Below are 57,671 nucleotides of genomic sequence, written 5' to 3' on the forward strand. Positions count from 1 at the left end.
CACCGAAGTGGAGTCGAGGTTATTTGGCATTTGACAAGTGCACGCTGTTGAGTTCTCAAGGATCGGACGCTCCCCCAACTGACCTCACAGCCAGCCCAGAGGGCAACTTCACAACCATACCCCACCCGCGACGCGCTTCGATCTGCCTTCGGAACGAGGTTCCGCGACAGTCGAGGACTGCTGTTCGGGGTGGAGGTTCCATCCTAGACGCAAGCGTCTTGTTCTCGCAAGAGGTTTGGGATGGGATTCGTTCTCCGCTTGAGGGGGCGTCGGCCTTCCGGCCCTTCGCTCTTCCCTGTGGGGCGAACAAGTAATAAGTTACGCGGCTCCCGGCATCGTGGCAAAGCGGCGTGACATCCCGGGCGTGTCGCGCAGCTGCCAGAAGCTGGCGATCCGCGTCATGACGCGGAAAACGGCGGATGCCGCGGCTCGTTCGGCCGCGGCATCCGCCGTTTCGCTGTGGAGCGTCGCTGGCGCGCTCACTCCCACTCGATCGTCCCCGGGGGCTTCGACGTGACATCGAGCACCACGCGGTTGACCTCGCGGACCTCGTTCGTGATGCGGTTCGAGATCTTCGACAGCACGTCGTAGGGCAGCCGCGTCCAGTCGGCGGTCATCGCGTCCTCGCTCGAGACGGGACGCAGCACGATGGGGTGGCCGTAGGTGCGCCCATCCCCCTGGACGCCCACCGACCGGACGTCGGCGAGCAGCACGACCGGGCACTGCCAGATCTCGGCGTCCAGTCCCGCCTTCGTCAGCTCGGCGCGCGCGATGGCGTCGGCGTCACGCAGGATCTCGAGACGATCAGCGGTGACCTCGCCCACGATGCGGATTCCGAGGCCGGGCCCCGGAAACGGCTGGCGTCCGACGATGGCCTCGGGCAGACCCAGCTCGCGCCCGATCGCGCGGACCTCGTCCTTGAACAGCGTCCGCAGCGGCTCGATGAGCTCGAACTGCAGGTCTTCGGGCAAGCCGCCGACGTTGTGGTGGCTCTTGATGTTCGCCGTGCCGGCGCCACCGCCGGACTCCACGACATCCGGGTACAGCGTGCCCTGCACGAGGAACCGGATCGGCTCGCCATCGGCGGCCGCCTCGGCCATCAGGTCGCGCTCGGCCTGCTCGAACGCACGGATGAACTCGCGGCCGATGATCTTCCGCTTTTGCTCGGGGTCGCTGACGCCGGCGAGAGCCTCGAGGAACCGTTCGCGCGCATCGACCGTGATCAGCCGAACGCCGGTCGAGGCGACGTAGTCGTTCTCGACCTGTTCCCGCTCTCCCTTCCGGAGCAGACCGTGGTCGACGAAGATCGCTGTCAGCTTGTCACCGACCGCCTTGTGCACGAGGGCCGTCGAGACCGCCGAGTCGACACCGCCCGACAGCGCGGAGATCACCCGCCCCGAGCCCACCTGTTCGCGGATGCGCTCGACCTGCTCGGCGATCACGTTGCCGCTGTTCCAATCGGCGGGGAGCCCCGCCGCCTTGTGCAGGAAGTTCTCGAGCACGTTCTGTCCGTGGTCGGAGTGCTTCACCTCGGGGTGCCACTGCACGCCGTAGAACTTGCGCACATCGTTGGCGAAGGCGGCCACGGGGGTGGCGGCGGTACGGGCGAGCACCTCGAAGCCCTCCGGCGCGCGCGACACCTGGTCGCCGTGACTCATCCAGACGTTCTGCTCGGCGGGCTGCCCCTCGAGCAGCGTGCCCTCCGTGACGATGGTCGCGTCGGTGGCTCCGTACTCGCGGAGCCCCGTGTTGGCGACCTCGCCGCCGAGGGCCTGCGCCATCACCTGGAATCCGTAGCAGATGCCGAGGGTCGGCACCCCGAGATCGAACACACCCGGATCGATGGCCGGGGCGCCGGGCTCGTACACCGACGACGGGCCGCCGGAGAGGATGATGCCGACCGGATCCTTGGCGGCGATCTCCTCGGCGGTCGCGGTGTGCGGGACGAGCTCGCTGTACACGCCCGCCTCACGCACACGGCGCGCGATGAGCTGGGCGTACTGCGCGCCGAAGTCGACGACGAGGACAGGACGCTGCGACGTTTCGGTCTGTGTGGTCACCGGGTGCCTTCCGTGGCGGGGATGGATGCGGCTGCCTCAGCGGCTTCGCGCTCGGCGAGGTAGGTCCTCACCTCGCGTGCGACGCGGGCCTCCATGAAGAACGACAGGGCGGGAACGACTCCGCCGAGCGCGAGCAGGATGAAGCGGGGGAACGACCAGCGCATGAGACTCCACACGCGGAAGCACGAGAACAGGTACACGACGTAGAACCAGCCGTGCACGACGAGGATCGCCAGCGAGACGTTGAACCCGTCACCCGTCGAGAGCATCTCGCACGAGTTCGTCTGCGGCAGGAACAGCGACCACCACTCGCAATCGGCGCCGGCGATCACCGGGGCGAACCACAGGAGGCCGCCCGAGCCGCCGGCGAAGAGCTCGGTGTGGATCGGGGTGTACTTCAGGATCATCTCCGCGAGCAGGAGCAGCAGACCGACACCCGTGATCACCGAACAGATCTGGTAGAAGCGCAGAGCGTTCCGGATCGCCGGGAACGTGGCGAGTTTCGGGGCGCGAGGCATGGCGTCCAGTCTAGTCGCGGCCCGGCGGGGCGCTTCCCGCGGCGGCGACGTCACCATCCGCGCGCTCGTCCTCGAGGTCTTCGAGTTCCTTCTCCCACGCGTCCTTCGCCAGGCGGTACCACATGTAGAAGGCGAAGCCGGCGAACACCGCCCACTCGACGGCGTAGAAGATGTTGAGCCAGTTGACGTTGGAGCGCTCGTCGGGTGCCGGCGAGTGGATCGCGGTCAGGCCCCCGAACGACTCCGCGGAGGTGAGGTAGCCGCGGTAGACGTCGAGCCCCGCGGTGTCGTGCCAGCGGCTGAGCAGCGCGGCGGGCGACATCCGCGTCATCTCCTGCGGATCGGCGCCACGACCCGGCAGCGCAGGGCCTTCGTCGGAGATGATGCGCCCCGTGAGGGCGACATCCTGTGGCGGGTCGGCGTCGAGGGCAGCTGCCGCGGCGTCCGCCTCGGCGCGATCGGCCGTCCACCCCACGGCGACGGCGAGCGAGGTCGGGTCGGACGAGCGGGCCGACTCGGGGTCGACGCGGAGCTGGCCGGTCACCCAGTACCCCTCCTCGCCACGATCGAACCGCGACGAGACGACCTCGAAGTCGTCGGGGACGAACGAACCGCGCACCTCGACGCGCTGGCCCACGAGCGGTTCGGGCAGGTACGCGCCGGGTTCGGTCACATCGGCGAGCGGGCGCACCTGCTCGGTCTGCCCCGGCGGCGGCGGCGAGGTGTCGACGGCGCGCGAGAGCTGCCACTGCCCGAGCCACGCGAACACCGCGGCCACGAGCAGCGCGAACGCGAGCATGCCGAGCCACCACGGCCGGAGCATGACCTCGCGCAGCGTCGGCGCGAACGCGGCCGACGGCGGGGTGGGCGGAGCGGGATCGGTCGAGCTCATGTCACCGCACGCTGTACGGCGCCACCACGACCTCCACGCGCTGGAACTCCTTGAGGTCGGAGTAGCCGGTCGTCGCCATCGACTTCTTCAGTGCGCCGATGAGGTTCGCGGTGCCGTCGGCGACCGGGGCCGGGCCGTAGAGCACCTCTTCGAGGGAGCCGACCTGCTCGACCGCCACGCGGCGACCGCGCGGCAGCTGAGCGTGGTGCGCCTCGGGACCCCAGTGGAACCCCTGGCCGGGAGCATCCGTCGCACGAGCCAGGGCGACCCCCAGCATGACCGCGTCGGCACCCATCGCGAGCGCCTTGACGATGTCGCCGGAGGTGCCGACGCCGCCGTCGGCGATGACGTGGACGTAGCGTCCGCCCGACTCGTCGAGGTAGTCACGACGTGCTCCGGCGACATCGGCCACAGCCGTCGCCATCGGAGCGTGCAGGCCCAGCGTCGCGCGCGTGGTGGAGGCGGCGCCGCCGCCGAAGCCGACGAGCACGCCCGCCGCACCGGTGCGCATGAGGTGGAGGGCCGCCGTGTAGGTCGCGGCACCGCCGACGATCACGGGGACGTCGAGGTCGTAGATGAACTTCTTGAGGTTCAGCGGTTCGTCGACGCTCGAGACGTGCTCGGCCGACACCGTCGTGCCGCGGATGACGAACAGGTCGACGCCCGCGGCGACGACGGTCTCGTACAGCTCCTGCGTGCGCTGCGGAGTCAGCGAGCCGGCGACCGTGACGCCCGCCGCGCGGATCTCAGCCAGGCGGTCGCGCACGAGCTCGGGCTTGATCGGCTCGGCATAGAGCTCCTGCATGCGTCGCGTCGCCGACGCGTCGGGCAGCCCCGCGATCTCGGCGAGCAGCGGCTCGGGGTCGTCGTACCGCGTCCAGAGTCCTTCGAGATCGAGGACGCCCAGTCCGCCGAGCTGACCGAGCATGATCGCCGTCCGGGGGCTCGTGACCGAGTCCATCGGGGCGCCGAGCACCGGGATCGAGAACTGGAAGGCGTCGATCGACCAGGCGGTCGACACGTCCTCGGTGTTGCGGGTGCGCCGCGAGGGCACCACAGCGATGTCGTCGAACGCGTAGGCCCGACGGGCGCGCTTGGCGCGGCCGAGCTCGATCTCCATGGTCACCCCTCCAGCCTACCGGCCGGTCCGGACACGACAGCCGGACCGGCCGTCCGCTCAGCGCGCGCGGGCGACCCGCTGCTCGTCCCAGACCGCCTCGCTCGACTCGTAGACGCGGCCGTCGCCGCCGAAGACGACGAACCGGTCGAACGAGCGCGCGAACCAGCGGTCGTGAGTGACCGCGAGCACCGTGCCCTCGAACGCGGCGAGCGCCCGTTCGAGGGCTTCGGCCGACGTGAGGTCGAGGTTGTCGGTGGGCTCGTCCAGCAGCAGCAGCGTCGCACCCGAGAGCTCGAGCAGAAGCACCTGGAACCGCGCCTGCTGACCGCCCGACAGGCTGTCGAAGGTCTGCTCGGCCTGGCGGACGAGCCCATAGCGGTCGAGCGCCGAGCTCGCGGCATCCCGCGGCATCCCGACTCGGCGGTCGTCTCCGCGGTGCAGGATCTCGAGCAGCGTGCGGCCGGTGAACTCCGGATGCCGGTGTGTCTGGGCGAACCAGCCCGGGACCACCCGCGCACCGAGCGTCACCGTCCCGGCGTGCGCGACCGGCTCGAGCGCCGAGCCGACGGCGGTGACGTGCCCCAGCAGAGCGTCGGGCTCCGTGCCGCCCGCGGCGAGGAGACGGAGGAAGTGCGACTTTCCCGAGCCGTTCGAGCCGAGCACCGCGACCCGGTCGCCGAACCAGACCTCGAGGTCGAAGGGCCGCATGAGCCCCGTGAGTTCGAGCCCGTCGGCGACGACCGCGCGCTTGCCGGTGCGCGAGCCGCGCAGGCGCAGCTCGAGGTTCTGCTCCGGCGGACGCTCTTCGGGCGGCCCGGCCTCCTCGAACCGACGCAGCCGCGTCTGCGCCGCGCGGTATCGCGACGCGAACTCGTCGCTGGCCGCCGCCTTCGCCTTCATGTCGGCGACGAACCGCTTCAGCTTCGCGTGTTCCTCGTCCCACCGGCGGCGCAGCTCGTCGAGCCGCGCCATGCGCTCGTCGCGGGCGCGGTGATAGGTCTCGAAGCTCCCGCCGTGGACCCAGGCGGTGCTGCCCGCTCCCCCGGCCTCGAGAGTCACGATGCGGTCGGCGGCACGGGCGAGCAGCTCGCGGTCGTGCGAAACGAGCAGGACCGTCTTCGCCGTCTCGCGCAGGCGGTCCTCGAGCCAGCGCTTCCCCGGAACGTCGAGATAGTTGTCGGGCTCGTCGAGGAGCAGCACCTCGTCGGGCCCGCGGAGCAGCGCCTCGAGAGCCAGCCGCTTCTGCTCGCCGCCCGAGAGCGTCGTCAGCTCGCGGTAGCGCGCCCGCTCGAACGGCACGCCGAGGGCCGCCGTCGTGCAGGTGTCCCACACCGTCTCGTACTCGTAGCCGCCCGCGTCGGCGTAGTCGGCGATCGCAGCGGCGTAGCGCATCTGGGTGTCGAGCTCGTCCGACGCGATCACCGCGTTCTCGGCGTCGTCCAGCTCCCGGGCGGCACGGCGGACGCGTTCGGGCGCGACCGAGATGAGCAGGTCGTGAACGGTCTCACCGGCACCACCGTGCCCGACGAACTGGTCCATGACCCCGAGGCCGCCGTCGATCTGGACGACACCGCCGTGGGCCGCGGCATCCCCGCGGATGATGCGCAGCAGCGTCGTCTTGCCCGCGCCGTTCTGACCGATCAGCGCGGTCGTCGATCCCGCACCGACGCGGAACATGACCTCGTCGAGCAGCGGCCTGCCGTCGGGGAGGGTGTACGAGACACCCTGAATGTCGAGCGATCCCATCGTGGACCGGGCCTTTCCGCTCCACTGCGGAGCCGACCAGGCTATCGCACCTCGGCGCGGGTGCCCGCGCAGCTCGGAGAATCGCGCGGGGCTCGGATGCTGAGGACGAATGAGTCCGAGGATGACGCGATTCTCCGAGGACGGTCGCAGCTATGCACAGCGGCGCGGCACGGAGTGGGATGCTGGCCGCATGAGTCGCATCGTGATCGTCGGCGCGGGCGTCATGGGCCTCGCCACCGCGTGGGCCCTCGTCCGTCGCGGCGAACGTCCTCTCGTCCTCGAGCGCTTCGGGCGGGGGCACACCCACGGTGCTTCGCACGGCGCGACGCGGAACTTCAACAACGCCTACGCCGACGGCCACTACCTCGACCTGCTGCAGCGAGCGCGTGAGGGCTGGGATGCGCTCGGCGAGGTCGACGGCGAGCCGCTGCTGCGGCGGCATGGGCTCGTGACCCACGGCGTCGGCGGCGACCTCGGTGGCGGCGCCGACGACGCCGATGGTCTCGAGACGATCGCGGGGAGACTCGGCGCGCGCGGCATCCCCGCCGAGATGCTCTCGGCTGCGGAGGCGGGTGCGCGCTGGCCGGGGATGCGGTTCGAGACCGACGTGCTCTACTCCGCGGATGCCGGGGTGGCGCGCGCGTCGGCCGCGATGCTCGAGCTCGAGCGGCGCGTGCAGGACGGCGGCGGCGAGGTCCGCTGGGGAGCGCCCGCCGCCGGCATCGACGATCTCGGCGCGCGCGGCGCGCGCGTGCGGCTGGCGAGCGGCGGTGAGGTCGAGGCGGACGTCGTCGTCGCGACCGTCGGCGCCTGGACCGAGCGCCTGCTGCCCGGCATCCGTCTGCCGCGACTCACGGTGACCGAGGAGACCCCGGCGCACTTCGCGCCCACCGCGGGCCCGTGGCCGTCGTTCAACCACCGGCTCGATCCCAGCCGCTACCCGGCGCCGGTCTACGGGATGCCGACGCCGGGCGAGGGCGTCAAGGTCGGGTTCCACCGTGTCGGGGACGTCGTCGACCCCGACGCGCGCACCCACCGGGTGACGCACCACGAGACGCTCGTCGACTACGTGCGCGAATGGATGCCGGGGCTCGACCCCGACTCTGCCGTGCACCTGTCGTGCACCTACACCTCGACCGACGACAGCGCCTTCGTGCTCGATCGCGTCGGCTCGGTGGTGGTGGGAGCGGGCTTCTCGGGACACGGCTTCAAGTTCGCCCCCGGCATCGGCGCGACCCTCGCCGACCTCGCGCTGGATGCGACGGCGCGCGCCGCGGCGCCCTTCCGGCTGCCGCGAGGGTGAGTCGGGCTCTCGGGCTCGCGACCGGGCGCGAGCTTCGGAGGATGTCACGGCGCTCGGATCGAGCGGCACGATCTCTCCGGTCTTGCGACGAATCTCCGACTTCCGTGAACGCGGTGGGGCGCAAGCTCGGGCTCACGACCGCAGGTGAAGCCGTTGGGCGAGGGCGCGCTGGGGGGTGCGCTGGACGGCGGCCCGCTCGTGCACGACCTGCCGGTAGGTGAAGCGCAGCACTGTGTAGCCGCGTAGCCGCAGTTCGGCGTCGTGGGCGACGTCGGCGCTGCGCTGCGCACTCGAGGCGTGGAACGCGAAACCGTCGATCTGCACGACGAGCCGGTCCCCGACGAGGCCGTCGACGAATCGACCCGCGATCTTCGCCTGCTGGACGACCGGGACCCCGCGGTCACGCAGCGGCGCGAATACCAGGGTCTCGAGGCCGGAGTCGGACAGCCCCGTGACCGCGCCGGCGAGCTCGCGCGCCGCGACCGACGGCCACGGCACGGCCCGGAGAGTCTCCGGGGCGAGGGCTTCGGTGCGGGCGGCCGATTCCCACACCACGAGCGCGTCCTCCCGCGGCAGGCACTGGGCGATGTGGCCGAGTGCGTCCTCGACACCGGCTTGCAGATCCGTCCGCGCCACCGGGCAGAGCGGCCGGGTCCAGTGCGCCACAGTGTCGGCGTCGTCGGTACCCGGGGATGCGGCGTGCGGCAAGAGGTGCACGTGGTGCTGCGACGGGATGCCGTCGGGCACCCACCACCCGCGCCGTCGCGCGAGCGAGACGCAGCTCAGCCTTCCGCCGGCCGATGCCGCAGCACGGAGGTCTCCCGGGGCGCCGGCAGAGACGCACCAGGCGCGGCGAACCATCCGCAGGCCGCCAGCAGCGACCGCGTCGCGGATCACCCGCACCGGGAACCCGGCGGCGAGGACCGCGCTGCGATGCGCGATGCCTCCGGCTCCCTCCACCCATCGGGTGACATCGGATGCTGTGGGACGGCGGGGCATGCCGTCATCCTCGTGCGGCGCCGCGGCCCCGCGGCATCCCTCCCCCGGTTCTGGGGAGAACCACGTGGCTTCTCTCCCTGGGGAGGAGGACCCATGCCCGTCGTACCTCGGAGAATGCGACGAAGGTCGGACGATCTGGGGCGATCGATCCGACCTTCGTCAGAATCTCCGAGCTTCGCGCACAGGCGAGCGCGGGTCAGCGCTTGTAGTTGGGCGCCTCGACCACGATCTGGACGTCGTGGGGGTGCGACTCCTTGAGCCCGGCCGAAGTGATGCGCACGAACTTGCCGCGGGCCTTCAGCTCTTCGACGGTGCGGGCGCCGACGTAGAACATCGACTGACGCAGGCCGCCGATGAGCTGGTATGCCACGGCCGACACGGGGCCGCGGTAGGCGACCTGCCCCTCGATGCCCTCGGGGATGAGCTTGTCGTCGCTCGGGACGTCGGCCTGGAAGTACCGGTCCTTCGAGTACGAGGTCTTCTTGCCCCGGGTCTGCAGCGCGCCCAGCGATCCCATGCCGCGGTACTGCTTGAACTGCTTGCCGCCCTGGAAGACGATCTCGCCCGGCGACTCGTCGGTTCCGGCGAGGAGCGACCCGAGCATGACCGAGTCGGCGCCGGCGACGAGGGCCTTGGCGATGTCGCCCGAGTACTGCAGACCGCCGTCGGCGATGATCGGGATGCCGGCTTCGCGCGCGGCCAGCGACGCTTCGTAGATCGCGGTGACCTGGGGCACACCCACACCGGCGACGACGCGCGTGGTGCAGATCGAGCCCGGGCCGACGCCGACCTTGACGGCATCCACACCCGCGTCGATGAGCGCCTGCGCGCCCTCGCGGGTCGCGACGTTTCCGCCGATGACGTCGATGTGCTCGAAGGATGCATCCGCCTTCAGGCGTTTGACCATGTCGATGACGCCCGCGGACTGACCGTTCGCGGTGTCGACGACGATGACGTCGACACCGGCGTCGCGCAGGGCCTCGGCCCGCTGCCACGCGTCTCCGAAGAAGCCGATGGCCGCACCGACGCGGAGGCGCCCCTGGTCGTCCTTGGTGGCGAGGGGGTACTTCTCGCTCTTGTCGAAGTCCTTGATCGTGATGAGACCGGCGAGCTTGCCCTCCTCGTCGAGGAGCGGGAGCTTCTCGACGCGGTGGTGGGCGAAGAGCGCGATGACCTCGTTCGCCCCGATGCCCACGCGACCGGTGACCAGGTTCTCGCTCGTCATGACGTCGCGGACCTTGGTGGTCTGCCGCTCGAAACCCGAGACGAAGCGCATGTCGCGGTTCGTGACGATGCCGAGCAGGTGTCCCTCGTCGTCGACGACGGGCAGGCCCGAGATGCGGTACTGCCCGCAGAGCGCGTCGACCTCTTCGATGGTGGCGTCGGGGGTCGTCGTGATCGGGTCGGTGATCATGCCCGACTCGCTCCGCTTGACCCGGTCGACCATCGCCGCCTGCTCCTCGATCGAGAGGTTGCGGTGGATGATGCCCAGGCCGCCCTCGCGCGCGATCGCGATCGCGAGGCGCGCCTCGGTGACGGTGTCCATCGCGGCCGACAGCAGCGGAGTGGCCACGGTGATGCGGCGCGTCACGCGCGACGATGTATCGGCCTCGGACGGGATGACGTCGGTGTGCCCCGGCAGGAGCAGGACGTCGTCGTAGGTGAGGCCGACGAATCCGAACGGGTCGTTGTAGTCGCTCATGCGCACTCCTTGAAAGTCTCAACGATTCTAAGCGCCCGGCGCCCCACGGCATTCCCGCTCCCGAGATCCACGAAACGACACACCGCATTCGTTGTTGCGCACCGGAAACACGCAAGCAACAATCAGCGCATACGTTCAGGTGTCGCCGAAGCCACCAGCAGAACCGGTACCTCTCGGCGTTCGTCCACTTATCTCAGGAGGTGCCAGTGGCGATCACTTCGATGACGCGCGCTGCTCGTCGCCCGAGGCGCATGTTCTCGACGTTGATCGCCGGCCTCCTGGCCGCCGTGGCGTTCCTGGGCATCGCCTCCCCCGCCCTGGCCGCAGGAGACGACGCCGAGTCGTTGCCCTTCACGATCGCGGGCAACGTCCGCACCGGTGGTGAACCCGTCGAGGGGGCCACCATCGTCGTGACCGGCGGCGACTTCGAAGCCGAAGGCGAGACGAACGACAGAGGCAGCTTCTCGATCGGCGTCCCGACGAAGGATGTCGCCTACACCGTCGAACTCGTCGAGGACAGCCTCCCCTCGGGGGTCACCGTCCCGGAGGGCTTCGAGTCGACGCTCGAGGTCGAGTTCGGAGCGACGAGCACGATCACGCGCAACTTCACCCTCGAGGCGGCCGAACGGCAGACGACGAGCTTCGTCGATCAGCTGCTCTCCCGCGCCGTCAACGGCCTGAACTTCGGCCTCATGCTCGCCCTCGCCGCGATCGGCCTCTCGCTCGTGTTCGGCACGACGGGCCTGTCCAACTTCGCGCACGGCGAGATGGTCACCTTCGGAGCGCTCGCAGCGCTGCTGTTCTCGGCCGGGTTCAGCCTGCCGATCTGGATCGCGATCCCGTTGGCGGTCGCCGTCTCGGCACTGTTCGGCCTGACGATGGATGCCGGCCTCTGGCGACCGCTGCGACGCCGCGGACTCGGCACCGTGCAGCTCATGATCGTCTCGATCGGTCTCTCGCTCGCGCTGCGCTACATCTTCCAGATGTTCGTCGGCGGCGGCACGGCCCAGCTCCCCGGCGGCTCGACCTCGGTCATCCCCGGGCTCGGCCCCATCCGCCTCACCCTCACCGACGTGATCAGCATGGGCGTCTCGCTCGTGGTCATCGCCGGCTTCGCCTGGTGGCTCATGCGCACGCGGATCGGCCGCGCGACGCGGGCCGTCTCGGACAACCCGTCGCTCGCCGCCGCCAGCGGCATCGACGTCGATGCGGTGGTCCGGGTCGTATGGGTCGTCGCCGCGGCGCTCGCCGGCCTGTCCGGCGTGCTGTGGGCCTACTTCCGGCCGGGCATCAAGTGGGACATGGGCACCAGCATCCTGCTGCTCATCTTCGCCGCCGTCACGCTCGGCGGTCTCGGGACCGCGTTCGGCGCGCTCGTGGGCGCCATCATCGTGGGGCTCCTCGTCGAGGTGTCGACGCTGTGGATCCCCTCCGACCTCAAGTACGTCGGCGCGCTGGTCGTGCTGATCGTCATCCTGCTGTTCCGCCCGCAGGGTCTCCTCGGGCGCCGAGAGCGAATCGGATAGGCATCGTGAACTTCCTTCAGATCCTCAGCAACACCGCGGCGCAGATCCTCGCCCCGGCGACCCTCGGGTACATCCTCGCCGCCATCGGCCTGTCGGTTCACTTCGGCTTCGCCGGCCTGCTCAACATGGGCGTCGCGGGCTTCATGGCGATCGGCGCCTACGGGTTCGCGATCTCGATCCTCACCTTCGGTCTCGCCTGGCCGGTGGCCGCACTCATCGGCCTCATCGCCGCCGTGGTCTTCGCGCTCGTCATGGGCATCCCCACCCTCCGGCTGCGCGGCGACTACCTCGCGATCGTTACGATCGCGGCCGCCGAGGTGCTGCGCCTGCTCTTCCTGACGTCGGCGTTCCGCAACCAGACGGGATCGGCCGACGGCCTCTCGGGCTTCCAGGCCGGGTTCCGGGCGAGCAACCCGCTTCCTCCCGGACGGTGGGGCTTCGGGCCGTGGACGTACCAGTCCGACCAGTGGTGGGTCATCATCGTCGGCCTGATCACGATCGCGATCGTCGTCACCCTGGTCTGGCTGCTCATGAGCAGCCCCTGGGGCCGCGTCATCCGCGGCATCCGCGAGGACGAGGACGCCGTGCGGTCGCTCGGAAAGAACGTCTTCGCGTTCAAGATGCAGGCGCTCATCGTCGGCGGTGTCATCATCGCGGCCGGCGGCATCGTCACCGCCATGGGCACCAACGTCAACCCGAACGTCTACGTCACCTCGCAGACGTTCTACGTCTGGACCGCCCTGCTGCTCGGTGGCGCGGCCACCATCTTCGGCCCGGTGCTGGGCGCCGTGCTGTTCTGGGTGGTGCGCGCGTTCCTGTCGAACCTGCTGCCGGCCCTCGTCAACATCGGCTGGCTGCCGTTCCTGACCACCGAGCAGAGCCAGATGCTCGTGTTCGTGCTGGTCGGCGTCGCGCTCATGCTGCTGGTGATCTTCCGCCCGCAGGGCATCCTCGGAAGCAAGAAGGAGCTGACCTTTGTCCGCTGATGTCGTACCCCCGACGCCGCGCCCCAAGGCGACCGGCCTGCACAAAGACGACGGCAGCGGCGAGGTCCGCCCCGGCGTCGCGAAGAACGACCCGATCATCGTCGCCGACGGCGTCAAGCGCGTCTTCGGCGGCCTGACCGCCGTCGACGTCGAGCACCTCGAGATCCCGCGCGGCGCGATCACCGCCCTCATCGGCCCGAACGGCGCCGGCAAGACGACGCTGTTCAATCTGCTGACCGGCTTCGACAAGCCGAACGCGGGATCGTGGTCGTTCGACGGGACCAACCTCGCCGGCATCCCCGCCTTCAAGGCGGCGCGCATGGGCCAGGTGCGCACGTTCCAGCTGACGAAGTCGCTCGGTCTGCTCACGGTGCTCGAGAACATGAAGCTCGGGGCTCCGAAGCAGAAGGGCGAGGGCATCTTCGCCGGCATCCTGCCCTTCCTGTGGCGGGGTCAGGAAGCCGAGATCGAGGAGAAGGCGCGCGGTCTGCTCGCCCGCTTCAAGCTCGACGCCAAGGAGAAGGACTTCGCCGCGTCGCTCTCGGGCGGTCAGCGAAAGCTCCTCGAGATGGCGCGGGCGCTCATGAGCGATCCCGTGCTCGTCATGCTGGATGAGCCGATGGCCGGCGTGAACCCCGCCCTGACGCAGTCGCTGCTCGACCACATCCTCGATCTGAAGGACCTCGGCATGACCGTCGTCTTCGTTGAGCACGACATGCACATGGTGCGTCACATCGCCGACTGGGTCGTCGTGATGGCCGAAGGCCGCGTCGTCGCCGAGGGCCCGCCCGACACCGTGATGCAGAATCCCGCCGTGATCGACGCCTACCTCGGTGCACATCAGGACGTCGACCTCGGCGTCGTGACGGGCCGCCACGCCGGTGAGCTGCCGCCCGAGGCGGAGGAGCTCGTCGAGACGGTGCACGAGCTCGACCAGGCGATCGACGAGGCGCCGACGACGGATGCCGCGGGCGCTGCGCGCGCTGACGAGGATGGGGACCGCAAGTGACCGAGAACGTCGTCGAACTGACCGACGTGCACGCGGGCTATCTGCCCGGCGTGAACATCCTCAATGGCGCGAACCTCACCGCGGCTCCCGGCGAGCTCGTCGGGATCATCGGCCCCAACGGCGCCGGCAAGTCGACGATGCTCAAGGCCATCTTCGGGCAGGTGAAGGTGCGATCCGGTTCCGTGAAGCTGAACGGCGAGGAGATCACGGGGCTGCGTGCCAACAAGCTCGTGTCGAAGGGCGTCGGCTTCGTGCCGCAGACGAACAACGTGTTCCCGAGCCTGACGATCGCGGAGAACCTGCAGATGGGGGCGTATCAGCGACCGAAGGTCGTCGCGGAGCGCACCGACTTCGTGACATCCGTCTTCCCCGACCTCGCCAAGCGGCTGCAGCAGCGGGCCGGATCGCTGTCGGGCGGCGAGCGCCAGATGGTGGCGATGGGGCGCGCGCTGATGATGGACCCCTACGTGCTGCTTCTCGACGAGCCCTCGGCGGGCCTTTCGCCGTCCCGCCAGGACGAGGCGTTCCTGCGGGTGTCGGAGATCAACAAGGCGGGCGTGACGACCATCATGGTCGAGCAGAATGCCCGCCGCTGCCTGCAGATCTGCGACCGCGGGTACGTCCTCGACCAGGGCCGCGACGCCTACACGGGCACCGGCCGCGAGTTGCTCAACGACCCCAAGGTCATCGGTCTCTACCTCGGCACCCTGGGCACCTGAGCCCGGGCTTCGCCTGGCTCGGCTGGTTCGCCTGGTTCGCCCGGTTCGCCTGGCAGTTCTCGCCTCTTCGCTCGCGCGGAGGCGGCGTGAGCTGCCAGGCGAACTGCATTAGGGGCTCCTCCCCTGCGGAGCGGGCGCGCGGGGGATCCACATGCCGGGGGCGCTGAGCCCAGCGGGGCGGAGTCCACGAGGAGGATCGGGGGATGCCGCGACGACCCGAGCCTCTCCCCGAAGCCCTCGGCGGAGCGTTCTCGTGTGCCGACGCGGCGGCCGCGGGCGTCTCACGCAAGCGGCTGCGTGCAGCCGACCTCGACGCGCCTTTCCGCGGCGTGCGCCGGAGGCGCGGAGCAGAGGATGCCGCGGCGGCAGGACCGCTCGCGGAGGATCAGGCCATCCGGCGCCGCGTTCTCGAGGATGCGCGGGCCTACGCCTCGATCATGGGCGGTCGGGCATTCTTCTGCGGCAGGACCGCGGCGGTGCTGTGGGGAACGGGCGCCCACTCCCCCGGCGAGCTCGAGGTCGGGGTGCTTGCGCCGGAGCGAGCGCCGCGGCGGCGCGGCATCCGCGGGCGTCAGCTCGCTCCGACGCACGTCGAGGTCACGACTCTCGATGGCCTGCGCGTGTCGTCGCCCGCGTCGACGTGGGCGATGCTCGGGCGGAATGCCGGCGTGCGCGAGCTCGTGCGCATCGGCGACGCGTTCGTGCGGGTGCCGCGCGGTGAGCGGGGGCGGCGCCGGTCCGAGGCGCGGCTGTGCACGCTCGATGACCTCGCCGCTGCGGTCGCCGCCGGAAGGCGCGTCGGCTCCGCGAAGCTCGTCGAAGCGCTGGGGCTCATCCGCGAGGGCGCGATGTCGCCGCTCGAGACCGACTTCCGGCTCGGCCTCGTGGCGGCCGGGCTGCCGGAGCCCCTGCTCGACCAGGAGATCCGCGACGGCTCGGGGCGGCTGGCGGGAATCGCGGATGCCGTCTGGCCCGAGTACCGCGTCATCGCCGAGGTCGAGGGCGACCACCACCGCACATCGCGGAGTCAATGGACGCGCGACATCGAGAAGCACACCGCCTACGTTGCTCTGGGCTTCGAGGTGGTGCGGCTCACCTCTGCGCACATCCGCCCCACCGGCTCCGCGGCCGTGGCTCTCGTGGCTGGTGCCCTCAGGCGCCGCGGCTGGTCTCCGTCGCCAACCCGAACCTGAGCCCAGAGCCCAGAGCCCAGAGCCCAGTTGGCAGCTCACGCCCCCTCGGGCCCCAAAAAGGGGCATCAACTGCCAACCCGAACCTGAGCCCGAAGCTCGGTTGGCAGGTCAAGCCCACTCTGGGCCCGCGAGCGGGCACGAACTGCCACCCGAGTGAGGCCCCACTCTGCTCGACTCAGCGATTCCACGCCCGGCTCGCGGCTCAGGCCCCACAGCTCAGCTGGCAGCTCATGCCCACTCGGAGCATAAGAAGGGGCATCAACTGCCAACTCAAACCTGAACCCGCAGCTCAGCTGGCAGCTCGCGCCCACTCGAGGCATAGGAAGGGGCGGGAACTGCCAACCCGAGCGGGGGCGCGACCCCGCCTCCGAGCGAATACGACGAAGGGCCCCGGCCGGGAGACCGGGGCCCTCGTGCGTGGGAATCAGCCGACGCGGACGAACTCGTAGTTGTTGTCGTCGCCGTACTCGAAGACACCGATGGAGGCCTCCGTCGGGTCGCCCACCTCGTTGAAGGTGATCGGGCCCGAGACGCCGTCGTAGTCCGCGGCCTGACCGGCGATGATCAGGTCGGCGCATTCCGCGAAGCTCGTGCACTTCGTGCCGTCACCGGAGCCGCCCGAGACCGCCTGCAGGTTCGCCGCGACGTCGGGGCCGGCCGTCGATCCGGCCTGCAGCGCGGCGAGGGCGAGCAGCACGACCGCGTCGTACGACTCCGGCCCGTAGGTGAAGTCCTGCAGCTCGGCGTTGCCGGCACCGGTCCAGAACGCCTGCAGGTTGTCGCGGAAGGTTGCGATCGACGCGGGGTCGACGGCGGGGTAGGTGCCCTTCGCGCCGGCCATCGTGCCGGCCTCGAAGTCATCGCCGAAGTTCGCCAGGTTGCCATCGACGAGGTAGAGCTGCTCGGGCGACACGTCGGCGCCGATGAGCTCGGGGATGATCGTCTTGACCTCTTCGAACGTGATGAGGGCGATCGCGTCGGGGCCGGCCGCGAGCACGTCCTCGACCTGGGCCGAGAAGTTCGTGTCACCGGTGTTGTAGAGCGAGGTCGCGACGACCTCGCCGCCGGCGGCCTCGAAGGCGGCCTTGGTGAAGCACGCGAGGCCGGTTCCGTAGGCGTCGTTGAGCACGATCATGCCGAGCGTCTCGTTGCCGTCGGCGCCGATCAGGTTGCCGAGCACCTCGCCCTGCAGCACATCGGAGGGAGCGGTGCGCCAGTACAGGCCGTTGTCCTTGTACCCGGTGAACGCGGCAGAGGTGTTGGCCGGCGAGAACTGGATGGCGTTGGCCGCGATCACCTGGTCGATGAACTGCAGCGACGTGCCCGAGGATGCCGCTCCGATGATCGCCGTGGCACCTTCGCCCAGCAGTCGGGGGATCTCCGTCTCGTACGCCTTGTTGTCGGTGTCACCCGAGTCGCCCTGCTTGAGGTCGATCGTGATGCCCTTGCCCGCGGCGTTGATCTCGGAGGCGGCGAACTCGGTCGCCGAGATCTCCGGCGGGCCGAGGAACGCGAGGTTGCCGGTCACGGGCAGCGCCGTGCCGATCGTGTAGGTGAGGTCGGTGCCGGGACCCGTCGAGGTCGAGGTGTACTCCGGCGTGTACGACGCGGGCTCGGCCGCTTCGCAGTCGATGGGGAAATCGGCCGAGGTGTTCCCGCCGGCGTCGCCCGACGCAGCGGGTTCGCTGTCTCCGGCACAGCCTGCGAGGACGAGGGCACTCGCGCCGATCACGGCGATACCGCCGAGGACCTTCGCGGTGCGGGAACGGGTGAGAACGCCCATTGTGCTCCTTGATGAGTGGGAACGCGGCACCGAAGCCCCGCGAGGTTGGGTCAAACCTAGTGGCGCGTCCGCGTCGGCGATGTTGCGATGTGTTAACGGTCTGTTACGCGACCCAATCGTTATCTGCGGCCTCGCGTACGGCCTGTCATTCCGCGGTTGGGACCGTTGTCACGACCGTCATCGCGCCGAGCCGACGAGCCGGAATGCGAAGCGGGAGCCTCAGACGACGGGAGCGACGTCGGATGCCTCGTCGATGCGCTTCGGGCGACGTGCGGCCCGGAGAGAGTCGACGCTCAGCACGACGAGGGCGAGCCAGACGAGCCCGAAGCCGATCCATCGCTCGAGCGGCATCGGCTCGCCGAGGATCCAGGCTCCCGTGATGAACTGCAGGATCGGCGCGACGAACTGGAGCAGGCCGATCACCGTGAGGCTGCTGCGCCGGGCGCCGGCGGCGAAGAAGAGCAGGGGCACGGCGGTGACGACACCCGCGAGGGTGACCAGCGCGGTGTGTCCGGGGCTCACCGAGCCGAACACCAGCCCGCCGGTGAGCGCGACCACGATCGCCTGAACGATCGCGACCGGCGCCAGCCAGAGCGATTCGAGTGTCAGGCCGCTGACGGCGTCGACCGACGGCCCGATCTGCTTCTTCACGAGGCCGTAGGTTCCGAAACTCGCGGCGAGCGTCAGCGCGATCCACGGGAAGGCTCCGTAGCCGACGACGATCACGCCGACGGCGACGGCGGCGATGCCGATGGCGACCCACTGCGCCACCCGCAGCCGCTCCTTCAGGACGAGGACGCCGAGGAGCACCGTGACGATCGGGTTGATGAAGTACCCGAGGCTCCCCTCGATCACGTGCCCCGTGAGGGTGCTGATGAGGAAGACCTGCCAGTTCACGTAGATGAGCAGGCCGGCCACGATGGTCCACAGCACGAGGCGCGGCGTGCGCAGGATCGCGATCAGCTTGCCCCAGGCGCGGAGCACCGTGAGAAGGATCGCGCAGAAGACGAGCGAGAACAGGATGCGCCACGACACGACCTCGAACGGGCCCATCGGGGCGAGCGTGAGGAAGTACAGGGGCATGAAGCCCCACAGCACGTACGCCGAGAACGCGTAGATCCCGCCGAGCGAGCGTTCACGGGCGGGATCGAGGGGTGTCACGGGCCAAGCATAGGACGGTCATGACATGCTGCGCCGGTCGCGGACTGCCATCCGCCGCCGCGCGCCTGCCATGACGAAGGCCCGGATGCGGTGCACCCGGGCCTTCGTGGAAGAGCTCTGCGTCAGCGGACGACGACGGCGAGGACGTCGCGCGCCGAGAGCACGAGGAACTCGTCAGCGCCGAACTTGACCTCGGTTCCGCCGTACTTGCTGTAGATCACGCGGTCGCCGACGGCGACGTCGAGCGGAACACGGTTGCCGTTGTCATCGATGCGGCCGGGGCCCACCGCCACGACCTCGCCCTCCTGGGGCTTCTCCTTGGCGGTGTCGGGGATGACCAGACCACTCGCAGTGGTCTGCTCGGCCTCGACCTGCTTGATGACGATGCGGTCCTCGAGCGGCTTGATGGAAACCGACACGGTCTACCTCTTTCTTCGACAAGACTTGTTGGCAATCTCACCCTGAGAGTGCCAACTCCGAGTCTAGGGGGACGTTGGCACTCACGCAACGCGAGTGCCAACCTGCCGCGGCATCGATCCGACCCCGCGCGTAGGCTGTCGTGGTGGATCACGCCGAGCTCTCCGCGTTGCTGACCCCCGAGGGACTCCGTCTGGTCGACACCCTCCGGATCTCCTCGACCGCGGATGCCGCATCGGCCGTGTCACGGCTGCGGCGCGAAGGCCTCTCCCCCGACCTCGTGTCGGCGGTCGTCGGTCAAGCCCGGCTGCGCGAGCGCGCGCGGGCGAAGTTCGGTCCGTTCGCCGACCGGATGCTGTTCACCCGCGCGGGTCTCGAGCAGGCCACGCGTCTCGCGGTCGCCGCACGCCACGCCGGCCGGTTCCGCGACGCCGGCATCGCGCGGGTCGCCGACCTCGGCTGCGGGATCGGCGGCGACGCACTCGGCTTCGCGGGCATCGGGCTCGAGGTCCTGGCCGTCGACGCCGACGAGATCACCGCCGCCCTGGCCGCCTACAACCTCGCCCCGTTCGGCTCGTCCGCCCGGGTGCGCCACGGCCGCGCCGAGGAGACCGATCTCGACGGTATCGATGCGGTCTGGCTCGATCCCGCCCGCCGCACCTCGGGCCACAGCGAGACGCGGCGCGTCGCGGCATCCGACTACACGCCGTCGCTCGACTGGGCCTTCGACCTCGCGCGGCGGATGCCGACCGGGATCAAGCTCGGGCCCGCGTTCGACCGCGACGACCTCCCGCCGGAAGGCGAGGCGCAGTGGATCAGCGCGGACGGCTCGACCATCGAGCTGGTGGTGTGGTCGGGCTCCCTCGCCCGCCCGGGCGTGCGCCGTTCGGCCCTCGTTCTGCGCGGCGACCGTGCCGCCGAGCTCACCGCGCCCGCCGACACCGCCGACGCCGACCCCCGCGACCTCGGCGCCTACCTGCACGAGCCCGACGGCGCCGTCATCCGTGCGCGACTGATCGGCGACGTGGCCCGCGCGCTCGAGGCCGGCATGCTCGCCGGTGGGACGGCGTACATGACATCCGACGCCGGACGCACCAGCCCGTTCGCCACGACGTTCCGCGTTCGTGACGTGCTGCCGCTCAAACCGCGTGAGATGGAGGCCGCCCTCCGACGCGCCGACATCGGCATCCTGGAGATCAAGAAGCGCGGCGTCGACATCGATCCGGCGCAGTTCCGCAAGAAGCTGCGCCTGTCGGGGAGCGCGTCGGCGACGCTGTTCCTCACGCGCATCGGTGATCGCCGCGTCGCCGTCCTCGCGGATCGCGTCGAGGACGAGCCCGGTGGCGCGAGTCAGCCCAGCAGCCCCGCCTGAGCCGCCGCCCACACGAGCCAGCCCGCGCTGTACAGGATCGACAGCGCCGCGAGGCCCAGCGCCCAGACGGCCACGGTGCGACTCTCCCACGGGTGGCGGAGGGCGAGCACGGCCATCACGACGGCGGCGATGCCGAGCGGGAACGCCCACCCGACGAACAGTGACAGCGCGAGCGCGACGATCCCCAGGGCCAGCGCCCACGCTCCCGACCGCGGGAGGATCTCGGGCGCCGGAGCCCACTCGACCCGCGGCTCGGGCACGACGGGCTCGGCCGGTCGCTCGGCCGCGGGGACGAACTGCAGCGGGGTCGGCTGCGTGAACTCGCGCTGGAACCCGCCACGGTGCTCCCCCGGAAGCGGCGCGGCCTCGGGCGCCGCAGCGACATCGCCCGTCGGCGCGTCCACCGCGGGGCGCCGACTGCGCAGCCGGTCGTCGCTCACCCGCGCACCTGGATCTCGGTCACCGGAAGCGTCGAGTCCGCGCCGAACGAGAGGGTGGAGGGCTCGGCACCCGAAGAGATGAGCTCGGCGGCGAGCGCCGCGATCATCGCCCCGTTGTCGGTGCACAGGCTCAGCGGCGGGATGCGCACCGCGACGCCGGCGGCTGCAGCGCGTTCGAGGGCGACCTCGCGCAGTCGCCGGTTGGCGATCACCCCGCCGCCGAGCAGCAGACGCGGGACGCCGTGCTGAGCGCACGCGTCGAGCGCCTTGGTGACGAGCACGTCGACGACCGCTTCACGGAAGGATGCCGCGACGTCGGCGACGGGCACGGCTTCGCCGGCGGCCTCGCGCTGCTCGACCCAGCGCGCCACGGCGGTCTTGAGCCCCGAGAAGGAGAAGTCGTATCGGTGCGCGGCCAGGTCGGAGGCGCGGGAGAGGCCGCGGGGGAACCGGATGGCGTCGGGGTCGCCGCTCGCGGCGGCGCGATCGATCTCGGGGCCGCCGGGATAGGGCAGGCCGAGGATGCGGGCGATCTTGTCGAACGCCTCGCCGGCGGCGTCGTCCATCGTCTCGCCGAGCATCTCGACGTCGGAGACGAGATCGCGCACGAGGAGGAGCGAGGTGTGTCCGCCGCTGACCAGGAGGGCGACGGTCGGGTACTCGACGTCGTCACCGGTCAGGATGTCGGCGGCGATGTGACCGACGAGGTGGTTGACCGCGTACAGCGGCTTCCCGAGCGAGACGGCCAGGGCCTTCGCGGCGCCGACGCCGACCATGAGCGCACCGGCCAGCCCGGGCCCGCTCGTCACGGCGACGGCGTCGAGGTCCTGCAGCGAGACGCCCGCCTCGGCCACGGCGGCCTCGATCGCCGGCTGGAGGGCCTCGAGGTGGGCGCGCGCGGCGACCTCGGGCACGACGCCGCCGTAGCGGGCGTGCTCTGCCATCGAGCTCGCGATCGTGTTCGACAGCAGGGTGCGTCCGCGCACGATCCCGATACCGGTCTCGTCGCAGCTGGTCTCGATGCCCAGGACGAGGGGCTCGGAACGGGTCGGGGTGGTCGTCATCGGTCGGTCCCTCCCTCACCGCGGAGGTTCAGTTGCATGATGATCGCATCGACGTCGTCGGGCTGGTAGTAGCGCGGGCGACGGGCGATCTCGACGAATCCCTCGGAGAGATAGAGCCCCTGCGCGACGGGGTTGTCGGCGCGGACCTCGAGGAACAGCTCCCGTGCCCCGCGGTCGCGGGCTTCGGCCATCAGCGCGCGGAGCAGGCCGCGGCCGCGGCCCGTCCCCCGGCAGGCGGGGTCGAGGGCGAGGGTCTGGATGTCGGCGTCGGCCGCGCCCGGCACGGCGCGGACTCCGCCGTACCCGACGACCCGGTCGTCCTCGACGTCGACGAGGTACCGGCCGTGCGGCGACGAGATCTCGGCGGACATGGCGGTGCGGCTCCATGCGTCGGTGGGGAACGACGCCTCCTCGAGCGCCATGATGGCGTCGAGGTCATCGGCGGTAGCCGTGCGCAGGCTCACGTGCCCACCTTCTTCGGCCCCGCGGGTACGGTCACATCCGGGGCCCGGAGATACAGGGGCTCAACGTCGGCGGCGTCGGCGCCCGCGGCGAGCCGCTCCCCGGCGACGCGAGCGAGGGCGGCGGCGCTGATCGCCGTCGTCTCGGGCAGCTCGGCCGCCGGGGTGCCGAAGAGATCGAGGGGCTCGGTCGACGCGCGCGTCACGAGGTGGGGATCGACGATGCGCACCGGTATCCCGTTCTCGACGCGGTACACCGAGACGGCGAGCTCCCGGCGACGCGCGTCGGTGACGATCGCGATCGGCTCGCCCTCGACGGGGGCCGCGCCGGCGGTGGCGAACGCGGGGTCGACGTGAGCGCGGGCGGCCGCGTCATGACTCGCCACGGGGACCACGGGGATGCCGCGTCCGAGGGCGAACGCCCGCGCGGCCGCGATCCCGACGCGCAGTCCCGTGAAGGGTCCCGGGCCCATGCCTGCGGCGACGGCCGTGATCTCGGCGGGTTCGACGCCCGCCTCGCCGAAGACTCGCACGAGCAGATCGCCGATGACCTCGGCGTGGCCGCGGGGGTCGGAGCTGACGGCCTCGGCCCGGACGCGCCCCGCAGGGTCGACGATCGCGACGGCCGTGCCGATCGAGGTGTCGATGCCCAGAATCACGTCACCCAGGGTAGCCCGGGCCGGGATGCCGCGCGCTCAGGGGCGTCGCGTGACGGTGACGATCCGCGGGGCGGCGTCGGCCATCTCCGCGGCCGCCGGACCGCTCGTGCCGCAGGCGTTGTCGAGGCCCGTGCCGCTCCAGCCGCGCTCGAGCTCGATCTCCCACCAGCTCTCGCGCAGCCCGTCGACCATGCCGTGCCCCCACTCCACGATGGTGACGCTGGCGTCGAGGTCGAGGTCGAGGTCCGACAGCTCGGCGGGCGACCCGAGGCGGTAGGCGTCGACATGGACCAGCGGCGGCCCGTCGACGAGCGAGGGGTGCGTGCGCGCGATGACGAACGTCGGGCTCTGGATGGGTCCGCGCACGCCGAGGCCGGCGCCGATCCCCCGGGTGAGCGTCGTCTTGCCGGCGCCCAGAGGCCCGGTCAGCACCACGAGATCGCCCGCGCGGAGCCGCGATCCGATCTCGCGCCCCCACGCCTCCATCTCATCGGCGGAGGTCACCTCGCGCTCGCCCAGGTATTCGTCGATTCCGCTCATCACCGGCCTCCCGTCATCTCGGACGATACCGCCGTGCGGTGCACGCGCGGGCCGATCCGCGTGACGATCTCGTAGTCGATCGTGTCGGCGGCGTCGCCCCATTCGGCCGCCGCGGGGAACCCCAGCGTGGGGTCGCCGAAGAGAACGACCTCGTCGCCGATCGCGACGTCGGCGTCTCCGACGTCGACGACGAACTGATCCATCGCGATCCGCCCCGACACGGTGAACCGCCGGCCGCCGATCACCACCGGTCCGCGGCCGGAGGCCTGTCGCGGCACGCCGTCGGCATAGCCGAGGGGTACGAGGGCGAGCGTCGTCTCGCTCGCGGTGCGATGGGTGTACCCGTACGAGACGCCCTGGCCCGCGGGCACGCGGCGCACGGCGGCGACCGCGGTGCGCAGGGTCATCGCGGGCTGGAGCCCGAGGTCGGCGGAGGACCGATCCGGAAGCGGCGAGAGGCCGTAGATTGCCAGCCCCAGGCGCACGCAGTCGAGCCTCGCTTCCGGGAGCGCGATCGCGGCGTTCGACGCGGCGATGTGGCGCAGCGGCGGGTGCACGCCGGCCGCCGCCGCCTCGGCGAGAGCGTCGTGGAATCGGGCGAGCGCAGCCCGGTCTTCGTCGATGCTCGTGTTCGACAGGTGGCTGAACACGCCGATGACCCGCAGCTGTCCGATGCGCTCGAGACGGGCCGCCTCCGCGCAGACGCGCTGCCACTCGCGGGGCTCGACACCGTTGCGCCCGAGGCCGGTCTCGACCTTCAGATGGACTCCGACCGGCTGACCGGGGGATGCCGCGGCCGCGGCGGCCTGCAGCTGAACAAGGCTCGAGATCCCGAGCTCGATGCGGTGCTCCGCGGCCTCGCGGAAGTCGGTCTGGGGGCCGTGCAGCCAGGCCACGAGGGGCGCAGTGATCCCGGCCCGGCGCAGCGCGACGGCCTCGGCGATGTCGGCGACGCCGAGGCGCGAGGCTCCCCCCGACAGGGCCGCCGTCGCGGCGCGCACCGCGCCGTGGCCGTAGCCGTCGGCTTTGACGACGGCGATGACCTCGGTCTGGACGAGGCGCCGGAGATGACGGACGTTGTGCTCGATCGCCTCGACGTCGATGAGCGCTTCGCGAAGCGGCCGCGGGGTCATGATGCCGCCTCGGCGATCACGTAGGCGGTCGCGAGGTTCGCATCGTGCGAGAGCGACAGGTGGAGGGCGATGACGCCGCGCGCGGCGACGGTCGCCGCCGTCTCGCCGGTGAGCGCGAACACCGGGCGCCCCGACGTCTCCGATGCCACCTCGATGTCGACCCAGTGCACGCCCTCGGAACCGCCCAGGGCCTTGATGAGGGCCTCCTTGGCGGCGTAGCGAGCGGCCAGCGAGCGCGGTTTGAGCGCGCGCTCGCTCGGCGAGAAGAGTCGGTCGAGCAGGCGGGGCGTGCGCTCGAGGGAGCGCTCGAAGCGCGGCACGTCGACCAGGTCGACGCCGATGCCGACGATCACGGCATCCTCTTCCGCCCGGACCGGCTCACTCGACCGTGACCGACTTGGCGAGGTTGCGCGGCTGGTCGACGTCGAGGCCCTTGGCGGTCGCCAGGCCCATAGCGAAGATGTGCAGCGGCACGACGGCCAGCAGCGGCTCGAACAGCGGCTCGGCGAGCGGGATGCGCAGCACCTCGTCGGCGAACGGGAGCACCGCGGCATCCCCCTCTTCGGCCACCGCAATGATGCGGGCACCGCGGGCGCGGATCTCCTGGATATTGGAGACGACCTTGGCGTGCAGCAGGGGCGAGCTCGTCGGCGAAGGCACCATGACGAACACCGGCTGGCCGGGCTCGATGAGGGCGATCGGACCGTGCTTGAGCTCGCCGGCGGCGAAGCCCTCGGCGTGGATGTAGGAGATCTCCTTGAGCTTGAGCGCGCCCTCGAGCGCGATCGGGTAGCCGACGTGGCGGCCGAGGAAGATCACCGAACGCGTGTCGGCCATCCAGTGCGCGAACTGCTCGATGTGCTCCTGCTCGCCGGCCAGCACGCGCGCGATCTTCTCGGGAACGGCCTCGAGCTCAGCCACCTGCTCGGCGATCGCCTCGTCGGTCAGGGCGCCGCGCACGCGGCCGACGTGCAGAGCCAGCAGGTAGAGCGCCGTGATCTGCGCGACGAAGGCCTTGGTCGACGCGACGGCGACCTCAGGACCGGCGTGGGTGTAGACGATCGCGTCGGACTCGCGCGGGATCGTGGCTCCCTGCGTGTTGCAGATCGAGAGAGTCTTCGCGCCCGCCTCGCGGGCGTACTTGACGGCCATGAGGGTGTCCATCGTCTCGCCCGACTGGCTGATCGACACCACGAGGGTGCGGGGTCCGATGACCGGGTCGCGGTAGCGGAACTCGTGGGCCAGCTCGACGTCGACGGGCACGCGGGCCCACTGCTCGAGCGCGTACTTGCCGACCATGCCGGCGTAGGCGGCCGTGCCGCACGCGATGACGATGATGCGGTCGATACCGGTGAACAGTTCGTCGAGACCGTCGAGCTCGGGGATCTGGACGAAGCCGTCGTGGACGCGACCGCGAATCGTGTTGGCGACGGCCTCGGGCTCCTCCGAGACCTCCTTCGCCATGAACGACGACCAGCCGCCCTTATCGGCGGCCGCGGCATCCCACACGACTTCGAAGGGCTCGACGTCGACGGCGTCGCCGGAGAAGTCGGTGACCGTGACCTCCTGCGGGGTGATCGCGACGATCTCGTCCTGACCGATGGCGAGGGCGTGCCGGGTGTGCTCGACGAAGGCAGCGACGTCGGAGCCGAGGAAGTTCTCGCCGTCGCCGAGGCCGATCACCAGCGGCGAGTTGCGCCGGGCGCCCACGACGAGCCCGGGCTGGTCGCGGTGCAGGGCGAGGAGGGTGAAGGCCCCCTCGAGGCGCGACACCGTCGCGCGGAACGCCTCGACGAGATCGCCGGATGCCTGGTACTCGCGCCCCAGCAGCACGGCGGCGACCTCGGTGTCGGTCTCGCTGCGGAAGGTGTATCCCTCGGCGACGAGCTCGGACTTCAGCTCGGCGAAGTTCTCGATGATGCCGTTGTGGATGACGGCGAGCTTGTCGTCGTCGGCCAGGTGCGGGTGCGCGTTGGCATCGGTGGGACCGCCGTGGGTCGCCCACCGGGTGTGGCCGATGCCGGTCGTTCCGTCGGCGAGGGGATGAGCGGCGAGATCGTCGCGCAGCACCTGGAGCTTGCCGGCGCGCTTGCGCGTGCCGAGACCGCCCTCGCCGTCGATGACGGCGATGCCGGCAGAGTCGTAACCGCGGTACTCCAGGCGGGCGAGACCGGAGATGAGGATGTCCTGCGAGGGACGGGGGCCGACGTAGCCGATGATTCCGCACATGGGCTCCATCCTAGATCGGCAGCCCGGGTGCGTTCGTGTCAGGCCGGCGCGGGGCCGCGCAGCGCGGCCAGCACGGCGTCGACGACCTCGAGGTTCGAGAAGATCGCGTCGTGTCCGCACGCCCCGCCGAAGGGCGGCGCGGCGACCTGGCCCGACAGCACCATGCCGATCCCCGCGGTGCCGGGCGGCAGGTCCGTGCGGCACGTGATGACGGTGGTCTCGCTCGCGCCGGCGAGCGCGGAGTCCTCGGCCACGAGCCCGTCGCCGAGGCGGGCCTCTGCGATCCTGCCCGTCGGCAGCGGCATCGTGACGACGGCCGATCCGGCGATCGCGTGCACGTGCAGGCCCGCGGGCCAGTCGGGCAGGCCGGCGATGTCGGCAGACCCGGCGCGCAGCGCGATGCCGGCGGGCCCCAGGGCCGCGATCCCCGTCCGGATGATGGGCGGCAGGTCGCACCCGCCGCGGGCGTCGGTGGCGAGCTGGTTGTTGCAGACGGCGCCGATCCAGGGCAGCACGAGGTTCTGCAGCACCGGCACCGTCGACATCGTGGCGCGGATCGCCGCGGCGATGTCGACCGCGACGTTTGCGATGTCTGACCCCTGCGAGGGAGCGGCGACGGTGACGACCTCGCCGATGAGGGCGGCGATCCCGGGGTCGTCTCGCAGCGCGTAGCGCAGCGCGAGCCCGCCCATCGAGTGCGTCACGATGTCGACCGGACCGTGGACGCTGTCGGCGATCGACCGGATGGCGGCGGCGAGGTTGTCGGCCGACCCGTTCGAGCCCACCCATCCCGCCGAGTTCGCGGAGTAGTCGAAGGCGTACACCGCGACGCCGGGCTGGGCCTCGAGCCGCTCCTGCAGCGACGCCGTCATCCCGCGTGCCACGGGGGCGCCCGAACCGTCCCGCCACTGCACGGGACGCGAGAACGGCGATCGCGCGTAGGAACGCTGTCCGTCCGAGGCCGGGAGCACCGTGCTGAGCCAGCCGTGCACCAGCAGCACCGCCCGCGAGTCCTGCTCGCTCTCCTGGCTGAACCGCACGACGCGATCGCCGAGCGCGGCCGCGACTCCCGACCCGGCCGGCGCGAACGCCGACGACGCCGCCGCGGGGGCGAGCGTGGCCGTGGCGGCGAGCATGACGACCGTGCTCAACGCCACGAACGGACGCCACCGGGAGCGCCGCCGCCGCACTCGCGAGCGCGCGCGTATCACAGCGCGCACGAGCGCGCGTGAACGCCGCCCCAGTTCCATGGATTCATACCTAGCAGGTTGCGGCGACTCGTGCGTGCGGGAACACCGGGAGCCACCTTGCGATGAAAATGACGAGGGCCCTCTCGAGTCAGCCATTTGGGGACTGATTTACTCGAGAGGGCCCCGCTACACCTACGGGCTCTCGGTCGGGCCGTTGGGGACGGCGGGCGACCGAATCACCGCTTGGGGAACGGTTCGAGCGCTGCGCAGGCGAATGAAGCCTAGCGGATCCGCGTGAAGAGAACGCCGATCTGCGTCAGCATCTTTGTCCCCCTATTGGCGGACACGACCATCGGCTGTACGATCAACCACGGCGCGCAGGCTCCCTGCTTTTGGGGGGTATGGGAGTCACGATGGGCGTCGAACTCACGGTGTCGATGGGGATCTGTGCATTGTGAGGGCGTTGTGCAGTGCGCATCCGCGCACGCGCACTGCACAACGCGCGCCGCCGTAGAGAAGATGCCTCGGAGATTGACGCTTCCGGGGAGCAGGACACTCTGACATACTGAGCGCAGCCCGCGGCAGAGCCCGGGCACAACGCAGGGAAGAAGACTCGCCGGGATGGGACCCGGCGTGCTGGACCCGGCGGTATTGGGGACGAGAGATGGACGTGGGTCCGCTCTCGTGGGGACTTGGGGGATGACCATGACGAGGCGATTCCACGCGCTCGCACGGCTGCTGGGGGGCAGCCGACGCGACGGCGTCGACCGTGACGGCCCGACCTCATCCCGTCGGCGGCTGCCGGCCCACCGATACACGCCGTTCGGATGTGGCGGCTCACGCTCGATCACCGCGACCCGGGCCCCGGCCACGCCGGCTCGTCCGATCGGACCGCGCGGTTGCGGGTCGCACCCCTCCCCCTGAGTGGGGGCCGTCCACACCCAGGCGTGCCCGTCGTCCTCACGGATGGCGGGCACGCCGCTCTTCTCACGGGCGAATCAGACCTTGCGCAGGAGCACCCGCTCGACAGCGTGCGACGCCCCCTTGTGGAGGATCAGGGTCGCGCGGTGCTTCGTCGGCAGGACGTTCTCGACGAGGTTCGGGAGGTTGATGTCGTTCCAGAAGCCGCGAGCCATCTCGGCCGCCTCGTCGTCGTCGAGATCGGCGAAGGTGTTGAAGTACGACGAGGGATTGTTGAACGCCCCGGCCTTCAGCGCCATGAAGCGGTCGACGTACCACTGGCTGATGTGCTCGGCATCCGCGTCGACGTAGATGGAGAAGTCGAACATGTCGCTGACGGCCACCTCGTGCGGCGCAGGCGGGGGCGCCAGCACGTTGAGCCCCTCGACGATCACGACGTCGGGGCGGCGGACGGTGATCTGCGCATCGGGGACGATGTCGTACCGCATGTGCGAGTAGAACGGCGCGTGCACCTCGGGTGCACCCGACTTGACCTCGGTCAGGAACTCGATCAGCGCGCGACGGTCGTAGCTCTCGGGGAATCCCTTGCGCGCCATGAGACCTCGGCGCTCGAGCTCGACGTTGGGGTAGAGGAAACCGTCGGTCGTGACGAGCTCGACGCGCGGTGTGCCCGGCCAGCGGCTCATGAGCTCGCGGAGCAGACGCGCCACGGTCGACTTGCCGACCGCGACGGAACCGGCCACGCCGACGACGAAGGGCGTCGTGCTGTCCTCCTCGCCGAGGAACGCATCGGTGTCGGCACCGAGACGCCGAGTCGCGCTGGCGTAGAGCGACAGCAACCGGCTGAGGGGGAGGTAGACCTGCGAGACCTCGCCGAGATCCATGCGGTCGCCGAGACCGCGGAGCTGGACGATCTCGGTCTCGGTCAGCGGCTGAGCGACGCCCGCCGCGAGACGGGACCAGTCCGCGCGGTCGATCTCGCGGTACAGCGCGGGGGCGAGCGGCGCCAGCGCCTGCACATCTTCAGGGGACATCGCGCTCATCGTAGTCCCCGTGCGCCGCCCCGCCGGCGCACCCGGCCTGCCACTACTGTGAACTCGTGCGTCTGGGAGTCCTCGACATCGGTTCGAACACCGTCCACCTGCTCGTCGCCGATGTCCGCCCCGGTGGGCGCCCGCTGGCCCGGACGAGCAAACGGACGGTGCTGCGGCTCATGCGCTACCTCGAGCCCGACGGATCGATCAGCGACGAGGGGGTCCGGGCGCTGGTCGCGGCCGTGACCGAGGCTGTCGCGGTGTCGCGCACCGAGAACGTCGCCGAGCTTCTGGCGACCGCCACGAGCGCCGTGCGCGACGCGACGAACGGACCGCAGGTGATCACGGCGATCGAAGCGGCGCTGGGACAGGACCTCCAGGTCCTCGGCGGAGAGTCCGAGGCCCGCTTCACCTTCCTCGCGGTGCGTCGCTGGTTCGGCTGGTCGGCGGGCGAGATCCTGCTGTTCGACATCGGCGGCGGCTCGCTCGAGATCGCCGCCGGCAGCGACGAGCTGCCCGACACCGCCGCCTCCGTGCCGCTCGGAGCAGGCCGCATGACGGTGCAGTTCCTGCCCGCCGATCCTCCGGGCGAGGGAGCCGTGGAGCTCCTGCGCGAGCACGCGAGGGCGACGCTGGCACCCGTGGTCACCGCGATGTCGGCCGGGCGCCGCCCGGATCACGTCGTCGGGTCGTCCAAGACGATCCGCTCCCTCGCGAAGCTCGCGGGATACCCGGTGCCGGGCTGGTCGGGGATCGAGCGGATGACACTGCCCCGCGCGGCGCTCGGCTCGTGGATCCCGCGACTCGCCCGTATCCCGGCATCCGCACGGCAGGAGCTCCCCGGCATCACGGCCGATCGCACCTTCCAGATCGTCGCGGGGGCCGTCGTGCTGCACGAGGCGATGCGAGCGTTCGACGTCGACGAGCTCGAGGTCTCACCCTGGGCCCTGCGCGAGGGTGTACTCCTGCGCTACATCGAGTCGTTGTCGTGGAGCGCCCCGCGGACGTGACCTGCTGCCACGAGTGACGGTGCACGGGTCGGAACAGTGGCTTCGAGGACCACCTCACGCCCGAGCTGGAACACACGGGCCGACGGACCGAGCCCGGCGACACCGAGGCCGGGGGTTCTCTCGTCGACGCGCAGGCGTCCGGGTGCCCGCACACGCACGGACAGGGTTGATCCGCTCTCGTCGGACTGCACCTCGATGGCGGCGGATCTCGCCGCGGCGTGCTTGACCGCGTTGACGAGCCCCTCGGCGACGACCGCGACGACACGCGTGGACACGAGGTCGTCAGTCATGGCGTTCCTCGCCGCGGGGTCGACATCCGACGAGACGGACAGCACCGGGGCCCAGATCGCCACCGTCTCGGACAGGCCGGCCGGGCGGGCCGGCACCCACGGGCCGGCACCGGCCGCCTCGGACAGCCCGTCTCCGATCGATTTTTCGAAGGCGATGAGGTCCGCCCCTGTCGCGAGATCGTCGTCGACCCGGGCCGCGAGCATGACGCAGCTGCTCTGAATGCGGCCGTGCAGCAGGTCCGAAGCACGCAGCAGCTCCTGCCGGGTGCTCGATGCCTGGTCCGCTGCCGAGCGGACCACTGCTCTGAGCGCACGCCCCAGGCGGCGCGACTCGACTCGCCCGCGATGAACGGCCTCAGCGCAGAGCGCCGCGACGACGGCGACGCCGGGGAGAGCGATGACGGGGATCAGCGGAACCAGTGTGCGCGCACCCACCAGAGCGAGCGCCGCGCCGGCGACCACGACGCCGGCGCCCGTCCAGACCGCGACGAGCCGAAGACCTCGGGCGTGGGCCGCGCGACGGCGCGACACGCGACGACTGACGTGGTCGGCCGCGAGACAGAGAAGCACGACGCCCGCCACGACGACGGCGGCGAGCTCTGGCCCGGCGGAACGAAGAGCGAACGGCGCACTCCCCGCGGCGAAGATCACCCCGACGAGGCCGACCGCAGGTGGTCTGAGCCGTTCGAAGAATGTCCGCGCGCCTCGGGGCGTCGGGGCATCCGCGAGGTCAGGCGCGACCTCGGCGAGATCGATGCCGGCACGGGCCCGCGCACTGTGACTGGCGGAGCGGACGGTGTCGGAGAACTCGCGCACGCGGTCGAAGTCGACCTCCGAAGCCAGCAGAGCCGACAGCGCCGTTCGGAGGACGGTGACCTCAGCCGCCAGGAACGCGCGGCTCTCCCGCTCGTATCGGCTCGCGCGGCGCTGCTCATCGCTGACCGTCCGCAGCGCGTCGAGCAGACGCGCTCGAGCTATCCCAGAGCTGACGTAGAGCTGCTCGGTGACGGCGACCAGCGACAGGATGCTGATCCAGACGACGATGTTCGTGACGATCCGCTCACCCCACGCAGGGTCGGTACCGAGGCCGAAGGCTCCGACCGCTACGACGTCGTTGAGGAAGGGGCGGCTCGCAGCTGCGACGAGGACTGCGGTGAGCACCAATGCCCCGCGCACCGTGGGTGACGGGATGCGTCTCTCCAGGAACGCGATCGGAAGCAGCGCGATGCTGAGTGCCACGGCGACCAGAGCCGCCGCGAGCTGCGCGGCGAGGGCCTCCGAGGGCGTGTCGACCGTCGCGTAGGGTGCGAGCACGACGGTCGCCGTGGGGACAGCGACGAGTGCGCTCCACACCGAGAAGAAGCGCCCGCCCGACACGGCGTCCCACCAGATCACGACGCCCGGACGAACCCGCGCACGGCGTCGCGATTGTCGTCCCCAGCCCACACCCGCCCCCTCGAACCCGACGGGTCGATCCTTCGCTGGCGGACATACTAGCGAACCGCGATGACGACGACTCACGCTGCCGCGGCAGGACGTGCCGTCAGGCGGTCGCGGCCCGCCCGCGGTCGGCGGCTGCCGAGAGCGCCCGCCGGAGCTGCGTGCTCGACGTGTGCGCGGTGTACGGGAAATAGACGACCTCGACGCCGACGTCAGCGAAGCGCTTCTCGAGCGCGCGCCCCTTCTCGGTGTCTCGCCAGTCGTCGCCCTTGAAGAAATGCGTGAAGCCGACCTCTCGCCACGCGTCGAGCTTGTCGGGAACACGCTCGATGTGCACGTCGTCGACGAAGTCGATGTGGCGCACGATCTCGGCGCGCTCTTCCGTGGGGATGAACGACGAGATGCCCTTGGTGCGCAGGAGCATCTCGTCGCTCACCACCCCGGCGATGAGGATGTCGCAGTGCTCGCGAGCACGCCGAAGGATCTGCAGATGACCGATGTGAAACACATCGAACGCCCCCGCGGCGTACCCGATTCGCTGTGTCATGGCGCCCCCAAAACGCTCGTGACCCGCCCATTGGTCCCACCCGCCGAGCGCATTCCCCAATACCGACATGATGCCGGTGCGAGTGACAGTACACCGATCCGGGGCGTCAGCGGAAGTCGGCGTGTCGCGCGGCGGCCCCAGGACTTCCGTCAGGCTCGGAGATGGTGTAGAAATCGAGGGCGGGCCGTGTGGGAACGGCCACGGAGAAATCCGACGCACTCGGTCTCGAGCCTGGGAACTCGTGACCGTTCCGAGCGATCTCGTCGCGATGTTCCATTGGGGGGAGCACATCATGCGCGTCAATCATGTCGTCGGGCGCATCAGAGCACACGTCATCGGATCGATTCGATGACCGCCGTCGAGGACCGCGCCGGCCTGGGCTCAGGAGAGTCACGGGACCCCGCGGTCTCGCCGCGGCGCCTGCCATCGCTCGAGCTGCGGACGCAGCGCGAACGGCGATATGCGCGTCGCCTGCGCGTGACGGACACCCTCGTCGCCGGTGCCGCCGTGTCGGCGGCGGGCGCCGCATCGGTGCGCCTGGGCGAGACACCGTCGGTCGCGGCCCCGATCGCGATGGCGACCCTGATCGTATGGCTCGCCGGGCTCACCCTTTTCGGATCTCGAGAGCCGCGCGTCATGGGTGCCGGTTCGAGCGAGTACAAGCGGGTGGCGAACGCGACGGGCGTCGCCTTCGGAATCCTCGCGGTCGGGTTCGAGGTCGCGCAGTGGGACGGTCTGCGCATGCAGATGGTCGTCGCACTGCCCATCGGCCTGCTCGCGCTGCTCGTGGCGCGCTGGCGCTGGCGCTCGTGGCTGCGGATGCGCCGGCGTCTGGGGGAATACGCGTCGCCGACGCTCATCGCGGGAAAGCGCCGCGACGTCGATTACGTCACGCGTCAGCTCGCCCTCGCGGACAACGGCTACTCCGTCATCGCGCTGGCGCTGACCGACGAGGTGGTCGCCGATGACCCCGGTCGGGTGTTCCGTGCCCGCACCGCCGATGACATCGCCCGAGTCGCCCGTGACGTCGGCGCCGACACCCTCGTCATCGCGAGCGTTCCCGACGACGACCCGGACTTCACGCGCTCGCTGGCCTGGCAGCTGGAGGGAACCGCGGCCGAGCTCATCGTGTCGAGCCGGCTCGCCGACGTCGCCGGCCCCCGCATCAGCCTCAGCCCGATCGAGGGCCTGCCGCTCATCCATGTGAAGATCCCGGTCTTCGAGGGCGCCGCCCACACGCTGAAGCGGCTCCTCGACCTCGTCGTGAGCGCCGTCGCGTGCACCGTCGTGGCGCTGATGACCCCGGCGATCGCGTTGGCCATCAAGGTCGACTCCCCCGGCCCGGTGTTCTTCCGTCAGCGCCGCGTCGGCCGTGACGGGCGGGAGTTCACGATGCTGAAGTTCCGTTCGATGACCGACACCGCGGAGCAGGAGCTCGCCGAGCTGCTGCCGGCGAACGACGGCGCGGGACCGCTGTTCAAGCTCCGCGCCGACCCGCGTGTGACGCGCGTCGGCCGATTCCTGCGCCGCTACTCGCTCGACGAGCTGCCCCAGTTCTTCAACGTCCTCCGCGGGGACATGAGCATCTCGGGTCCGCGTCCGCCACTGCCGTCCGAGGTCCGCAACTACGAGGGCCGGGTGTTCCGCCGGCTCTACATCAAGCCCGGCATCACGGGCCTGTGGCAGGTGAGCGGACGCAGCGACCTGTCATGGGAGGACAGCGTCGCCTTGGATCTCCGCTACGTCGAGAACTGGTCCGTGACCCTCGACCTCATGATCATGTGGCGCACCGTCAAGGTGATGCTCCGACCCGTGGGAGCGTACTGATGAGCCCGAGACCCGAGCCGGTGCCGGCATCCGTCCTCTTCGTGGGCATCAATTACAGCCCGGAGCCGACAGGTGTCAGTCCGTACACGACAGGGATGGCCGAAGGGCTGGCCCGCGAAGGCTGGGACGTCCGCGTCCTCACGTCGTACCCGCACTATCCATGGTGGCGCGTGCCGGAGGAGTTCCGGGACCTGCCGGCACGGTCGGCAGCGGCGGGGGTGGACATCCGGCGGCTGCGCCACTACGTGCCGCGGGTGCCCAGCACGATCAAGCGAGCCCTGTTCGAGATATCGTTCGGGCTGCGCGCCGTGACGTGTCGATGGGACAGTCCCGCCGCCGTCGTCGTCGTCTCACCGGCGCTGCTGGCCTCTCGCCTGGTGGCTCTGCGCGCGCGGGTGCATCGCATCCCGGTCGTCACCTGGGTGCAGGACATCTACGCGCTCGGTGTGCAGGAGGCGGGGTCGGGGACCGGCGCCGGAGCCATCGGGGCGATCGAGGCGAGCCTGTTCGCGGCCTCGGAGCGGGTCGTCGTCATCCATCGCCGGTTCCGCACCGCCCTCGAGGACAGGCTGGGCGTCACGCGTCCGGTCGACGTCGTGCGCAACTGGTCGCACGTGCCCGAGCCGGAGGCGAGCGACACCGCCGCGACGCGTCGTCGAATCGGCTGGGCCGATGACGACGTCATCGTCCTGCACACCGGCGCGATCGGGGCGAAGCAAGGACTGGAGAACGTTGTCGATGCCGCCGTCGTCGCCCGGGAGCGCGGGTCGCGCGTGCGCTTCGTGCTCGTCGGGGACGGCGGCCAGCGCGCCGCGCTCGAGCAGCGCACAGGCGCCGACGCCGTCTCGTTCGTCGACCCGCTTCCCGAGTCGGAGTTCCTCGACGTCCTCGCAGCCGCAGACATCCTGCTCGTCAACGAACGGCCGGGCCTGACGGAGATGTCGGTGCCGAGCAAGCTCACCTCGTACTTCGCGGTCGGGAAGCCGGTGCTGGCCGCCGTGGACGAGACCAGCACCACCTATGCCGAGATGGACGCCGCCGGCGCCGGCCCGATCGTGCCGCCCGCGGACCCCGATGCTCTCGTCACTGCGGCCGAAGCGCTCGCGGCCGCCCCGGAGCGGGCGGCGCGCTTCGGCGCGGAGGCGCAGAGCTACCGGCGGCGGCGGCTGACGGAGGAAGCCGCGGTCGCAGCGTTCGAGCGGACACTCTTCACGGCGATCGATGGGGCGGGGCGCACCGCGACTGCAGGAGCCACCCGCGGCAGCCGTCGGGCGGAAGCCGCGGCGGCCCGGACGGCGCACCGTGCGCCACGGTGAGCGACCGACGACGTTCTCTCACCACGAAGCGGGGGCTGCGGCTGCAGTCCCCGCTTCGGTGTTACCGGACGCGTCGGACGGACCCTCCCCGCGTCGGGCGGCCCTATAAAGAGGTGTGTCCGCGGGACACGTCGGAGGCCCGGTCGACGTTCGGGTCGTCGGCCGGGCCTCCGGGTGCGACGCGAGCGCCGCCCCCGCCGCGTCAGGGCAGGGTGTACGTGAGCGTGAGAGTCGGGCGCTGGCTCGCCGAGGTCGCCTCCCGCGAGAAGATCCGAAGATTATCCGCTGAGGTGGTCGAGAGCCGGAGCGTGACAGCCTGCCCGAGGAGCGGGGCGAGCTGCTCGACGGCGAGTGGCACGGTGTACGCGGTGTTGGTGGCGGACGCCCCCGACAGCGTTCCGATGGGCCCCGTCCCGCGGATCGCAGTCGGTCGATTGTTCCAGGTCAGCGTCGCCTCGTCCCAGGTGCCGTCCATCAGATGCACGTCGTGCGCCCCGGTGCTTCCCGCCGAAGGGTCGGTCGAGGTCCGCACGCCGAACGTGGCCGAGACGAGCGTCGCGCCCGGAGGGAGGGTGGGCAGCGAGAGCCGGAGAAAGCTCTGCTGGCCGACATCACCCCGCGAGACGAGCTGGTTCGAGGTCGCATAGTTCTGCGCCGGCGCGTTGGCGTATCCGGCGGCGTCCGCGTCGACCGCGACCGTCGCCGTCGCCGTCTGCACCGCGGGCACGACCGTCGCCGAGACCGCTGCCGATGCCGCGCTGACGTTTCCCGCGGCGTCGCGGGCGGCCACGCGGTACCAGTACGTTCCGGATGCCAGTCCGGCATCGGTGTGACTCGTGGTCGTCACGGTGGCGATCCGGACGGACGGGTCGGCGGCGAAGTCGGCGCTGGCGCCGCGGTAGAGCTCGTAGCCGGATACCCCGACGTCGTCGCTGCTCGCCGGCCACGAGAGCTGGGCTGAGCCACCGCTGACCGTCACGGCCGGTGTCCCCGGCATGGACGGCGCCGTCGTGTCGGGCGCGGTCACGGTGACCGTCACCTCGCTCGACACGGGACCGGCGTTGCCGGCGGCGTCGAACGCAACGACCCGGTACACATAGGTGCCCGGCTCGAGCGGGCCGTCCTGAGCGGTCGTCCCGGCCGTCTGCGCCACCCGGTTGCCGGCCGACACCGCGAACCCGGGCGTCGTGCTGCGGTGGACGTCGTAGCGGACGACTCCGCGGTCATCCGTCGCGGCGGTCCACGAGAGGCCGACCGCCGATCCCGTCGCGTTCGCCTGCACGCCCGTGGGCGCGGTCGGAGCCGCCGTGTCCGGGGCCGACAGCGGTGTGAACTCGAGCACGATCACCGGACGGTACGAGCTGTTCGCCGCCTCCGACGACCACAGCCGCAGGTTGTCGGCACCCGTGCCCGTCATCCGCAGCGTCGCGTTCTGTCCGAGCAGCGGCCGCAGCGATGCCGTCGAGAGATCGACGCTGTAGGCCGTGTTGACGGCGGGCGCCTGTCCGAGGCGCCCCGCCGCGGTTCCCGGCGTGGTGGGACGCGAGTTCCACGTGACCGTCGATTCGTTCCAGGCGTCTCCGATGACTGCGAAATCGGTCGGCTCGACGGTGCCCGCAGACGGGTCCGTCGAGGTACGGAGCTTCAGTGTCACGCGCGTCAGCGCCGTGCCGTTCGGAGCCGTCGGCAGCGGGGCCGACAGCAGCGACTCGATCTGGCTGGTGCCGCCTCGGCTGGAGAGCTGCGTGCTCGCGCCATAGTTCGTGCCGGGCACGCCCTGCACCACCATCGCGTCCTCGGCCACCGGGACCGTGACCACGACCGGCTCGACCGACTCGATCGTGACCGCGACGGATGCCGCGGCACCGACGTTGCCGGCGGCGTCGACCGCCGTGATCTTGTAGTGGTAGACGCCGGGCGCGAGGCCCGCGTCGTCGAACTTCAGGTCGGTGACCTCGGCGACGCGGTTGGTGTCGTCGGCGACGAAGGCCGCGTCGGAGCCGCGATGCACGCGGTATCCGGTGACGCCGCGGTCATCCGTGGCCGCGGTCCACCGCACCTGCACCGTGCCGTCGACCAGGGCGGCCGTGGCGGTGGCAGGCGCCGAAGGCGGCGTCGTGTCGGGCGCGGCCACCGTCGCCGGGAGCGAGGCCGGCGAGGCCGCGCTGACGTTGCCGGCCGCGTCGGATGCGGTCACGCGGTAGTAGTACGTGCCGGGCTCCGGCGCCGGGTCGGTGAACCCGGTGGTCGCCGTTGCGCCGACGACGTTCGCGGCGTTCGCCGTGAAGTCCGCCGTCGGGCCGCGGTGGACGGTGTAGCCCGTGACCGCGACGTCGTCGGCGACCGCGTCCCACGTCACCGAGATCCCGTCGGCGGCGACCGTCGCGACCGGGGCTGCGGGCGCCTGCGGAGCCGTCGTGTCGGGGAGGTCGACCTGCGCGGCGTCCGTCGCGGGTCCGACGTTGCCTGCGGCGTCGACCGCGACCACACGGTAGTACCGCGTACCGGGCACCTGCGCCGTGTCGACGAATACGGTCGTCGCTGTCGACCCGAGCCGCGTGTCCTCGCCGAGGGCGAAATCGGCCGTCGCGCCGCGGTAGACCGTGTACGACGTCACCGCGTGGTCGTCGGTCGCGGCCGTCCACGACAGGTGCACGCCGTCGGCGAGGGCCTGCGCGGACAGCGCCGTCGGCGCGGTCGGCGGGGTGGTGTCGGCGATTCCGATCGCGTGGTGGCGGGCCACCGTCGCCGCGTCGAGCGTCGTCGGGTAGATCGCGAACTCGTCGAGCTCGCCGTCGAAGTAGAACGACTGGGGCTGGCCGGGCCAGCCGCCGAGGTTGCCGCCGCCGATGCGCCAGTAGCCCTCGCCGGTCTCGGCGCCCGTCTGTCCGTTCGCGGCCACGAGCTCGCCGTCGACATAGAGCTTGCGTCCCGTCTCGTCGATGACGGCGACGGCGTGGTGCCAGAGGTTGTCGTTGTACGACTTCGAGGACTCGACCGTCGCGACATAACCGGGGTACGAGCCCCAGATGAGGCGCCCGTCGTTCGTCATGTACAGCTGCTTGTCGTAGTTCCATCCGTTGCCGGTCGGGACGTTCTCGAACCCGAACAGCTTGCCGCCCGCGGTCGTGTCAGTGCGGAACCAGATCTCGCCCGAGGTGGTCGGCGAGGGAGCGGTCGGCTGAGCCAGCGCTACGGTGCCGGAGTCGTTGCCCGGGAGCGCGACCGATCCGCTGCCGGGGACCGCACCCGAGGGCTGCCTCTGCGCCCCGGAGTTGTAGGCGCCGGGGCTCGTGCCGAACAGCGACGAGTCGTCCGCCACAGCTCCGGCGTCGTCGAAGCGCCAGTAGAGAGAGGGCTCGGATCCGAAGACGGCGGCCCCGTATGCGTCCGCCGGCGCCGCGTTCAGGTCGAGCGTGCGTCCCGAGGCCTGATAGTGCGCCGCGACGCGGGCGGGCGCAAGGGCGCTCGGGTAGATCGCCACCTCGTCGATGAGCCCGCCGAAGAAGTTGCTGGAAGGCTGCCCCGGCCATCCTCCCAGCTGGTCGCCACCCACTCGCCACACGCCCCAGTACGACTGTTGGTCGCGGTTGCTGTTGGATCCGACGCGGAGGCCGTCGACGTAGAGCGCCATGCCGCTCGCTCCCTGGGTCGCGACGATGTGGTGCCACTGACCGTCGTTGAGCGGCTGCGGGCTGGTGACGGTCGACGCGCTCCCGATCCAGACGCCGAAGGTGACGCGCCCGTCGTTCTGCATGTAGACGTGGCGGTCGTACGAGCCGCTGAGGTTCGAGATGTTGGAGCCGGTGCGGGGACGGCCGTTGCCGAAGCCGACGATCTTGCCGCCCGCGGTCGTCGTCGTGTTGATCCACGCCTCCACGGTGTACGTCGAGGGCCCGAGCCGCAGCTGATCGGTGATGGCGTAGTCATCGACGCCGTCGAACTTCAGCGAGCCGCCCGCGGCGGGCACCGCACCGTCGGTCGAGACGGTGGCCCCGTCCATCAGGATCGCCGGGACCGCATCGGTGCGGGTCTGCGCGGCCCCTGAGTCGTGAACCCAGGTGCTGTTGGCTGCGCCGGACCACAGGCTCACCGGCCCGTCGGCGCGCACGGCGGCGGGATAGTCGGCACCGGCCGCGCGAGCCGTGGCACTGACAGCGGCGGAGCGGGCCGAGGTGTTGGTGCCGTCACTGGCGGTGACGCGGTACGAGTAGCTCGCACCCGGCGTCACGTTCGTGTCGACGAAGGTGACCTGCGGGCGCTCCCACCACAGCGATTTGCCGGTGCCGCTCCAGATCGGATCCGTCGCGTTGCCACGGTAGACGCTGTAGGTCAGGTGGCTGTCGTCGGCGTCCACCACCGTGCGGAAGCGCACCTGGATGGTGCCGTCGCTCGTGGCCTGCGCGCTGGCCACGGGCGTGGGCGGAGCACCGGTGTCCTGCGGGCCGAACCGGGTGAGCCCCTGCTGGGCGTGGCCGTTGATGGTGGTGAAGTCACCGCCGGACCAGAGGTAGCGCTGCCCGCTCGCGTTGCCGGTGGCGACGGCGAGGGCGCGCGGCCCGATGCCCTCGCCGATGCCGTCGTTGCCGAGCGGGAGCCAGCCGAGCACCTCCATCGAGTCGGGGTTCTGCGCCATGAAATACCGACGGATGCCGTCGTTGAAGGCGTTGATCCCGCTGCAGTCGTGCGCGTGGCTGGCCGAGTACAGCGTGCCCTGGTACATCACGAGCGACTGGGTCGCGCCGAGGCACGTGTCGCGCCAGACCTGGTCACCCGTGGCCCAGGAGAAGGCCGCCTTGCCGTCGAACACCCCGCCGCCCGTGCCCTCGTTGCCGATGTAGAAGCGTCCGTCCCCGCCGTCGATGATGGTCTTGGTGACCGACGTGTCGGGGATGAAGCCCGGCCCGTAGGTGCGCAGCACATCACCGCCGCTGCCGTCGGCGATGCTCGCGCCGCTGACGATCGCGATCGAGTGCGAGTACTGACCGTTGATGGAGAAGAGGTCGCCGCCGACGACCACCTTCGCGCCGTCGGGCGACACGGCGATGGCGCGGCCCTCGTTGACCTGCGGCGGCAGATCGGTGCGGCCGCGCACCGCGTTGGCGGTCCACGGCAGCAGCGAACCGCTCGTGGCGTCGAAAGCAGCGAAGGCCTGACGGGTCTGGCCGCCCACGGTCGTGAAGAGCCCGCCGGCGTAGAGCACGTTGCCGTGCAGCGCGAGTGCGGTCACCGTCGAGCCGGGCAGCGGCGCCCGGAAGGGGGCGACCGTGCACGCTTGCACGTCGAGCACCGCGATCCGGGCGACGTTGACGCCGCCCACGGTGGAGAAGTTGCCGGCGATGTAGACACGCGACTGATCGGCGCTGACCGTGATGGCCCGCACCGTCGGGGTACCGCCGCTGAGTGTGACGCCGAACTGGCATGCGTCGGGCTCACCGGTCTCGGCATCGAGGATGACGAGGGCGTTGCGCGCTCGAGCCGCATCTGATCGGCCGGCCGGCGGGCGGATCTGCGAGAAGGTGCCACCGGCGACGACTTTGCCGCCGGCCGCACCCAGCGCGTAGACGGTGCCGTTGGTCTGCCAGGTCGACTGATCGTCGGCGGCGAATGAGACTCCGGGCGAAAGAGCGGATGCCGGCGCGGAGACCCCGGCGACCCCCGCCCCGATGATGAGAGCCATGACGACAGCGGCGACGGCCGCGATGCGTGTACGCACGAGTTTTCCCCAATTTTGCGCGCCCTCGCGGACGCTCCCCAAGACGCGCGGCCCCCGCCGCACGTCGTTCCCCCAAGCCCGGATCGATGCCCCAGCACCAGTCCGACTTCGTGCATCGTACACTGTGGCTCAGGGGACGCATAGGTCGGATTCCGCCGACCGGCGCGATGGGGGAGACAATGCGATTCGGCGACGCTTGGGGAAGCCTGCGACAGGCTCAGAAGGGCAAGCGAGGCGTCTCGCTGTACTCGCGGTGGGTCAATCGGCCGCTCGGGCGGGTCTTCGCCGCCGCGGCGGCCTCGGCGGGGATCGGCCCGAACGCGGTGACGGCGGTCTCCGCGCTGGCGACCGTGGCCGGCCTCGTCGTCATCGGGGCCGTGCCTGCCACGGTCGCGAGCGGCGTCGCCGCTTCGGCGCTGCTGGTCGTCGGCTTCGCGCTGGATGCCGCAGACGGCCAGGTCGCCCGCCTCACGGGCGCATCGTCGCGCGCCGGTGAGTGGCTCGACCACGTCGTCGATGCGGGGAAGATGGTCGGCGTGCATGCGGCCGTGCTCATCGGTTTCACCGCGGGCGGTCGCTCCGGCGGCGCGTGGATGCTCCTGCCGCTCGCGTACGCGCTGGTGTCGGTCGTGCTCTTCTCGGGTCTGACGCTCTACGCACTGCTGGCACCGCGCTCGAGCGCCGCACCACCGCCGTCGACGCTCCGAGCCGTGCTCCTCCTGCCCGCCGACTACGGCGTCCTCGCCGTCGCATTCGTCCTGTGGGGAACGCCCGAGGTCTTCGTCATCGTCTATGCGGCACTGCTGCTGGCCACCGCCGGTGTCACGGTGCTGCTCACTCGCAAATGGTTCCGCTCGCTGTCTGCGCCGATCGACGCCGTCTCGCCACGGACGTTCTAGACCCGAGGCTCATCAGCGCAGCGCCGCGATGACTGCCCGTGCGATCGCCTCGTGCCCTGCGTCGCTCGGATGCACCCCGTCGGGCGCCAGCAGACCGTCGCCGCCCGCCAAGGGCTGACCGATGTCGAGCCAGGTGGCCCCGACTCGCTGCGCGTCGGCGTGTACGAGCTCCGACAGCTGCTGCACGCCCTCCGGCGCGTCGTCATGCCACAGCACGTCGGTGACGTAGACGCGACTCTCCGGGTAGACGGCCGCGACCGTGTCGAAGAACGCGGCGACCTCGGCATCCACCGGGGACCCGCCGACGTCGTTGCGTCCGCCGGACACCACAACGATGTCGGGCACGAGGGCCGCGCCCTCGCGAGCCATCTCGCCGAAGGTGGGACACTCGTCCCGGCCGCACGCCGCTGGCGCGCCCTCGCCTGTCACCCGCGCGCCGTAGCCCGTACCGCCACGCGCGAGGTTGCGCACCCGCCAGCCCTCGGCTTCGCCGACGAGACTCGCCCACCCGAGCGACTTGTCGGACGCTCCGGTACCGGCAGTGTACGAATCCCCGAGGAACACCACGATCGGATCAGGAGCGCCGTCAACGGCCGAGCTCGGCCGCAGCGCGGCGCCGCCGGCGAGCACGCCGCCGATCGCCAGCGCTGAGAGGGCGACAGCCCATACAGGCATCCCTCCCCAGTCGGCCGACCACCAGCGTGCGCCGCCGCGCCCCACGCGCCGGGTGGAGCTCATCGTCCGGTCACGATCTCGTCGGTCGCCGGGATCCACACGTCGTGGGTCGAGGTCTCGTCCCGGTCGAACCAAGCGCCCGACACGGCGCCGCGGAGGGTGGCCGGCACGCCCGCCCACAGCCCCGCGTCGGGTACGCCGCGGGCACGCGTGAGGACCGATCCCGCGCCGAGAACGGATCTCGGCGGAAGCACGGCGCCGCCGAGAATCAGCACGCGTGTGCCGACGAACGACCGTTCTCCGATGGTGACCGGGAACGCGGCCTGAGCATTGCGCCGCAGGTCCACGCTGTGCGACATCACCCGGCTCTGGTGTCCGGCGAGCGAGGCGAAGGCTCCGAGCGTCAGCGACCCGGAGCAGTCGAGCTGGTGGCGGCTGGTGATCTTCGCGTGATCACCCAGCACGAGGCGCCCCCCGCCGGGCAGATGCCGGATGAAGACGGGGTGCGACGAGACGAGGTTCCAGCGACCGAGCATCGCATCACGTCCCAGCCGGATCTCGCTCATGTTCTTCACCACGTTCGCCGAACCGAACGAGGCCCCCGGCCCGAGTTCGAATGACGCGACGCGCCACACGATGCTCGCCCGTGCCCGCGCAGTGGCGTGGATGCGGTGACCGGCGCGGCGCAGGAGCGCATTCTTCAGAGGGCTCGCAGGCAGCAGCCACAGCGCGAGCCTCAACAGGTCGCGAACCTTGTCAGGCATCGATCTCCTCCCGGATGACGGTTCTGTTGGATCGGATGGTGCGCGAGGCCGCACCCGCTTCGACGGCGCCGCGGGTGACGAGCCCCACCACGACAGCCCCGAGAGCGCCCGGCGCGGCCCACAGGATGGCGCCGAGGGCGACGAGCGGGACGACGACGACGGTGCTGACGAGCGTGGCCTGCGCGCCGATGCGCAGGCGTCCGAGCGATGGCAGCAGCGCCTTGGCGACGAGCGACTCGAAGAAGTTGACCGCGACGAAGAGCCCCATGAGGACGATGGCCACCGGCACGACCTCGATCTCGCCGTTGCCGAGCCAGCCCAGCGCCGCACCCCCCGCTATCACGACCGCGAGGCCGATCGCCAGCGACATCCCGCCGCCGACGAGCAGGACGCTCCGTGCCCGCGCGGCGCTCTCGGCCCCGTCCCGCCGGGGCACCCACCCCTGGGCGACCGTGATGACCGGCTGCAAGGCGACGCCGACCTGCCGCTGGAACTTGTCGACGAGAGCGAAGACCGGTTGTGCCGCCGGGGCGACGATCGATACGACGACGACCGGAAGGGCGATGTAGACGGCTGATCCGAGCGCCGACCCCATGCCGTGACGCTGATCGGCCAGGATTCGCAGCAGTCTCGCGGGACGCGGCGCGGATGCGCGGTGGTGTCGAGATGACACGAGGATGCATGCGGTCGAGCATCCGAACGCGGCGATCATGCCGCCGAGCATGCCCGCCAGCCCCGCCGCGGCTCCCCCGCCGCCGAGCATCAGGACGATGCCGACGCCGGTACCCGCGACGCGCGGCAGCGTTTCGGCGAGCAGGAGCGAGAACGGGGCCCCGCGTCCGACGAAGTACCAGTTGGCCGACACACCGGCTGCCGCCGCCGTCACGGCTCCGAGCGCCGCCAGGCCCGACGACTGCGGTGCGATCGCGGCTGCGGCGAGGCTGGTCGCCAGGACGATCGGGACGAAGAGGGCGAGCCGGGCCCGGACCGACTCGATGTACGCCGTGCGGCGCGACGGCTCGTCGGCGACGGCGATGCGGGCCGGGCCCGAGACACCCCAGCCGAATCCGATCGCGGCGGCGGCGATGGCCCCCACGGCTTGTCCGAGCGCGATCGCACCCCAACCGCGATCGCCCTCTGCCGCGATCATCACCGGAATGGCCGCCAACGACGCGATCGCCAGCAGCCCGATGGACAGGGCGAAACCCGACATCCTGCCGAGCCCGCCCGAGAGACGACGCAGTCGCCGCCGCACGTCGGACATTCCCCCGATACCCCCGAATCCGAGCCGCGTCCCCACGCCTGCCCGTTCGGAGGAGACCGTACCGCATCGGCCCCGCATCTGTCTCCAACCGATCCCGCAGCCGTGTGTACGATGAGGCGCCATGGGGGAACGGCGACGGCTGGCGGGCTTCAGCGGCAGGGGATACGACAAGGGCCGAGGGCCCGTCTGGCAGGCGGCGTGGCAGCTCGCATCGGCGATCGCGGTGATGCCGTGGTTCGTGCCGGTGCCGGTGCGGATCGCGGTGCTGCGCGCTTTCGGCGCTCGCATCGGACGCGGCGTGAATCTGCGGTCTGGCGTGCGCGTCCACTGGCCGTGGAAGCTCGAGATCGGCGACGACACCTGGGTCGGCGAGCGCGTCTGGATCCTGAACCTCGAGCCGGTCACGATCGGCAACGACGTGTGCATCTCGCAGGGCGCCCTGCTGTGCACCGGCAGCCACGACCGCCGATCCCCCACCTTCGAGTTCGACAACGCGCCGATCGTCGTCGAGGACGGCGCCTGGGTGGCCGCACGGGCGACGGTGCTGCGGGGGGTCCGGGTAGGCGCCGACGCCGTGATCGGAGCGACCGCTCTCGCGGTTCGCGACGTGCCCGCCGGGGCGACGGTGCTCGCCCCCGCCGCGATCGTGCGATCGTGAAGGTTCTCGGCGTCGTCACTCTCGTCAGCCCGCACGGCGAGTACGGCGGGCCGGTGCGGGTCGCACTCAACCAGCTCGCAGCGTTGCGGGATCTGGGCCACGACGTGGTCATTGCGGGAGCAGCACGCGGGTACGACTCGCTCCCCTCGGACGTCGACGGCATCCCCGCCCGCTTGTTCCCCGCCCGCACGCTGATCCCGGGCATCGGGTTCGCGGGCATCGGGTCACCCGCGCTGCTGCGCTCGCTGCGGCGCCACGTCGGTGAGTTCGACATCGTGCATGTGCACGCTGCGCGTGATCTCGTCACCCTGCCCGCGGCCCGCGTCGCCGGTGCACGCGGGGTCGCCACGGTGCTGCAGACGCACGGGATGATCGACGAGTCGGCGAATGCGCTCGCGATCCCCTTCGACGCAGCGCTGACTCGTCCGGCGCTTGCTTCGGCTCGCGCCGTGACCTACCTGACCGCCCGGGAACGCGCGTCCCTCGAAACCATCAGCCGAGGACGTGCGCGGCTGGTGGAGCTGCCCAACGGCGTTCCGGAGGCACCCGCAGCCTCCCCGACGGGACGCGAGCTGCTCTACCTCGCCCGGCTCGCCGCTCGCAAGCGGCCGGTGCAGTTCGTGGAGGCCGCTGCACGGCTGGCGCCGGAGTTCCCCGACGCCCGCTTCCGCCTCGTCGGCCCCGACGAGGGCGAGGGCGACGCCGTCCGTGCCGCGATCGAAGCCTCGGGACACGGCGAGCGCATTCGCTGGGAGGGCGCGTTGGAGCCCGCCCGCACCGGAGAGCGGATGCGGCGGGCCAGCGGCTACGTGCTCCCGGCGGTCGACGAGCCCTATCCGATGTCGGTCCTCGAGGCGATGTCGGCGGGTCTGCCGGTCGTCGTCACGGACACGTGCGGGCTCGCGGCCGCCGTACGAGACGCCGAGGCGGGGTTCGTCACCGACGGCGGCTTCTCCTCTCTGGTCACGGCGATGCGCCGGCTGCTCGCTGACCCGGCGGATGCGCACCGGCGCGGACAGCGCGGCCGGATGATGACGCGCGAGCGGTTCACGATGCCGGCGATCGCGGAGAGGCTCGTCGAGCTCTATGCGCGGTGACGCGCGCTTGTGGTGAGGAGCTCGGCGTCCCTATACTCGCACCACCGTCGATTTGGGGATCGGCACGCGCCGAGCGGAGGGGTCCGCTCGGGTCGCGCGACGGGGCTGCAGCGCCGAGGCTTTGGGGGAGAACGCTCATGAAGCGTGCATTCATCACCGGTATCACGGGCCAGGACGGCTCCTATCTCGCCGAGCTTCTGCTCGCGAAGGGCTATGAGGTCCACGGCCTGGTCCGCCGGGCGTCGACGTTCAACACATCGCGAATCGACCACCTGTACGTCGACCCGCACGAGGTGGGGGCACGGCTGTTCCTCCACTACGGCGATCTCAGCGACGGCGTTCGGATGACGACTCTGCTCGCGCAGATCCAGCCCGACGAGGTCTACAACCTCGGCGCTCAGTCGCACGTGCGGGTCTCGTTCGACGAGCCCGAGCACACCGCCGACACCACCGGCACCGGTTCGGTGAGGCTTCTGGATGCCGTCCGCATGTCGGGTGTGCAGACCCGCTTCTACCAGGCGTCGTCCTCCGAACTGTACGGGGCCACTCCCCCGCCGCAGAGCGAGACCACGCCCTTCTACCCGCGCTCGCCCTATGCCGCCGCGAAGCTGTACAGCTACTGGATCACGAAGAACTACCGCGAGGCGTACGACATGTTCGCCGTCAACGGCATCCTCTTCAACCACGAGTCGCCACGCCGCGGCGAGACATTCGTGACGCGCAAGATCACCCGTGCCGTCGCGGCGATCAAGCTCGGTGTCCAGGACCACGTGTACCTCGGCAACATCGACGCGGTCCGCGACTGGGGATATGCCGCCGAGTACGTCGAGGGGATGTGGCGGATGCTGCAGGCCGACGAGCCCGAGGACTTCGTGCTCGCGACCGGCATCGGCATCACCGTGCGTGATTTCCTCGAGGCCGCCTTCGCCCACGCCGGTCTCGACTGGCGACGCCATGTCCGCTTCGACGAGCGCTACCTGCGTCCGACCGAGGTCGACGCACTGATCGGCGACCCGAGCAAGGCCGAGGAGAAGCTCGGCTGGAAGGCCACGGTCGGCCCGCTCGAGCTGGCGCGGATCATGGTGGACGCCGACATCCGGGCCCTCGAGTTCGCGGGCCGGCCGTGGATCGACACGGTCGCCCTCTCGGGATGGGCAGCGTGATCGACGAGGGCTCGTTCGCACCTCGCCGCCTGGATCGTCATGCGACGTTCTTCGTCGCAGGGCATCGAGGTCTGGCCGGCAGCGCGGTGGTCCGTCGTCTCGAGGCCGAGGGTTTCGATCGGATCCTGACCCGCGCCTCGTCCGACCTCGATCTGACCGAACGCGGCGACGTCTTCCGCTTCTTCCGCACGCACCGCCCGCGCTACGTCGTCCTGGCGGCGGCGAAGGTGGGCGGCATCCTCGCCAACAGCACGTACCCGGTCGACTTCCTAAGCGTCAATCTCCGGATTCAGTCCAACGTGATGGACGCGGCGTGCGAGACGGGAGTCGAGCGGCTGGTGTTCCTCGGATCGTCGTGCATCTACCCGAAGCTCGCTCCGCAGCCGCTCCGCGAGGACAGCCTGCTCACGGGCCATCTGGAGCCGACCAACGATGCCTACGCCATCGCGAAGATCGCCGGCATCCTGAATGTCCAGGCCGTGCGCAGACAGTACGGGCTCCCCTGGATCTCGGTCATGCCCACGAACCTCTACGGCCCGAACGACAACTTCTCGCCGCTCGGGTCGCACGTCCTGCCCGCGCTCATCCGCCGCTACGACGAGGCAGCCGCCGCCGGCAGCCCGCTGGTGACCAATTGGGGGTCGGGCACGCCGCGGCGGGAGTTCATGCACGCGGACGACCTCGCCTCGGCGATCGTGCACCTGATGGAGCACTACGACGGCGCATCGCACGTCAACATCGGCACGGGCCAGGACACGACGATCCGCGAGGTCGCCGAGCAGATCGCGCACATCACGGGCTACCACGGCGAGACGCGCTGGGACACGACGAAGCCCGACGGCACGCCGCAGAAGCTGCTGGACATCTCGCTGCTGCGTTCGACCGGATGGGCGCCGAGCGTCGGACTACGCGGGGGCCTGGCCCGCACGGTCGCCTGGTACCGCCGCAGCCACGCCGAGCTCCGCGCCGCCTGACTCGTCGCCGGGCGGACGACCACGCCCGGCGACGAGGAGGAGGCACGCGACCATCACCGTCGTCGCACCGGTCGCCTGCAGCAGCGAGCCTCGCATGAGGATGGTCATGTAGACCGGGAGCACCGCACCGACGATGGCCCAGACGCCGCCGGAGGCGAAGGCGGTCGCGATCCTGACGTCCATCGCCCGCAGCAGGATGCCGAGCGCGATGAACACGACCACGACAGCGACGATGCCGCCGTTGACCATCGCCTCGGCCCACATCGGCGCTGAGAGGTTGTCGAAGCTGTACCCGCGATACTCCGCCAGGACGATGCCCGTGTCGGTGGGCTTGTCCGGCCAGACCGCGCGGGGAACCCAGAACAGGATGCTGCCCAGGAACTGTCGCGCCGGCTCGACGAGGCCGTCGAGCCAGTAGGCGAGCGAGTTGGCGACCTGCCAGAAAGCGTCGTAATCGGGATTGCCGAGGTACTCGCCGAAGAAGCTGGTGCGATTCACCCGCACCTCGTCGGTGCGGAACGCGTCGGCGATCGGGAAGAGGAACAGGAAGGCCGCGATCGCGAGCAGCATCGTCAGGCGGGCCCGGGAACGGGTGGCGACGGCGCCGGCGAAGACGGCCAGGGCGACCGCGACGGTTCCGAAGGTGTAACGGGCGCTCGCGATCGGGTTGACGATCAGCAGGAGCACGACCGCGGCGGCGAGAGCCGCGACGGTGAAGCCGACGCGACCCGCTCGGGATCGGGCGACTCGTCGAAGCTGGGCCAGCGCCCCGGTCGCGATGAGCAACGGGTAGACCGACGCGGCGTACATGACGGCGCGGAGAGCCGGGTCCGGCCAGCGCGCCTCACGCGCGGCGAAGGCCGCTTCGCGGCTGCCGAGGGCGGCCGCGGGACCGAGCTGGGCGACGAAGAACGCGCTGATACCGAGCCCGACGACGGCGAGTCCGATCGCTCGGGCCGCGCTCACGGGACGGGAAACGCCCGCCGCTCGCGGCGGACGTACGTGCTGCAGCAGGATCCAGGCGGCGCGAGCGAGCTCGTAGCAGCCGAGGCCCAGCGCGACGATCCCCGCCGTAGGGAGGTCGAACGCCGGATCGATGCCCGGGGTCGTCGTCGAGACGGCGTCGGCACGGATCTGCGCCGTCGGCGCCAGCCCCATGAAGATGTAGGCGAAAACCCAGAAGAAGAAGTCGAACAGGTGAGGACGCCCCGACACCCACGACGCCGAGAGCCGGACGCCGCCGTAGATCATGATCAGCAGCGTGATGATCCACGCCTCGCTGCGTCCCCGGTCAGGGATGTCCGAGACGAGGGCGACCGGCAGCACGATGCTGAGCACACCGATCGACAGCGCGACGAGGGCGATCCGCGCGCCACCGCGCAGCGACGACTCGGCGCCACCGCGGATAACCGCGTCGCCGATGGTTCCGGTCTGCTTCCCCACGAGCCTCCCCCTCGCATATCATGGCAGACGGGGGTCCGCGTGGTCACACGCGGCATATTGGGGCCGCGTCGATTCGTCGACGCGCGAATGGGGGACGCTATGGAGTCCAACCGTGTTCTACGGGTGATCCGATACCACTGGATGACGGTGGTCGTGCTGACGGCGCTCGGCGCCGCGATCGGGCTCGCATACGCCTGGACGGTGCCGCGGGAGTACACCGCGCGAGCCGACGTCTTCGTCGCCGTGACGGGGAGCTCGACGACGGGTGAACTCGCCCAGGGGAGCAACTTCTCTCAGCAGCAGGCACGGAATCTCAGCACCGTCGCGACGCGGGAGATCGTGCTCGCCCCGGTCATCGACGAGCTCGGGCTGCCCGACTCGACCGCCAAGCTGCGTTCCCGAGTATCGACCTCGGTGCCGCTGAACACCTCGATGATCTCGATCTCGGCCGTGGACGCATCCCCGCGCGAAGCGGCGCGCATCGCCAACCTCGTCGCCGCCAAACTCGCCGAGGTCGTGCCGACACTGTCACCCCAGGTCGACGGCACCTCGCCGGTTCGATTGCGCGTCATCGAGAACGCGGTTCCGCCGAACCTCCCCTCCGCTCCGCATATCCCGATGCTCGTCATCCTCGGTGCGCTCGGCGGCCTGGTCGCCGCGGCCGCCGTCGTGCTCCTGCGTCTGGCGTTCGGCACGCGCGTGCGCACCGTCGAGCAGGCTGAAGAGGCGGCGGACGCCGCGATCATCGGTACGGTGAGCACCGATCGCACCGCCGAACGCGCGCCCCTCGCCCTGATGTCGGCCCCGCAGTCGCTGCGCTCCGAGGACTACCGCCGCCTGCGCGGGAATCTGCGTTTCGTGCAGGCATCGCAGGATCACCGCGTCTTCGTCTTCACCTCGTCGGTCCCCAGCGAGGGCAAGAGCACGACCGCCGCGAACGTCGCGGTGGCATTCGCCGCGACCGGCGCGTCGGTCTGTCTCGTCGAGGCGGACCTGCGCCGCCCCAGCCTCGGGCGCATCCTCGATCTCCCGCCCGACCTCGGGTTCACGAGCGTCATCGCGCGGGAGGCGACGCTGGATGACGCGCTGGTCGCCTGGGGCCCGGACCGGCTCCGCGTCCTGCTGGCCGGCCCCGTGCCACCCAACCCGTCGGAGCTGCTCGAGTCCGAGCGCGCACTCGAGTTGCTCGAGAGCCTGCGGTCGGCTCATGACATCGTCATCATCGATGCGCCGCCGGTGCATCCGGTCACCGACGCCGCCGTCCTGGCGCGTGTCTTCGGCGGCGCCGTACTGGTCGTCGGTGCCGGGCGCGCCCGAGAGCGCGACGTGCGCCGCGCCGTTGCGCGCCTGGCATCGGTCGGAGCCACGATCCACGGGGCGGTGCTCAACCTGGCGCGTCCGACGCGAGCCGACCGCCGCAGCTACTCGACGTACTCGATGGTGCCGGAGAGCGGACGAGAGGGACGGGCGGACGGCTCGCGAACGTCGACGCGCAACAGTTCGCGCGAATCGCGCGTGCCGCGCGTCTCCGGAGCCGGTGACGGGAGCCGCCCCGCCGCCGACGGGCTCCGCTCGGAGACGTCGACAGCGGGGCGCCGCTGATCCGTCGTGCAGCGCGTCAGCCGAGGCTGCTGACCCCGTAGTAGCTGAGGTCCTGCACACGCGGCGTGCCGACGACGCGGTACGGCGACGTCAGCGAGATCACCCGCTTGCCGGAACGATCGATGCTCGCCGACACCGCACCCTGTCGCAACGGCACCGTGTAGACCGATCGACCTGCGGGAGCGTCGAATCGCGTGGCGGTGCCTCCCACGGTGACGGTCACAGTGGCGGGCGCGGTCAGATACACCACAGCCTCCACTTCGTCGGTGGGCGTGCTCGACGTGCCGCCGAGAGTGGGGGTGGCCAGCGTGTGACCGAGGCTCGGACGAGCGCCGGCGAACTGCGTACGGTGCACGAGGAATGCCTGATCCTGCGTCACCTTCGGCTCCGCCCCGGCATGGAACCAGTCGAGGTACGGCCGGCTGATGTCGAGGAACGTATCGCCGTGGTCGGCCGACGGCGCGAACTGCGTGCTTTCGCTGTAGTCGTTCCACGTGACGAGCTGCACGTACTGCGCACCGGAATCTATCGCGCGGCGCCATGAGGCCCGCAGGTTGTCGGTGTTGCCCGACTCGGCGAACACGCCCGCGCGCGGACGGTAATCCTGCACCGACACCGGCGCCATCCAGGTCTTCCCGAGAGCCCTGGCACGTGCCGCGTAGTCGGGGCCGTTCGCCGTGTGCCACGGAGTGCGCACACCCCAGTTGCCGTAGCCGTCGGCGATCGCGCGGAAGGCGGACATGTTGGCGTCGGAGGGATTGAGGAAAACGGCTTGGAAGGTGACCTGCACACCGTGCGTGCGCTGCAGTCGTTGGATGATCCGCGACCACCATTCCACGCTCTGCTTCTCGGCGGCGAAGGATGACAGGAGCACCCGGTCTCCGACGCGGAAAGCCGCTTTCGACCGGTAGAGCTCGGCCAGGCGGTCCGCCACGGTCTCGGGGGATACCGCGGCCACCGACGCTGAGGCGTCGACCATCGGCACCACGGCGAAGCCGCCCTGCCGTTCGGCCGCGGTGAAGAGGTTCTTCGTGGCGTCCCAGTTGCTGCCGCTGACGCTCATGATGTTGACGGTGAACCCGTCGATACCGGCGCCCTGAGCCTGAGCGACTTCGCGCCGCAGGTTGTCGACCTTCCAGGACGAGGAGCTCGATGGCGCGACGCCGAGCGGACGGTCGCGCAGGAGCCCGCCGTACTCGGCATGCTTGCCGTTCTCTCCATCGGGGCTCAGATAGTTGCGCGTGTAGTAGTCGGTGTCGGCGGGCCGATTGTCGATCGAGATCGGGTACGGCGGGAAGTAGTGCGCGAACACCATCCGTGCCCCGCTAGCCGGGGCCGGGGCCGGGGCCGGCTTCGGCGTGTACGTCAACCGCAACGAGGGCGCCTTGTCTCCCGTGCGGAAGAACGTGGTCGAGACGCTCTTCTGCCGATAGGCCAGCCGGACCGACAGCTGGCCGTCCTGCGCGACCTGCGCGACGTCGCCGAGAGGCACCGTCACAGACGAGCCGGCACGCGCCGTCGCTGTCGACCCGGCGAGCAGGTCACCCGACTCCGCGGGTCGGGTGGCGTAGGTGAGAGTCGCTCCGGCCCACGAGCCGCGCTCGGCGTACACGTCGACACCGGCCGTCGACGCGGTCGAGTATCTCACCGTCAGAGACAGCGATGCCGAGACGGGACGCGTGGTGTCGACATCGGCCGGCAACGTGAAGCGCGCATAGCTGCGGTCCTGCGTCGAGGTCGCGCTGAGCGGCTGCGTTCCCAGCACGGTCCGGGGCGTGCGCGCCGAGACGGTGGCCGTATCACTCGTGGACAGAGTGACCGTCACCGGGCGCGGCGTCGCCGCTGCGGCGACGTGGCCGCCCGACGCGTGAGCCGCGGTGGTTCCGCCGAGCAGCAGTGCGAGTGTGGACAGGGTCGCGAGAATTGCTCGCCCCGAACGTCGTCGGCGCGAGCTGTGGGGATCTTGATTGTCGGGTTTCATGTCTTCCTCGTGGGTAACAATCACCTTGACGAGCGCTTACCGCCCGCCAAGTCCCTCCCCCAGCAATCTCCACGAGTGTGCCACGAAGCATCGACCGCACCAAATGCCCCGGCGTCTTCCCGAAGCGCAAGGCCATGCGAAGGCAACCGCAACGTTGGCTCAACGTTGCCCGAAGCCCTCGTTTCACACGACGCGACGCAATACTCTGAAGATCGTTCCGAGGCCGACCGGGTCGACATCCGATGAGACCCGCTACTCGGATCCGTTCGCCGGTTTGGGGCCGGCGTGTCGGATAGTCTCACTGTCCGGACGCGATTGGGGAAGAGCGTCCGGACAGTGGACCCCGGCGGCGAATCATACGCCTCCGCCGCGGGCGCGGCAGGCGGTGGGATCGATGGGCCGTCGCGCTCTACGGTGGCCCGATGCAGAGCTACGACTATCTGATCGTCGGCGGCGGGATGGTCGCCGACGCGGCCGCCCGCGGCATCCGCGAACTCGACGAGAGCGGCACGATCGGCATCCTCAGCGCCGACGTCGACGAACCGTACACGCGCCCCGCGCTGACGAAGAAGCTGTGGACCGACCCGGACTTCACCTGGGACCAGGTTCCGCTCGGCACGGCCGACGACACCGGCGCCGAGATCCGGCTGCGGACGCTCGTGACCGCGATCGACCGCGACGGGCGCACGGTCGAGGACGAAGCCGGCGAGCGCATCGGCTACCGCCGGCTGCTCCTCGCCACCGGTTCGCGTCCGCACGAGATCGATGCGCCCGACAGCGACCGGGTGCTCTTCTTCCGCTCAGCCGACGACTACCGCCGGCTGCGCGAGCTCGCCGCCGCGGGTGGGCGCATCGTCGTCGTGGGCGGCGGCTACATCGGCGCCGAGCTCGCGGCTGCGCTCGTGCAGAACGACGTCGCGGTCGACCTCGTCTTCCCGAGCGCTGTGCTCGGCGACGGCACGTTTCCGCCCGAACTGGCCGAGCGCTACCAGGATCTGTTCCGATCGGCTGGCGTCCGGCTGGTCGCGGAACGTCGGGTCGCCGAGGTCGTTGAGGGCGCGTCAGCGGACGACGCTCTGGAAATCCTCCTCGACGACGGGTCGCGCCTGCGCGGCGACGCGATCGTGCTCGGGCTCGGCGTCTCGCCCGTGACGGACCTCGCCGAAGCCGCCGGTCTCACCGTCGCCGACGGCGTCGTGGTCGACGAGCTGATGGCTACCAGCGATGATGCGATCTGGGCGGCGGGCGACATCGCCTCGTACCCCGACCGCCTGCTCGGCCGCACCCGAGTCGAGCACGTCGACAACGCCCAGGAGATGGGCCGCGCGGCCGGGCGGGCGATGGCGGGCAGCGGCGAGGCCTACCGGCACACCCCGTACTTCTACTCTCAGGTGTTCGGCGTCCGGTGGGAGGCCGTCGGCACCCTCGACCCCGATCTCGACACGCTCATCGTGGACGTCGGCCAGGACGAATCGGGCCCGCGAACGGTGGTGTACTACCGCGACCAGACGGGCGCGCCGGTGGGCGTGCTGCTCTGGAACGTCGCCGGCGCCACGGATGCCGCACGCCTCGTGCTGGCCGAGTCGCCCACCGGCACGGCGGATCTGCGCGGCCGGATCAGCTGAGCGCGAGGCGGTCGGCCACGACGGCCGCGAGCTCGTCGGCGATGGCCCGGGCTTCGTCCTCCGTCGTGGCCTCGACCATGACGCGCACGAGCGGCTCGGTACCGGAGGCACGCAGCAGCACGCGACCGGAATCACCGAGGCGCGCGGTCGCTGCGGCGACGGCATCCTGGACGCCCGTGTCGCTGGCGACACGCTCGCGATCGACCTCGCGGACGTTGACGAGCACCTGCGGATAGACGGTCATGACAGACGCGAGCTCGGCCGCGGTCTTGCCCTGGCGTGCCATCTCGGCAGCGAGGTGGAGCCCGGTCAGCAGACCGTCGCCGGTCGTCGCGTAGCGACTCATGATGACGTGCCCGCTCTGCTCACCGCCCAGACCGAAGCGGCCCTGAGTCATGCGCTCGAGCACGTAGCGGTCGCCGACCGCGGTCTGCTCGACGGTGATGCCGTGCTCGGCCATCGCGCGGTGCAGTCCGAGGTTGCTCATGACCGTCGCGACGAGGGTGCTGAAGGGCAGGCGTCCGCGCTGCTTCATCGCCACCGCGAGGATGGCCATGATCTGGTCGCCGTCGATGACGCGACCCTCAGCGTCGACGGCGAGGCAGCGATCGGCGTCGCCGTCGTGCGCGATGCCGATGTCGGCCCCCGTGCGGATGACCTCGGCGGCCACCCGGTCGAGATGGGTCGACCCGACGCCGTCGTTGATGTTGAGGCCGTCGGGGTCGGCACCGATGACGGTGACCTTCGCGCCGGCGTCGCGGAACGTCTGCGGGGACACCCCGGACGCCGCGCCGTGCGCGCAGTCGATGACGACGTGGATGCCGTCGAGCGTGTGCGGCAGCGAGCCGAGCAGGTGGACGACGTAGCGGTCCTCGGCGTCGGCGAACACCCGGATGCGGCCGACGTCGGCGCCCGTGGGCTGGAGCTTGGGGCCCGTGAGGGCCTCTTCGATTCGGCGTTCGACCTCGTCCGGGAGCTTGACGCCGCCGCGCGCGAAGATCTTGATGCCGTTGTCGGGAGCGGGGTTGTGGGATGCCGACACCATGACCCCGAAGTCCGCGTCGATGTCACCGACGAGGAACGCCGCGGCCGGAGTGGGCAGGACGCCCGCGTCGAGCACGTCGACGCCCGATGAGGCGAGGCCGGCCGCGACGGCCGCCGAGAGGAACTCCCCCGAGACCCGAGGATCGCGCGCCACGACCG

At 70.8% G+C, this 57,671-nt stretch carries 47 protein-coding genes (1 of these 47 running past the window's edge); 17 read left to right on the forward strand and 30 right to left on the reverse strand.

What is annotated here, in order from left to right; all coding sequences use genetic code 11:
• Positions 1 to 318: 318 nt before the first annotated feature.
• The 6 genes from CBF90_RS18480 to CBF90_RS15000 all read right to left on the reverse strand — a co-directional run bounded on the left by CBF90_RS18480 (position 319) and on the right by CBF90_RS15000 (position 6,336).
• Positions 319 to 483, reverse strand: coding sequence for a hypothetical protein (locus CBF90_RS18480; protein WP_162815289.1), 165 nt, complete (start codon positions 481 to 483; stop codon positions 319 to 321).
• Positions 480 to 2,060, reverse strand: coding sequence for a glutamine-hydrolyzing GMP synthase (gene guaA, locus CBF90_RS14980; RefSeq protein ID WP_088380982.1), 1,581 nt, complete (start codon positions 2,058 to 2,060; stop codon positions 480 to 482). Before guaA ends, CBF90_RS18480 begins: the two co-directional genes overlap by 4 nt.
• Positions 2,057 to 2,578: a DUF3817 domain-containing protein gene (locus CBF90_RS14985; RefSeq protein WP_023954418.1), complete on the reverse strand. Its 522-nt coding sequence runs from the start codon at positions 2,576 to 2,578 to the stop codon at positions 2,057 to 2,059. Before CBF90_RS14985 ends, guaA begins: the two co-directional genes overlap by 4 nt.
• Positions 2,579 to 2,588: 10 nt before the next feature.
• A complete protein-coding gene (locus tag CBF90_RS14990) occupies positions 2,589 to 3,401 on the reverse strand; it encodes an SURF1 family protein (RefSeq protein ID WP_088381000.1) in 813 nt (270 codons plus the stop codon).
• Positions 3,402 to 3,471: 70 nt separating this feature from the next.
• Positions 3,472 to 4,590: a GuaB3 family IMP dehydrogenase-related protein gene (locus CBF90_RS14995; protein ID WP_023954414.1), complete on the reverse strand. Its 1,119-nt coding sequence runs from the start codon at positions 4,588 to 4,590 to the stop codon at positions 3,472 to 3,474.
• 57 nt (positions 4,591 to 4,647) lie between these two features.
• The gene (locus CBF90_RS15000) at positions 4,648 to 6,336 is read right to left on the reverse strand and encodes an ABC-F family ATP-binding cassette domain-containing protein (protein WP_023954412.1); all 1,689 of its coding nucleotides are present in this window, start codon (positions 6,334 to 6,336) and stop codon (positions 4,648 to 4,650) included.
• Between the two features lie 121 nt (positions 6,337 to 6,457).
• Between CBF90_RS15000 and CBF90_RS15005 the strand changes: the two genes are divergently transcribed.
• Positions 6,458 to 7,639, forward strand: a complete 1,182-nt coding sequence (locus tag CBF90_RS15005; protein WP_306460411.1) for an FAD-dependent oxidoreductase — start codon at positions 6,458 to 6,460, stop codon at positions 7,637 to 7,639.
• 132 nt (positions 7,640 to 7,771) lie between these two features.
• On the opposite strand, the gene CBF90_RS15010 is transcribed toward CBF90_RS15005, so the two are convergent.
• Positions 7,772 to 8,638, reverse strand: a complete 867-nt coding sequence (locus CBF90_RS15010) for an endonuclease domain-containing protein (RefSeq protein ID WP_088380983.1) — start codon at positions 8,636 to 8,638, stop codon at positions 7,772 to 7,774.
• Between the two features lie 196 nt (positions 8,639 to 8,834).
• Entirely contained in the window at positions 8,835 to 10,340 is a 1,506-nt protein-coding gene (gene guaB, locus CBF90_RS15015) for an IMP dehydrogenase (protein ID WP_023954406.1), read from the reverse strand.
• Between the two features lie 251 nt (positions 10,341 to 10,591).
• Here guaB and CBF90_RS15020 point away from each other — a divergent pair, with 251 nt between their 5' ends.
• The 5 genes from CBF90_RS15020 (at position 10,592) to CBF90_RS15040 (ending at position 15,773) form a co-directional block, all read left to right on the forward strand.
• Positions 10,592 to 11,866 (forward strand): branched-chain amino acid ABC transporter permease, encoded by a 1,275-nt coding sequence (locus tag CBF90_RS15020; protein WP_172407867.1) that lies wholly within the window; start codon positions 10,592 to 10,594, stop codon positions 11,864 to 11,866.
• 5 nt (positions 11,867 to 11,871) lie between these two features.
• Positions 11,872 to 12,852, forward strand: coding sequence for a branched-chain amino acid ABC transporter permease (locus CBF90_RS15025; protein ID WP_023954402.1), 981 nt, complete (start codon positions 11,872 to 11,874; stop codon positions 12,850 to 12,852).
• A 37-nt stretch (positions 12,853 to 12,889) separates the two neighbouring features.
• The gene (locus CBF90_RS15030; RefSeq protein WP_233494950.1) at positions 12,890 to 13,861 is read left to right on the forward strand and encodes an ABC transporter ATP-binding protein; all 972 of its coding nucleotides are present in this window, start codon (positions 12,890 to 12,892) and stop codon (positions 13,859 to 13,861) included.
• A complete protein-coding gene (locus CBF90_RS15035; RefSeq protein WP_088380984.1) occupies positions 13,858 to 14,580 on the forward strand; it encodes an ABC transporter ATP-binding protein in 723 nt (240 codons plus the stop codon). Before CBF90_RS15030 ends, CBF90_RS15035 begins: the two co-directional genes overlap by 4 nt.
• 203 nt (positions 14,581 to 14,783) lie before the next feature.
• Positions 14,784 to 15,773, forward strand: a complete 990-nt coding sequence (locus CBF90_RS15040) for a hypothetical protein (RefSeq protein WP_088380985.1) — start codon at positions 14,784 to 14,786, stop codon at positions 15,771 to 15,773.
• Between the two features lie 424 nt (positions 15,774 to 16,197).
• Here the strand turns inward: CBF90_RS15040 and CBF90_RS15045 are convergent, their stop codons facing one another.
• The 3 genes from CBF90_RS15045 to groES all read right to left on the reverse strand — a co-directional run bounded on the left by CBF90_RS15045 (position 16,198) and on the right by groES (position 19,136).
• Complete coding sequence (locus CBF90_RS15045) at positions 16,198 to 17,556, reverse strand: ABC transporter substrate-binding protein (RefSeq protein ID WP_023954394.1); 1,359 nt, start codon at positions 17,554 to 17,556, stop codon at positions 16,198 to 16,200.
• A gap of 219 nt (positions 17,557 to 17,775) precedes the next feature.
• The gene (rarD, locus tag CBF90_RS15050; RefSeq protein ID WP_088380986.1) at positions 17,776 to 18,717 is read right to left on the reverse strand and encodes an EamA family transporter RarD; all 942 of its coding nucleotides are present in this window, start codon (positions 18,715 to 18,717) and stop codon (positions 17,776 to 17,778) included.
• Positions 18,718 to 18,839: 122 nt separating this feature from the next.
• Positions 18,840 to 19,136: a co-chaperone GroES gene (gene groES, locus CBF90_RS15055; RefSeq protein WP_023954390.1), complete on the reverse strand. Its 297-nt coding sequence runs from the start codon at positions 19,134 to 19,136 to the stop codon at positions 18,840 to 18,842.
• A gap of 143 nt (positions 19,137 to 19,279) precedes the next feature.
• Between groES and CBF90_RS15060 the strand changes: the two genes are divergently transcribed.
• Positions 19,280 to 20,506, forward strand: coding sequence for a class I SAM-dependent methyltransferase (locus CBF90_RS15060; protein WP_088380987.1), 1,227 nt, complete (start codon positions 19,280 to 19,282; stop codon positions 20,504 to 20,506).
• Here the strand turns inward: CBF90_RS15060 and CBF90_RS15065 are convergent.
• The 10 genes from CBF90_RS15065 to coaA all read right to left on the reverse strand — a co-directional run bounded on the left by CBF90_RS15065 (position 20,485) and on the right by coaA (position 30,186).
• Positions 20,485 to 20,946: a hypothetical protein gene (locus CBF90_RS15065; RefSeq protein ID WP_064955361.1), complete on the reverse strand. Its 462-nt coding sequence runs from the start codon at positions 20,944 to 20,946 to the stop codon at positions 20,485 to 20,487. The genes CBF90_RS15060 and CBF90_RS15065 overlap by 22 nt on opposite strands.
• Positions 20,943 to 22,010 carry a tRNA (adenosine(37)-N6)-threonylcarbamoyltransferase complex transferase subunit TsaD gene (gene tsaD / locus CBF90_RS15070; protein ID WP_064955362.1) on the reverse strand — a complete coding sequence of 356 codons (1,068 nt, stop codon included), beginning with the start codon at positions 22,008 to 22,010 and terminating at the stop codon, positions 20,943 to 20,945. Before tsaD ends, CBF90_RS15065 begins: the two co-directional genes overlap by 4 nt.
• A complete protein-coding gene (gene rimI, locus CBF90_RS15075) occupies positions 22,007 to 22,474 on the reverse strand; it encodes a ribosomal protein S18-alanine N-acetyltransferase (protein WP_023954382.1) in 468 nt (155 codons plus the stop codon). The genes tsaD and rimI overlap by 4 nt, the downstream gene beginning before the upstream one ends.
• On the reverse strand, positions 22,471 to 23,130 hold the full coding sequence (tsaB, locus tag CBF90_RS15080) for a tRNA (adenosine(37)-N6)-threonylcarbamoyltransferase complex dimerization subunit type 1 TsaB (protein WP_023954380.1): 660 nt from the start codon (positions 23,128 to 23,130) through the stop codon (positions 22,471 to 22,473). The genes rimI and tsaB overlap by 4 nt, the downstream gene beginning before the upstream one ends.
• Before the next feature lie 36 nt (positions 23,131 to 23,166).
• Positions 23,167 to 23,670 (reverse strand): tRNA (adenosine(37)-N6)-threonylcarbamoyltransferase complex ATPase subunit type 1 TsaE, encoded by a 504-nt coding sequence (gene tsaE, locus CBF90_RS15085; RefSeq protein WP_023954378.1) that lies wholly within the window; start codon positions 23,668 to 23,670, stop codon positions 23,167 to 23,169.
• Positions 23,670 to 24,803 carry an alanine racemase gene (gene alr / locus CBF90_RS15090; protein WP_088380988.1) on the reverse strand — a complete coding sequence of 378 codons (1,134 nt, stop codon included), beginning with the start codon at positions 24,801 to 24,803 and terminating at the stop codon, positions 23,670 to 23,672. The genes tsaE and alr overlap by 1 nt, the downstream gene beginning before the upstream one ends.
• On the reverse strand, positions 24,800 to 25,156 hold the full coding sequence (locus CBF90_RS15095; RefSeq protein ID WP_064955366.1) for a holo-ACP synthase: 357 nt from the start codon (positions 25,154 to 25,156) through the stop codon (positions 24,800 to 24,802). The genes alr and CBF90_RS15095 overlap by 4 nt, the downstream gene beginning before the upstream one ends.
• Before the next feature lie 25 nt (positions 25,157 to 25,181).
• Positions 25,182 to 27,032 (reverse strand): glutamine--fructose-6-phosphate transaminase (isomerizing), encoded by a 1,851-nt coding sequence (gene glmS / locus CBF90_RS15100; RefSeq protein ID WP_023954372.1) that lies wholly within the window; start codon positions 27,030 to 27,032, stop codon positions 25,182 to 25,184.
• A gap of 38 nt (positions 27,033 to 27,070) precedes the next feature.
• On the reverse strand, positions 27,071 to 28,189 hold the full coding sequence (locus CBF90_RS15105) for a triacylglycerol lipase (RefSeq protein ID WP_141097181.1): 1,119 nt from the start codon (positions 28,187 to 28,189) through the stop codon (positions 27,071 to 27,073).
• 1,031 nt (positions 28,190 to 29,220) lie between these two features.
• Complete coding sequence (gene coaA / locus CBF90_RS15110; protein WP_172407868.1) at positions 29,221 to 30,186, reverse strand: type I pantothenate kinase; 966 nt, start codon at positions 30,184 to 30,186, stop codon at positions 29,221 to 29,223.
• Between the two features lie 56 nt (positions 30,187 to 30,242).
• Here coaA and CBF90_RS15115 point away from each other — a divergent pair, with 56 nt between their 5' ends.
• Positions 30,243 to 31,187 (forward strand): Ppx/GppA phosphatase family protein, encoded by a 945-nt coding sequence (locus CBF90_RS15115; protein ID WP_088380989.1) that lies wholly within the window; start codon positions 30,243 to 30,245, stop codon positions 31,185 to 31,187.
• Here the strand turns inward: CBF90_RS15115 and CBF90_RS15120 are convergent.
• Both CBF90_RS15120 and CBF90_RS15125 read right to left on the reverse strand, forming a co-directional pair.
• Positions 31,148 to 32,923, reverse strand: a complete 1,776-nt coding sequence (locus CBF90_RS15120; protein WP_141097182.1) for a hypothetical protein — start codon at positions 32,921 to 32,923, stop codon at positions 31,148 to 31,150. The genes CBF90_RS15115 and CBF90_RS15120 overlap by 40 nt on opposite strands.
• Positions 32,924 to 33,020: 97 nt before the next feature.
• Positions 33,021 to 33,464 (reverse strand): adenylyltransferase/cytidyltransferase family protein, encoded by a 444-nt coding sequence (locus CBF90_RS15125; protein WP_036304797.1) that lies wholly within the window; start codon positions 33,462 to 33,464, stop codon positions 33,021 to 33,023.
• 348 nt (positions 33,465 to 33,812) lie between these two features.
• Here CBF90_RS15125 and CBF90_RS15130 point away from each other — a divergent pair, with 348 nt between their 5' ends.
• Both CBF90_RS15130 and CBF90_RS15135 read left to right on the forward strand, forming a co-directional pair.
• Positions 33,813 to 35,291: a sugar transferase gene (locus tag CBF90_RS15130; RefSeq protein WP_088380991.1), complete on the forward strand. Its 1,479-nt coding sequence runs from the start codon at positions 33,813 to 33,815 to the stop codon at positions 35,289 to 35,291.
• Positions 35,291 to 36,607, forward strand: coding sequence for a glycosyltransferase (locus CBF90_RS15135; RefSeq protein WP_088380992.1), 1,317 nt, complete (start codon positions 35,291 to 35,293; stop codon positions 36,605 to 36,607). The genes CBF90_RS15130 and CBF90_RS15135 overlap by 1 nt, the downstream gene beginning before the upstream one ends.
• A 202-nt stretch (positions 36,608 to 36,809) precedes the next feature.
• Here the strand turns inward: CBF90_RS15135 and CBF90_RS15140 are convergent, their stop codons facing one another.
• A complete protein-coding gene (locus CBF90_RS15140; protein ID WP_088380993.1) occupies positions 36,810 to 42,323 on the reverse strand; it encodes a LamG-like jellyroll fold domain-containing protein in 5,514 nt (1,837 codons plus the stop codon).
• 179 nt (positions 42,324 to 42,502) lie between these two features.
• Here CBF90_RS15140 and CBF90_RS15145 point away from each other — a divergent pair, with 179 nt between their 5' ends.
• Positions 42,503 to 43,222, forward strand: coding sequence for a CDP-alcohol phosphatidyltransferase family protein (locus CBF90_RS15145; RefSeq protein WP_023954354.1), 720 nt, complete (start codon positions 42,503 to 42,505; stop codon positions 43,220 to 43,222).
• A gap of 12 nt (positions 43,223 to 43,234) precedes the next feature.
• On the opposite strand, the gene CBF90_RS15150 is transcribed toward CBF90_RS15145, so the two are convergent.
• From CBF90_RS15150 to CBF90_RS15160, 3 genes are read right to left on the reverse strand one after another with little or no spacing between them, the layout of a single operon-like run.
• The gene (locus tag CBF90_RS15150) at positions 43,235 to 43,960 is read right to left on the reverse strand and encodes an SGNH/GDSL hydrolase family protein (protein WP_023954352.1); all 726 of its coding nucleotides are present in this window, start codon (positions 43,958 to 43,960) and stop codon (positions 43,235 to 43,237) included.
• On the reverse strand, positions 43,957 to 44,661 hold the full coding sequence (locus CBF90_RS15155) for an isoleucine patch superfamily protein (protein WP_023954350.1): 705 nt from the start codon (positions 44,659 to 44,661) through the stop codon (positions 43,957 to 43,959). The genes CBF90_RS15150 and CBF90_RS15155 overlap by 4 nt, the downstream gene beginning before the upstream one ends.
• Positions 44,654 to 45,925 (reverse strand): hypothetical protein, encoded by a 1,272-nt coding sequence (locus CBF90_RS15160; protein ID WP_023954348.1) that lies wholly within the window; start codon positions 45,923 to 45,925, stop codon positions 44,654 to 44,656. Before CBF90_RS15160 ends, CBF90_RS15155 begins: the two co-directional genes overlap by 8 nt.
• 121 nt (positions 45,926 to 46,046) lie before the next feature.
• Here CBF90_RS15160 and CBF90_RS15165 point away from each other — a divergent pair, with 121 nt between their 5' ends.
• From CBF90_RS15165 to CBF90_RS15180, 4 genes are all read left to right on the forward strand, one after another.
• Positions 46,047 to 46,583, forward strand: coding sequence for a DapH/DapD/GlmU-related protein (locus CBF90_RS15165; RefSeq protein ID WP_023954346.1), 537 nt, complete (start codon positions 46,047 to 46,049; stop codon positions 46,581 to 46,583).
• The gene (locus CBF90_RS15170) at positions 46,580 to 47,680 is read left to right on the forward strand and encodes a glycosyltransferase (protein WP_088380995.1); all 1,101 of its coding nucleotides are present in this window, start codon (positions 46,580 to 46,582) and stop codon (positions 47,678 to 47,680) included. The genes CBF90_RS15165 and CBF90_RS15170 overlap by 4 nt, the downstream gene beginning before the upstream one ends.
• A gap of 137 nt (positions 47,681 to 47,817) precedes the next feature.
• Positions 47,818 to 48,843 (forward strand): GDP-mannose 4,6-dehydratase, encoded by a 1,026-nt coding sequence (gmd, locus tag CBF90_RS15175; RefSeq protein ID WP_036304794.1) that lies wholly within the window; start codon positions 47,818 to 47,820, stop codon positions 48,841 to 48,843.
• On the forward strand, positions 48,831 to 49,817 hold the full coding sequence (locus CBF90_RS15180) for a GDP-L-fucose synthase (protein ID WP_071919124.1): 987 nt from the start codon (positions 48,831 to 48,833) through the stop codon (positions 49,815 to 49,817). Before gmd ends, CBF90_RS15180 begins: the two co-directional genes overlap by 13 nt.
• Here the strand turns inward: CBF90_RS15180 and CBF90_RS15185 are convergent.
• Complete coding sequence (locus CBF90_RS15185) at positions 49,749 to 51,260, reverse strand: hypothetical protein (RefSeq protein ID WP_023954338.1); 1,512 nt, start codon at positions 51,258 to 51,260, stop codon at positions 49,749 to 49,751. The genes CBF90_RS15180 and CBF90_RS15185 overlap by 69 nt on opposite strands.
• Before the next feature lie 99 nt (positions 51,261 to 51,359).
• On the opposite strand from CBF90_RS15185, the gene CBF90_RS15190 reads away from it, so the two are divergent.
• A complete protein-coding gene (locus CBF90_RS15190; RefSeq protein WP_023954336.1) occupies positions 51,360 to 52,862 on the forward strand; it encodes a polysaccharide biosynthesis tyrosine autokinase in 1,503 nt (500 codons plus the stop codon).
• Between the two features lie 16 nt (positions 52,863 to 52,878).
• Here CBF90_RS15190 and CBF90_RS15195 read toward each other — a convergent pair whose 3' ends face one another.
• Positions 52,879 to 54,843 (reverse strand): endo-1,3-alpha-glucanase family glycosylhydrolase, encoded by a 1,965-nt coding sequence (locus CBF90_RS15195; RefSeq protein ID WP_088380996.1) that lies wholly within the window; start codon positions 54,841 to 54,843, stop codon positions 52,879 to 52,881.
• Between the two features lie 422 nt (positions 54,844 to 55,265).
• Between CBF90_RS15195 and CBF90_RS15200 the strand changes: the two genes are divergently transcribed.
• Positions 55,266 to 56,468: an NAD(P)/FAD-dependent oxidoreductase gene (locus CBF90_RS15200; protein ID WP_071919122.1), complete on the forward strand. Its 1,203-nt coding sequence runs from the start codon at positions 55,266 to 55,268 to the stop codon at positions 56,466 to 56,468.
• Here the strand turns inward: CBF90_RS15200 and glmM are convergent.
• On the reverse strand, positions 56,461 to 57,671 hold the 3' portion of the coding sequence (gene glmM, locus CBF90_RS15205; RefSeq protein ID WP_023954330.1) for a phosphoglucosamine mutase. 151 nt of this gene lie beyond the right edge of the window; only the last 1,211 of its 1,362 coding nucleotides appear in the window; its start codon lies off the right edge, out of view; the stop codon is at positions 56,461 to 56,463. The genes CBF90_RS15200 and glmM overlap by 8 nt on opposite strands.

Source organism: Microbacterium sp. AISO3, assembly GCF_002204305.1.
GTDB lineage: Bacteria > Actinomycetota > Actinomycetes > Actinomycetales > Microbacteriaceae > Microbacterium > Microbacterium arborescens.

Bases quoted from the DNA above. Each gene is read 5' to 3' on its own strand.
- CBF90_RS14985 (WP_023954418.1), bottom strand. From the start codon at position 2,578: ATGCCTCGCGCCCCGAAACTCGCCACGTTCCCGGCGATCCGGAACGCT.
- CBF90_RS14990 (WP_088381000.1), bottom strand. From the start codon at position 3,401: ATGCTCCGGCCGTGGTGGCTCGGCATGCTCGCGTTCGCGCTGCTCGTG.
- CBF90_RS14995 (WP_023954414.1), bottom strand. From the start codon at position 4,590: ATGGAGATCGAGCTCGGCCGCGCCAAGCGCGCCCGTCGGGCCTACGCG.
- CBF90_RS15000 (WP_023954412.1), bottom strand. From the start codon at position 6,336: ATGGGATCGCTCGACATTCAGGGTGTCTCGTACACCCTCCCCGACGGC.
- CBF90_RS15005 (WP_306460411.1), top strand. From the start codon at position 6,458: ATGACGCGATTCTCCGAGGACGGTCGCAGCTATGCACAGCGGCGCGGC.
- CBF90_RS15010 (WP_088380983.1), bottom strand. From the start codon at position 8,638: ATGCCCCGCCGTCCCACAGCATCCGATGTCACCCGATGGGTGGAGGGA.
- guaB (WP_023954406.1), bottom strand. From the start codon at position 10,340: ATGAGCGACTACAACGACCCGTTCGGATTCGTCGGCCTCACCTACGAC.
- CBF90_RS15020 (WP_172407867.1), top strand. From the start codon at position 10,592: ATGTTCTCGACGTTGATCGCCGGCCTCCTGGCCGCCGTGGCGTTCCTG.
- CBF90_RS15040 (WP_088380985.1), top strand. From the start codon at position 14,784: ATGCCGCGACGACCCGAGCCTCTCCCCGAAGCCCTCGGCGGAGCGTTC.
- CBF90_RS15045 (WP_023954394.1), bottom strand. From the start codon at position 17,556: ATGGGCGTTCTCACCCGTTCCCGCACCGCGAAGGTCCTCGGCGGTATC.
- tsaD (WP_064955362.1), bottom strand. From the start codon at position 22,010: ATGACGACCACCCCGACCCGTTCCGAGCCCCTCGTCCTGGGCATCGAG.
- tsaE (WP_023954378.1), bottom strand. From the start codon at position 23,670: ATGAGCGGAATCGACGAATACCTGGGCGAGCGCGAGGTGACCTCCGCC.
- alr (WP_088380988.1), bottom strand. From the start codon at position 24,803: ATGACCCCGCGGCCGCTTCGCGAAGCGCTCATCGACGTCGAGGCGATC.
- glmS (WP_023954372.1), bottom strand. From the start codon at position 27,032: ATGTGCGGAATCATCGGCTACGTCGGCCCCCGTCCCTCGCAGGACATC.
- coaA (WP_172407868.1), bottom strand. From the start codon at position 30,186: ATGAGCGCGATGTCCCCTGAAGATGTGCAGGCGCTGGCGCCGCTCGCC.
- CBF90_RS15125 (WP_036304797.1), bottom strand. From the start codon at position 33,464: ATGACACAGCGAATCGGGTACGCCGCGGGGGCGTTCGATGTGTTTCAC.
- CBF90_RS15130 (WP_088380991.1), top strand. From the start codon at position 33,813: ATGACCGCCGTCGAGGACCGCGCCGGCCTGGGCTCAGGAGAGTCACGG.
- CBF90_RS15135 (WP_088380992.1), top strand. From the start codon at position 35,291: ATGAGCCCGAGACCCGAGCCGGTGCCGGCATCCGTCCTCTTCGTGGGC.
- CBF90_RS15145 (WP_023954354.1), top strand. From the start codon at position 42,503: ATGCGATTCGGCGACGCTTGGGGAAGCCTGCGACAGGCTCAGAAGGGC.
- CBF90_RS15150 (WP_023954352.1), bottom strand. From the start codon at position 43,960: ATGAGCTCCACCCGGCGCGTGGGGCGCGGCGGCGCACGCTGGTGGTCG.
- CBF90_RS15155 (WP_023954350.1), bottom strand. From the start codon at position 44,661: ATGCCTGACAAGGTTCGCGACCTGTTGAGGCTCGCGCTGTGGCTGCTG.
- CBF90_RS15160 (WP_023954348.1), bottom strand. From the start codon at position 45,925: ATGTCCGACGTGCGGCGGCGACTGCGTCGTCTCTCGGGCGGGCTCGGC.
- CBF90_RS15165 (WP_023954346.1), top strand. From the start codon at position 46,047: ATGGGGGAACGGCGACGGCTGGCGGGCTTCAGCGGCAGGGGATACGAC.
- gmd (WP_036304794.1), top strand. From the start codon at position 47,818: ATGAAGCGTGCATTCATCACCGGTATCACGGGCCAGGACGGCTCCTAT.
- CBF90_RS15180 (WP_071919124.1), top strand. From the start codon at position 48,831: ATGGGCAGCGTGATCGACGAGGGCTCGTTCGCACCTCGCCGCCTGGAT.
- CBF90_RS15190 (WP_023954336.1), top strand. From the start codon at position 51,360: ATGGAGTCCAACCGTGTTCTACGGGTGATCCGATACCACTGGATGACG.
- CBF90_RS15195 (WP_088380996.1), bottom strand. From the start codon at position 54,843: ATGAAACCCGACAATCAAGATCCCCACAGCTCGCGCCGACGACGTTCG.
- CBF90_RS15200 (WP_071919122.1), top strand. From the start codon at position 55,266: ATGCAGAGCTACGACTATCTGATCGTCGGCGGCGGGATGGTCGCCGAC.